Consider the following 57,671-nt stretch of genomic DNA (forward strand, 5'->3'; position numbering starts at 1 on the left):
CGAAATATGTAAACGTAAGCTCTGGAACGCTCAATATGAGAAAAAGCGGATCGGAAAGCGCGAGCATAGTCGCAAAGCTGTCAAAAGGAACGGAAGTGACGGTCTATTCGGAATCCAAAGGCTGGGCGAAAATCAAGGCCAATGGGAAGGATGGGTATGTCAGTGCTGACTTTCTTTCAACGACAAGGCCTGAAATGGACTCCAAACCATCCATACCTGAAAAAACGACAACGAAATATGTAAATGTCAGCTCGGGTTCACTGAATATGCGGAATAAGCCGTCAGAAAGTGCTTCCGTCATTGTGAAATTGGCAAGGGGTGTAGAGGTAGAAGTCATCTCGGAATCAAATGGATGGTCAAAAGTTAAAGCGTATGGCGGAGAAGGTTATGTCAGTACGCAATATCTATCAGCAACGAAGCCTGGTTCTTTACCGGGGCTGAATCCGGACGGAGAAGAAAACACGTTAGTTAAATATGTAAATGTGAATGATGGCTCCAGTCTGAATATGCGGTCACAAGCATCAGCTTCCGCTTCAATTATAGCCAAGCTTGTAAACAATACGGCCGTAACGGTGTATTCAGAATCTAATGGCTGGTCAAGAGTCACGGCCAATGGAAAAACGGGATATGTCAGTACGCAATATTTAACAGTCAAAGCACCGGAAGGTCCAGGAAGTTCGAATGGATCGATAATCAGGATCAATAAAGAGTATGATCTTACGATGGAAAAGATGGTTGAAATTCAAATGGCCGTAAATGGTCAAACGGATAAAAATTATAAAACCTACATACGCGAAGATGGATTAACTTTAATCAATTCTACAAAGGGTACGGTTAAAGGAACCGGATGGCGTGTCAGGGGCGGAGCTGGATCTAATTATTGGGTAGTCGGCCCTGTCAGCAATAATCAATCATTGAATATTAAATCAAAAGTAAAGGGCTCTGACGGATACTATTGGTATGAGGTGGACTATAACAAGACATGGGTAAATGCCAGTCCGGAAGATATAGAATATAATCTTAACCCAAATAATTTTGTGAATGATCCAGTAAAATCATTCCAATTCGTCAAGCTCTCTCAAGTCACCAACATGAACGTTTCTGAAGTGAATAATAGAATCCTTTCAGGTAAAGGGATTCTACAAGGCCAAGCTGCAACCTTCACTGCGGCAGGGGAGAAATATGGGGTCAATGAAATCTACCTGATTTCACATGCTTTGCTGGAGACCGGGAATGGCACTTCACCGTTAGCTACTGGCGTAAAGGTTAACGGGAAAACGGTCTATAATATGTATGGAGTGGGAGCATTTGACGGAACGGCGCTAAGCAGCGGCGCTCAATACGCCTATAATGCTGGCTGGTTCACTCCGGAGGCGGCCATCATAGGCGGTGCCGAATTCATCGCCAAAGGATATATCTCTGCTGGACAGGACACGCTTTACAAAATGAGATGGAATCCCACAGCCTCAGAGAAATATGGATATGCTTCACACCAGTATGCGACTGATATTGGCTGGGCAACAAAACAAGTGAAACAGATTTATAATTTGTATAGTTTACTAGATTCCTATAAATTGACGATTGAAGTTCCTAAGTATAAATAAGAAACGGCAAAAAACACATGAGTCAGACTCATGTGTTTTTTTTGCTATTAAGTTTTATCCTTTTCCAGAATACCCCTAACGACATCCTCGATCGTTACCACTCCCAATGCCTTTTCCAAGGCAAGTTCCGCAACTGAAAAGATGGGTTCTATTGTATCTTGTATATTTCTTCCAACAGTGCATGCTGGATTAGGATTTTCATGGATTCCAAATAATTCTTTATCGGAGGCAACGTTGACAGCCTGATAAACATCAAGCAAAGTGATATCCGATAATTCCTTGGCCAATGTTGCTCCGGCGATACCCGGACGAACGTTCACTAAGCCTGCATTCTTCAGCATGCCGGTGATTTTTCTGATTAAGGCTGGGTTGGTGTTTACACTTTTTGCAATAAAATCAGAAGTGTTAACGCCTTCTTTGTTTATTTCTAAAAGAGATAATATATGGATCCCTACGGAAAAGCGGGTACTGATGGACATCTCTTTTTTCTCTCCTTTAAAATCTCTATTCTTATATAGTATAAATTATTTAACATGTAATTCAAGTGGTTACAAGTTATAATGGCCTGCAAGAATAATATTTATCCATTAACCGTATCCTTGTCAAGTAACGCCGTTTCTGCAAAGGCAAAAAATAAAAAGTATGTGTAATTGACAAACCAGCATGGTGAAACTTATATTATAACGTGTAAATGAATCAGTTACAGGTGAAAGCAACAGGAAGGGGGAATCGAAATCGGCCGCTATGGCTGGAGAAGGAATATCGACACAACTACAAGTGATGGAGGTATATGATGGCTAATAAAAAAAAGGGTAATCAAAAACAATCTTCTGCATTCACGTTTTGGATGATAGGGTTAATTGCTGTAATCATCATTGGCTTTATATTTTTGGCAAATGGGAAGGACGAAGATACAGCCGTTAATGAAATCGATTATAAATCACAGCCTTATTTGGGTGAAAAATCAGCACCTGTCCAAATAGTGGAATTTGGTGATTATAAATGTCCAGTATGTAAGACATTCGAGGAGCAATTCTTTCCTTCTATACAAAGTGAATTGATTGATACAGGAAAAGCGCAATTTTATTTCATGAATTATTCGTTCATTAACGTCGATTCAACCAGATCCGCTAAATTTGCGGAAAGTGTTTATCAGGAATTAGGAAATGATACCTTTTGGAAATTCCATGAGCTTCTGTACGATAAGCAGCCAGAGGACCTGAAATATGAAAAGGTAGATGTGTTTACGGACAAATTCTTAGAAGAAACATTGAAAGAAATCGCAAATGACAAAGATGTGAAAAAAGTAGTTTCCTCCTTTAAAGCAGGTAATTCCGAGGACCAATGGAACAAAGATATGGATTTGGCCGACGAATTGGGCGTTTCTGGAACTCCTTCCTTATTTGTCAATGGCAAGAAGTTTGAAGGAAATACAATTGATGATTTAGAGAAAATGGTTGATGATGCAGCGAAGGAGAAATAGTGATGAACAAGCCATTATTATTTTCTTGGATCCTATCGATCATCGCCACTGCTGGAAGTCTCTACTTTAGTGAGATTCTCCATTATGTACCCTGTACCTTTTGTTGGTATCAAAGGATCTTGATGTACCCGCTCGTTATTTTATTGGGCCGTGCCTTTTATGAGCAAGACCTGAAAATTTACCGATACATCCTCCCATTATCGATTTTGGGCATGTTGGTGTCAGGGTATCACTATAGTCTGCAAAAAATCCCAGCACTGAAGCATTTTGAAATGTGTCAAAGCGGTGTTCCCTGCTCAGGTGAGTATATAAATTGGCTAGGATTCATCACGATCCCGTTTTTGGCCTTTATCGCGTTTACTCTCATCACTATCTGCATGGGACTGCTAATGAAAAAGAAAAACAGCTAATTTAAGCGCACCATTCTAAAAGGAATGGTGCTTTTTTATATATATCGACGAAAAACTGCAATATATCGACGAAAATTCAGGATATTTCTCAGGAAATAGCCATATATCGACGAAAAACCAGAATATATCTCCGGAAATTGCAATATATCGACGAAAAATCAGGATATATCTCCGGAAATTGCAATATATCGACGAAAAATCAGGATATATCTCCGGAAATAGCAATATATCGACGAAAAATCAGATATATCTCCGGAAATTGCAAGATATCGACGAAAAATCAGGATATATCTCCGGAAATTGCAAGATATCGACGAAAAACCAGGATATATCTCCGAAACCTGCAATATATCGACGAAAATCAGGATATATCACCGGAACCTGCAATATATCGACGAAAATCATATCTCCGGAAATTGCAATATATCGACAAAAATCATGATATATCACCGGAGCCTGCAATATATCGACGAAAAATCAGGATATATCTCCGGAAACAGCAATATATCGACGAAAAACCAGGATATATCACCGGAGCCTGCAATATATCGACGAAAAATCAGGATATATCTCCGGAAATTGCAAGATATCGACGAAAAATCAGGATATATCTCCGAAACCTGCAAGATATCGACGAAAAACCAGGATATATCTCCGAAACCTGCAAGATATCGACGAAAAACCAGGATATATCTCCGGAAATTGCAATATATCGACGAAAAACCAGGATATATCACCGGAAATTGCAATATATCGACGAAAAACCAGGATATATCACCGGAACCTGCAATATATCGGCGAAAAACCAGGATATATCTCCGGAACCTTCAATATATCGACGAAAAATCAGGATATATCTCCGGAAATAGCAATATATCGACGAAAAAGCAGGATATATCACCGGAAATAGCAATATATCGACGAGGAAGCAGAATATATCACCGGAACCTGCAATATATCGACGAAAAAGCAGGATATATCACCGAAAATTGCAATATATCGACGAGGAAGCAGAATATATCACCGGAAAATTGCAAGATATCGACGAAAAAGCAGGATATATCACCGGAACCTGCAATATATCGACGAAAAACCAGAATATATCACCGGGAATTGCAATATATCGACGAAAAAGCAGGATATATCTCCGGAACCTGCAAGATATCGACGAAAATCAGGATATATCTCCGGAAATAGCAATATATCGACGAAAATCAGGATATATCTCCGAAACCTGCAATATATCGACGAAAAACCAGGATATATCACCGGAAATTGCAATATATCGACGAAAAACCAGGATATATCACCGGAAATAGCAATATATCGACGAGAAAGCAGGATATATCTCCGGAAATTGCAATATATCGACGAGAAAGCAGGATATATCACCGGAAATAGCAATATATCGACGAAACTCGAATATATCTCCGAACTCCTCAAAATAATAAAGTTGACAAAATGGCAACCTGTAACTTATATTATTACATGTAAGCATTTAAGTTACAATTAAGGTTTCAAAAACAATATATAGGAGGAATTTAAAATGAAAATCGGTATTATTGGTGCAAGCGGAAAAGCTGGAAGTCTGATTTTAAAGGAAGCGTTGACTAGGGGACATGATGTTACGGCCATTGTCAGGGATGAAGCTAAAGTCCAAATTCAAGGAGCATCCGTACTGGAAAAAGACGTATTCGATCTGAAATCAGAAGATATTAAAGGATTCGATGTGATAGTGAATGCATTTGGCGCTGCTCCAGGGAAAGAACATCTGCATGTCGAGGCAGGAAAAATCTTGATTGAGGCTATGAAAGGGGCTCCTCAAACTAAACTGATCGTTGTTGGCGGAGCTGGAAGCCTTTTCGTTGACGAGGCAAAAACGATCCGCGTGCTGGATACGCCAGAGTTCCCTAAAGAATACTTTGCAACAGCCTATAATCAATCCAAGAACCTTGGCGATCTACAAAATGCCACTGGCATCCAATGGACGTTCATCAGTCCTTCCGCCTTCTTTGATCCGCAAGGAAATAGAACAGGTCGGTATACACTGGGTAAAGACAATCTTCTGGTAAACTCAAAGGGTGAAAGCTATGTAAGTTATGCCGATTTTGCCCTTGCAGTACTTGATGAAATTGAAAACCCGCAGCACATCAACCAACGCTTTACCGTTGTTGCCGAAGCTGAATAATTTAGTGGACGTCGCTCCTTGTGGTGACGTCCATTTTTTTACGTTGAAATGGCCGAATTATAGGCAGACCTGTTGATCGCAACAGATCCGGATGCAGACGACTCGTTAAAAACGAATGAAATGATGAATGGAGCTAAATGATCAGGTCCTTGGGCCTATCATCCGTATAGTGAAAAAAAATAAGGCCTTTTCCTGAAATATCGGGGAATGGCCTTATTTTTAAGCGGGATATTGCATTGGATGGAAGTTTTAACTATGGGTTAATTTACAAAAGAAGGGTATTTTTTCTGTTAATATATTTACAAAAAACGAGTCTATGTTACTATAAAAAGGATGATTCAGAAAAATTTGGTGTTTTTTGTAGATTTATCTTAATATGAAGGAGTTACAAAGTATGAAAAAAGTTAAAAAGGCCATAATTCCTGCAGCGGGATTGGGAACTAGATTTTTGCCCGCAACGAAGGCAATGCCTAAAGAAATGCTGCCAATAGTCGATAAACCTACTATTCAATATATTATAGAAGAAGCTGTGAAAGCGGGAATTGAGGATATAATCATTGTCACAGGAAAGAATAAACGAGCGATAGAAGATCATTTTGATAATGCTTACGAACTAGAGAATAATTTGAGGGATAAAGGGAAATTCGATTTATTGGAGAAGGTGCAATACCCATCCAATTTAGCTAATATCCACTATATTAGGCAAAAAGAACCGAGAGGCCTTGGACATGCTGTTTGGTGTGCACGTAATTTTATTGGTGATGAGCCTTTTGCCGTCCTTTTAGGCGATGATATCGTGGAAAGTGATGTGCCCTCCCTACGTCAATTAATCAACGAATATGATGCGACAGGTTCGTCCATCATTGGAGTGCAGCCGGTAAATGAGAACGAAACACATAGATACGGCATCATTGACCCGCTTACGCAAGATGGCAGAAGATACGAAGTGAACCGTTTCGTCGAAAAACCAAAACAAGGAACGGCACCATCCAATTTAGCCATCATGGGAAGATACATCCTGACTCCGGAAATATTCGATTTCCTGGCCAAGCAGGAAACAGGAGCTGGCGGTGAAATCCAGCTAACGGATGCCATCCAAAAACTGAATGAAATCCAAAAAGTCTTCGCTTACGATTTTGAAGGAAAACGCTTTGATGTAGGTGTTGTTGATGGTTTTGTGAAAACGACCATTGAATTTGCCCTGCAACGTCCTGATTTAAGAGACGATATCATAAAAGTAATGGAAAATATCCTCGAACTGCACAAGGCAGTGGACAAATAAACTTTTACTGCCCATTCATAAACTTTTAATTTAATAGAGTAATCATTTTAAAAAATCTCCAACTATTGATCATTCATAGTTGTTATTTTGGGTTAATGAACGGCAATATAATTTTGAATGGTGAATATAAATCGATAAAAGGGGAGCCTATTTAGTGAATAAGAAGGTAATAAAAAGAAAAGTCGATTTCCTTAAACAGCCTATCGCCAATTTCTTAATGAAGGAAAACCATCAGCGAGTAAATAGATATGCAAAGTATTATGAGAGATTAAGCGTGCAAAAAAACACAATACTATATGAGAGTCGTGATGGAAACAGTATGACTGACAGTCCATACGCGATGTTTAAATATATGCTGGAAAATCAGGACTATCAAGATTTTATGCACATTTGGTCCATCCAGGATTTCAGTGTCCTCTCAAGTGTAATGGCGAAGTATAAGGATATGCCGAATGTTCAATTTGTTCAACGTAATTCAACGGAATATTTAAAATGGTTGGCAACGAGTGAGTATTTAATCAATAACTCCACATTCCAGTCTTTCTTCATCCCTAAAAGCGATCAAATTTACATCAATACCTGGCATGGAACGCCCCTTAAGAATATGGGCTTTGATATTCCCGGTAACCCTTCTCATTCTCAAAACGTTGTCAGGAACTTCTTGAGTGCCGATTACATTTTGAGCCCTAATGTCCATACAACAAATATGTTTACGAAAAGCTATAAATTGAATGGATTGTATAAAGGTGAAATTATAGAAGAAGGATATCCGAGGATCGATTTGACGTTGAATACGGATCCGGGGGAGTATAAGGAGTATCTAAGGACGCTAGGTTTGAAAATCAGTGATGCCAAGGAAAATATTTTATATGCCCCGACTTGGAAGGGGACGAACCTTGCCAAAGTGGATAATGACCTTCTCCAAATCATTGCAGATATGAATGATTTACAAAGTCAAATCGGTGAACGATATAACCTATTGATTAAGGTGCACCCTTATCTTTATAAAGAGGCGGCCAAGCATTCAGAAATCAAGGATCGGCTTATACCTGACTATGTGGATACAAATGAATTGCTTGCTGCAGTTGATTTGCTTATCACGGATTATTCGAGCATTTTCTTTGATTACCTTGTTACCGATAAGCCCATTCTATTTTACACTTGGGATACGGACGTTTATGCAGAGCAAAGGGGACAATATCTCCAAAATGACGAACTTCCGGGACCGATGCTTTTTAACTCAAAAGAATTGGCACTGGCCATTAAAGACATTAAAAATGTGAAATCGAGATATTACGATAAATATAAAAAAATGCAGGGGGAATTCACTAACCATGAGGATGGAAAAGTAACAGAAAGAATAGTCGATAATATTTTCAATAATTCTACGAAACAACTAAACACAATTACCGGCCTGGATTCCGCAAAGGAAAAAATATTGATTTATGCGGGCGGAATGAGGGATAACGGGATAACATCCTCTTTCATTAATTTAATGAATAATATTGATTATGAGAAATATGATGTAAGCTGTTTTACTGCCACTCCTCATTCTCATGAAGCCTTAAAGAATCTGGGCAAGGTAAATAAGAATGTGCGTTTTCTATTCAAACCTGGCTTGCCTGTGTATAAATTCCTGGAAGTCTACAAAGATAAATTCATCCATAACAGAGGGGAAAGAGGTTTCTTAGGGAAAAAGCTTTACCCGGAAAATGCCTATATTAGAGAGCATGCACGTTTATTCGGTAAAACAAAATTTGATTTTGTGATCGATTTTAGCGGTTATAGCCATTATTGGGCCAAATACTTGCTGGCGGCAGATGCAAAAAAGAAAGTTTGTTATATGCATAATGATTTGCTTTCCGAAAGTGAGAAAACTTTTAATGGAAAGAGACCTCACCGTATCAATCTAAGGGGATTGTTTTCCGTATACAATCGATTTGATAAGCTTGTAAGTGTTTCTGCGGGAACGATGGAATTAAACCGTAAGAATCTATTGGAGTATGCAGACTTCGATAAATTTGATTATGTAATGAATTCTATCAACCCCGATAAAATCCTTCAAATCGAGCCAAATAAATCTGAAGCTATCGAAAATGATGAAAAGGCATTGATCACAGAAAACTTCAAAGCAAGGGCGATATTAAGAGATGTTAAGGATAATCAAGTTTGGAATACCCTTCCGGGAATTTCGAATGCCACTCAATTTCCACTGGAAGAACGATTTGAAGGTGCTGAAATTGTGATTTCGAGAAAGGCCTATGCTAATCAGAACACTTTTTATAAATTCAGTCATAACAATCAAATAATTGGCTGGATTAGTGAAGAAGCTGTGGAACTGTTGCCAGACAGCATTATTTATGAAAAAGAATTGGATAAAATTGCGAGGTTAGTAAGACCAAGAGGAAACTATATTTGGTCGTTGCCGTATAAAGTTGAAGGAACGTACAAAGTTTCCGGCAGTCAAGATTTTAAAGGGATCATTGTAAACGTCGATAAGGAAGCAAAAACCCAGCATTCGATTTATAGCAGAATATCTGTAAAAGATAAGATAATAGGCTGGATAGATAATTCGGCTTTATCCATGCTTGAACATTGTACAATCAATGAAGACATGAGCTTAAATGACAAGCTGCAAATCATGATGAAAAGAAAGTATATAATATCCAGAAACTATAAAAACAATAAAAAGTTCATTGATAAGATTGAGAATAGGACGCTGAAGGAAATAAACACGGGTAATCAGAAGTACGGAAAAATAACTAATCCGGAGGAGCATACGATCTGGACGAAGGCTTATCCGAACTACAAGGCTAAAAGAGTGAGTAAGGCAATCGATTTTGAAGGGCAAATCGTCAGAATCATAAAGTATAACAGAACCAACAAAGGCGGCTATTACCTTTTCGAAATCGATAATAAGAAAATTGGCTGGTTAAATACGGGGGCATTCGAAGTCATAGAAGAGCCAATCCTGTTAAAAGAACGTGAAGTGCGCGGCACTGCCGAAATTAACTTAGGTGATTATAATATTTGGGATAAGCCTTATGGGCTTCAAGATGCCATGGTCTTGGAAAATGGACCAAGCTTTAATGGCCGGATCGTGGAATTCGATAAAGAATCGGTTACCCAACTTGGCACTTATGCCCATATATTATTGGACGGGATATCTATAGGCTGGATCGATAAACAGGCGTTAAGCGTACAAGAGGTCCATGGATTGGAAGTGAATAATCAATTCGTTCCATATCCTGATAAAAATGATTTTAACTTTGTCAATATGGGAAGATTATCACCTGAAAAAGGCCAAGATAATTTGATTCGTGCATTCGCAGGCTTTCATGAAAAACACAAAAATAGTAAACTGTATATTTTAGGACAAGGACCTTTAAAGGAAGATTTGCAGGCAATCATTGATGAGCTGGACTTAAATCATTCCATTCATCTTTTGGGCCAGCTTGAAAATCCATTTTCGTTCATGGAAAAATGTGACTGCTTCGTTCTTTCCTCACATTATGAAGGGCAGCCTATGGTATTATTGGAGGCAATGACTTTAGGAATGAAAATCATGGCTACTGATATAGTGGCTAACCGAACCGTTTTGGAAAACGGTAAATATGGTTTACTTGTCGAAAATAGCATAGATGGACTGGAAAAGGGCTTATCTACCATGGTTAGTAATGATAATCCTAAACTAGCGAAGTTTGATTACACCCAATATAATGGATTGGCCATGGAAACCTTCAATAAATGCTTATAAAATGAGGGAGGTTCTTATAATTAGACCTCACACTAATGGCATATATAGGTTGAGAAAATTGGCAAGAATTCATTTAAGCTTAAAGTAAAAGGGGAAATTCTATATGATTTTGGTCGTTGGCGGTGCAGGATATATTGGAAGTCATCTTGTAAAAGAGTTAGTGAATACTGAAGAGGTTGTCATTCTGGATAATCTCTCAACCGGTTTTCGTTCGCTGGTCGATTCGAAGGCCATCTTGGTGGAAGGAAATTTAGGGGACGAAGCGGTCTTGAATGATATATTCCTTAAGTATCCCATTAAAGCTGTTATGCACTTTGCTGCAAATAGCTTGGTTGGGGAGTCTGTCCAAGATCCTTATAAATACTATGAAAATAATGTAGGTGCAACTCTTACATTGTTGAATACCATGCTCAAGCATGATGTTAAGAATTTCATTTTTTCATCAACGGCAGCTACTTACGGGATACCGAATGTTGATATGATTGATGAGGATCAGCCAACCAATCCGATTAATCCATATGGCCGCTCGAAATTGATGGTAGAGCAGATCTTAGGAGACTTCGCAAAAGCATATGGACTTCATTATGTCGTCTTGCGTTACTTTAATGCGGCCGGAGCACATGCATCGGCAGAAATCGGTGAAAGCCATGATCCGGAAACACACTTGATTCCGATTATTTTACAGCATTTATTAGGTCAACGTGAGAAGATTTCCGTGTTTGGTACGGACTATGACACAGAAGATGGCACTTGCATCCGTGATTATATCCATGTAACGGATTTAGCTCAAGCCCATATAATCGCGCTTCAAGCCCTTTTATCCGGTAAGAAGGATACGGCCACCTACAATCTTGGGAATGGAAAAGGATTTTCGGTTAAGGATGTAATCGACACTTGTGAAAAAGTCACGGGAGTGAAACCGACCATCGAGTATGCAGACCGTCGCCCTGGAGATCCAGCCCGTCTTGTTGCTTCGGCTAATAAGATATATGAAGAACTTGGGTGGAAAGCATCGATAGATTTGGAAGAAATCATTGAAAGTGCGTGGAAATGGCATAAATCTCTTTTGAAATAAAGGCCCGGATAGATTAAAAGTTGTTTCAGACTGTAGACAAACTCGAAGAAAAGCGAGTTTGCCTGCAGTTTTTTTATTTGTAAAAAGGTTGCAGTTGATTTCAGAAATCCGCTCCCTTTTTGATTCTATGTTTGTTTAATTAATTATCGTTATTAAACAGACAAGTTTAGCATTAGTATTAATATCTATATCTATATCTATATAACTTTGTAAGCTCACAAATGTTTTTTAGGGGGGATAGCTTGTCCATCGAGCCTGCTTGACGGTTGCTTGATGCAACCTCTAAAACTTACAGTAGCGCCTTCGGGTAGAAGGTTCCTGAGCATAGGGGATAAGAGTGCCTTCCAGCCGTTTCAATGCTTCACCTCAGCAAGTCAAAAACCCTAAAACCAGTCAAGCATAATTAGCTAAACGGAGGTTAGGCATTACCACTACATAATCTTATATTTACTATATAAGGGTAGCGTCAGGAAAATGCGGATTTACAACGTTAAGCACATTTTCCGGACGCTACCCCTATATATCTTTGGCTAATTAAGTTTAACTATAGCATTGAACGCGACTTTAAATAACATGTATCAAATGTTCCCCACTTTTAACCCCAGAAATATGATCTAGGAACAGCACATAGAATAGTATAGAAATACTGCAGCTAATACTGGACATGGAGGGGATGTATTTATATGAGTACCAGAATAATCCGGCAGCTGATAAGGTCAAGGCAACAGGAATTAGTCGAACTTGCTGCTTCATTTATTCGAATTCCAACTGAAAATCCATCGCCCGAGTTTATGAAGCAGTCAGCAGAAATGGGACGCCATATTAGCCGATACCTAGCAGCAAAAGGGTTCTTGATTACCGAGCACCGCCGTAGCGAAAATGCGCTGGTTACTGTGGTCTGTGATGCTCCCTTAACCAGGGTGCCTGGTCCACGGCTCCTATTTTGTGGACATACAGATGTCGTACCTGCAGGTGATTGTTCACATTGGACCTTCGATCCTTTCTCAGGAGAAGTCAGAGCAGGTATGCTTTTGGGTAGGGGAGCCTCCGATATGAAAGGAGGCTTGGCATCACTGATTTTTGTGGCTGGACTACTTCAGGAGTTCGCCCCCACTCTTAATTTGAAAGGTAGCCTAGGAGTTATTGCCTCTCCGGATGAAGAGACTGGCGGCATTGAGGTGGCCTCGCTCCTGGATCAGGGATTGATTAAGGGTGATGCTTGTCTGATTGGTGAACCAACGGACCCCCACCATCCGAATGCCGGTGAAAAGGGCAAGGCATGGATGCAGGTGATCATACCAGGTCAGACAGATCATGGCAGCCTACAACCGCTTTATGGAATCTCCGCGGTACGAAGAGGGGCAGCCGCGGTCGAAGCACTAACCAAGCTATGGGAGCTCAAGGCAACGCCTCCGGCAGAGCCTTGTCAACTTTTGTACAATACTGAGTGGCTCCTATCTCAGCGTCTAGGAAATCCCTTACTGTCACAGTTACTTTATCGTCCCTCTTACAATCCAGGTGTAATTCAGGGCGGAACAAATGTGAACGTCGTCGCAGACAAGTGTATCATTAAAGTGGATACCCGGGTTCCATTCGGTATGAAGCCCGAGTTTGTACTTGATGTCGCTAGGAATCTTGTTAGTACTGTAGCGCCAGGTGCGGTTGTAGAGCCAATGGTACCCTGTACTAACCCGAACTGGACCTTAGAGAATCGTCCAATTGTCAGGGCCATAGAACTGGGAATCCAGAGTGTCCTTGGAATGGAGGAACCCGTCTTCAGCGTACTTTTGCTTGGTTCAAGTGATGCCAGTCACTTCCGGCGCCATGGCATTGATACCGTCCTTTACGGTCCTGGGCTGGAACACACTATCCATGGGTACGATGAGCGGGTTTCAGTGGAGAACTTAGTAGAATCTGCCGAGATATATGCTGAGACGGCAGTCAAATATCTTAGGTCATTTTAAATCTATTTTCACTAAACTTTATGCAGGTTAATGATGCAGGGTATACTGCACGTGCTACTGTTAAGGTTCTCTTTCAAGGTGTATATGGTGGGAATATTTATATACTCGTTGGTATTAATTCTTTAGTTCAATGACTAAATACTTTAATACAACTTTCATTTACCTATCTCCTTTTAGGAATTCGGTTAGTATATCAAACTTTGTTTTTCCAAATGACGGCTAAAAAGAAGAGATCGCAAACCTCGCCTGCGATTCATAAAATCGGAGCTTGCAAGTGAGATTCTTATTTGTCCATAAATAAAGTGGTGAAAGTTTAATCCTAAAACTTCCACCACTCTTTTATTTTCTTCTTTGTCTTCTGTCTATTTCCAATATTTTTTCTTCTAACTTTTTTCCGCCGTTGACGCAGTTATTCGACCTACCTCGCACTTTATACTAAGCCTGAAGTGCTTTCTGTAAGGATTTTTTCATGGCTTTTACAAAATTCTGGCGTGTTTCATCGGTTAATTCCAACAGGGAAAGATAGGGGTTTAGATCTTCAAGTTCTACTAATAAAAGTTCACCTTGTTCATTCCGGCAGGCATCAACGCGTTGGATTCCCCAATCAAGATTGTTCCATTCAATAAATCGTTTAGCAAAGGCCAGATCTGCTTCAGTAGGTTTATATTCTTTTAATTCCCATCTTTTCTCTTTGTCAGGCGCATAGAGGGCATACTGAAATTCCGTATCGATAAAATAAAAAGAGACTTCATACTCAAAGTTGATAAATGGCTGCACCAATGTGTTCTTTGATTCTGAATCCATTTTATTTCCCAATTCTTCTTTCGTGGCAAATTCCAAACCGATGGAATCCGCGCCATCTTTCGGCTTAACTATATACGTTTCCACATCAGGAAGTTTATTTAAGGATTCAAGTGTATCGATTGTCGGAATGACAGGGAATTGAGCATTCGTCAGTTCAATTAAGTATTCCTTCCCGTTCATATCAGCCTTTCCAACAAATGAATTGTACGTTTTCAAATTACCAGCAGCCACTCTGTTACGGAATGCTAGATACTTATCTTTAAAATTGGCGACTGGACCGGCATTTCGAAATACGATTAGGTCAAAATCCTTTTCAAACGTTTCAATGTCTTCAGGATGGCATAGTACTAATTGAAAATCTTCTCTAAGTTTCGAAGTAAGGAACAAATCCTCCTCATAATAATTTCTTCCTTTTGCTTCATAGTATAAATCTGTTACGAATAATAGTGTCTGCATTATTCCTGCACCTGCTTTTCCGTTATTTTCATTGATTATGATAAAAACAAAAAATCCCGTCTCATTAAGAGACGAGATTTTAACTCGCGGTACCACTCTTGTTTAATAAAATGCTTCGAGAGCACATTACTACCCTTTACAAACGCACAATAGTACGTTGTCCCATATAACGGGGGAAACCGGTAAAGCTTACTGAAGATTGGGCTTTACTTCTCGGGGATGATTTTCGGTTATATTCTGGACACTGGCTTTCAGCAAAGCACCAGCTCTCTTTGGAACAGAAGCTATAACGTACTCCTTCCCTTCATGGAATTTTACAATTAGATGAATTTGAGTAATTGTACAATAGTCAGAAAATAAAATCAATGGTCGTTTCACTGAGTATAGGACGAAAGAGGGATTTTGATGGAGATATAGAATTACTATTAAAAAAGAAGCACCATTCATTTAATAGGAGATGTTAGATTTGAAAATGGTAAGGGTTTTTCATTACGATGCGTTCAGTAGTAAACCGAATAAAGGAAATCCGGCAGGTGTCGTTTTAGATGCGGATGGACTGACGGAAAAGGAAATGCAGGATATAGCGCTGAAGGTGGGGTTCAATGAAACCTCTTTTCCCATGAAGTCCGATATTGCGGATCTTAGAATCCGTTATTTTACACCAGGACACGAAATGAATCTCTGCGGTCACGCGACAATGGCTACCATCCATGCACTGAAGAGCAGGGGATTATTGGATAAAGATGAGCTGATGATTGAAACAGGAGCAGGAATATTGCCAATCAAGATCCATACGACCGCGGATCAAGAGGTATACATTACGATGAAGCAGGCCGCGCCACAGTTTGAAGAGTTTAGCGGAGATAAGGTCGGCTTGGCCAGTTCCCTGGGACTTGATATAGAAGATCTGGAAAATGAATTACCTATTGTTTACGGAAGTACAGGCTTATGGACTTTACTGGTTCCGGTAAAAGAACGCGATTCATTCAAAAGGATGAAGGCGAACAATAAACTGTTTCCGCAATTATTAAAGGAAATGCCAAGAGCTTCTGTTCATCCCTTTTGCCTGGAAACGTATGATAGTGATGCCCATATGCATGCCAGGCATTTTTCCTCGCCATTTTCAGGTACGCTTGAAGACCCTGTTACGGGAACGGCTTCAGGTGTAATGGGCGCTTATTATGCAAAATACATAAAGGATGGTCTTGAAGATGAGGTGCACCTGTTAATCGAACAGGGACATGAAATCGGGAAGGATGGGAGAGTCCGCGTTACGGCTACCAAAAACCATGACATATATGATATTGAAATCACCGGGAATGCCGTCTACGTTAAAGAATTTGAAGTGGAAGTCTAAAGGTTCATGCAGAGGAGGATGGGCGGTTGAATGATAATCATATAAAAACCCTGTGCTAAGACTTTTCGTGTCTTAGCACAGGGTGCCTAAGGGATTGTATTCAATTACTTGTTTTGTCGAAGGCGGCATATTGGGTGGTGCAGATCTTTCAGATTGGGAAGTATATAGGCAGGGAAGCCTTAAAGGCGGATTAGGTTTTACTGAAGAAAAACTCAGAATGATCTTCAAGGAATTTGACGTGCTGGAAATACGTAAAATGAGGAAAATGGAACAATCGGATGAAACGTTTGGGGTGCAAGGCTTATGGACGGCCTTATTTATGAAAAAGTAATTCTCATAAGATAGGCGAAATGGTGATGAACGGAGGATCTGGGAGCAGGTCCTTTTTTGTTATAAAGAAAAGGGAGGATTTGTTAACTAAATATAAAAATGGTAAACTATAATAATAAAATGCTTTTTGGGTGAACGCAGATTTACCAGAATAATAGATGTAGGTTCCTGCAAATTTTTTTTAAAAAAACAGTGGTTGTATGGTTTCAAAAACAGCTGGGAAGGTATATGGAAAGAGGGGACCATTGGGTATCAGGTCATGACATTTCATGTATTGAGAAATTATCTTCGATGCTTACTTTGATGATATTTCAATAGCCTGACAATGCTGATTTCTGTAATTAGCTGCATTGGATTTATTGATTACTGAGACCAATTGGAATGCTATTTTATAAAAAAAATAGGTGGAGAAACTTATGCATAGAAATAAAGAACTATATTCCTTTTTATTGGGTGTGGCAGGACAATTAACTGAGGATTGGTACGCAACATTGAATAAGAACGATAAGGCGGGGGTTTATAGCTCAACCGATCTCAAAGTGATTAAAAAACTTAAGCAGCAAAATAATGAATTCCATTTACGTTTCTTTCAGGTCTTTGTTACAGAAGAGAGGGAATTCTTTAATTGGCTTGGTGATTGGATTGAAGATATCGGTCAGGATGAGCAGCATTTAAACACACCCATCTATTTTATATTGAGGGAGTTCTTTCGAACGCAAGAGCAATACCTGGATTATATTGACCGGTTTGTGGGATTGCATGGAGATAAATATACGCAGGAAGAAATAAATTCCTGGTATCGGATAGTGGTGAAGGTGTTCAGTGAAGTGATAGAGCGGTTTACGGAAGCGAATCATAGATATGCCAATAAAATCATGAAAGCCCAACAGGCAACGATCGATGAATTGAGCACGCCCATCATTTCCCTTAAAGATAACACGGCTTTGCTTCCCCTGATAGGCGATATTGACACGACTAGGGGCATGTCCTTGCTTGAAAACACATTACAAAAGTGCGCTGAAAAAAATGTCACAAGGCTTTTCATTGACCTATCGGGCGTTCATGCAATTGATGGTGCATCCGCTCACCAGCTGTCACAATTGATTGAATCCTTACATTTGATCGGTATTCAAACAACCCTTTCAGGACTTCGGCCGGAAATAGCCATGACTGCCGTTAAGCTTCATCTGCCTTTTGATAAAGTGACGATAAAGTCCACTCTTGCCCAAGCAATCAGTACGATAAAATAATACATACATATCCAGGGCATAGGGATGCTCGTTATAAATATCATCGAGAAGACCTCCATATGGCGGTCTTCTCGCATGTATAAGTGATGCTGCATTCAAATAGGTACAGGGCCCATAAAGCAAGAGCCGGAACCTGTTGGATTATTCAATATTGGCAAAGACGGCTAGATCTTCTTTATTGCCAACCACTAAAAGTATATCATTTTCATGGATATCCTGATCCGGTGAGGGGGCTATGATGATTTCTCCATTACTCACGATGGCAATGACGCTGATATTATATTTTGCCCGTAGATCAAGCTCCCTGAGGCTTTTTCCCTTCATGCTCATGGGGAGGATGATTTCCTCGATATTGTATTCTTTAGAGAGTTCTATATAGTTCAGCATGTTAGGGGACAGGAGTTGATTCGCGACCCGCTCCCCCATATCCCTCTCAGGATAGATGACCCAGTCGGCCCCGACTTTAGTGAGCACCTGACCGTGATTTTTATTAAGTGCTTTGGCAATGACCTTATCGACCCCAAGCTCTTTTAAAAGCAAGGTAGTTAAAATGCTCGATTGCATGTCATTTCCGATGGCTACGATGACACAATCGAAATTACGGATTCCGATTGATTTCAATGTCTCTTCTTCAGTCGTATCCGCCATGATAGCATGGGTAACACTCAGTTCCGCATTCTCGACTCTTTCCTCGTTGACATCAATACCCAATACCTCTTGGCCAGCCGTATATAATCTATGGGCCACACTGGTTCCGAATCTGCCTAGACCGATCACGGCATATTGTCGTTTTCCCATCTTTTACACTCCTTCATTTATGTTTAACCAATCATGATTTTCCCTTTTGGACGTCGGAACGGATCTGGTTTGCGCCTCATAGCGATGGCAAAGGCCAAAGTCAAAGGACCCACACGGCCTGCAAACATCGTGAAAATGATGAGCATCCGGCCAACCGGTGATAATTCAGGGGTCAAACCCATTGAAAGTCCCACGGTGGCAAATGCTGAAGTGGCTTCAAATAAAATCATCAAGAAGTCACTTCCGCTTTCAGTGATGGTCAGCAGAATGGAGATGATTGAAACCATGAATACGCCAATGAATGTAACGGACAATGCTTTAAAGATCGTTTCACTCACAATGCGGTGCCGGAATAATACCACATCACCCTTTCCTTTAATCTGTGACCAAACCGTTCCGACAAGCGTTGCCAATGTAGTCGTTTTAATCCCGCCGCCAGTCGATCCGGGTGAAGCCCCGACGAACATCAAGAAAATGATGAGCAGTAATGTAGGCTGAGTTAAATCAGGGATATTCAGCGTATTGGAGCCTGCCGTCCTTGGTGATACCGATTGAAATAATGATGACAGCATTTTACCCATGAAAGATAAAGGCTGCAATGTCTTGGCATTGCCGAACTCGAATAAAAAGATTAAAATTGCGCCGGCAATCGTAAGTGCCAAGCTAGTCGTCAGAACAATCTTCGTATGTATGGATAAACGATGGGTATCACGGTATTCGTATATTTCATTCATCACGATAAAACCTATTCCGCCAAACGTGATGAGGAAGACGACCGTAAGGGTCACGAAGGGGTCCGATACATAAGGGGTCAAACTCTTGAATTCCCCCATTAAATCAAAGCCGGCATTATTGAAATTCGATATGGAATGAAAAACCCCGTAATAGATTGCTTTGCCGATTGGCATGTCAAAAGAAAAGCGAATCGATAGAATAAGGGCACCCATGCCCTCAATGATTGCCGTGAAAATTAAAAGCCGTTTCACTAACCTGACTACACCTGCCATGGATAGATTATTTAAGGATTCCTGCAAGAGTAACCTGCCTTTTAAAGAAATCTTTTTGCCTAAAAGGAAAAAGAAAAATGTCGCAAATGACATGAACCCTAAACCGCCTATCTGTATCAGTGTTAAGATGACCAACTCACCAAAAGTGGTGAAGGTCGTTCCTGTATCCACTACGACCAGTCCTGTTACACATGTAGCGGAAGTCGAGGTGAATAAAGCATCCAGAAAAGAAAGACCATTTCCATTTTCTGTGGATATCGGCAGGGTTAATAAATAGGCCCCAATAAGTATCAGGATGGCAAAGCCTAGTACAAGTATTTTGGGCGGATCCAATAAATTTTTTTTCATTCTCAAATGATCATCCCTACCTAAAAAAATTGTGTGAAACTGTATGCGATTTTAATCATCAATCTGCTTTCAGAAATCTTTTTAAAGGCATAATAAAAAGACCAGCGAAAACAACGAACAGTTATTTTGCCACAAAAAGCGTGCAAATAAACTCCCGAAATAGGCGGTCTTATGACCTCCTTCGCTTTAGCCGACGAAGTTAGCTGACGGGTAGGATGGCGAAAGAGCTGATCTCATCCCTTCTGCAAGGCAGAATTAACCCCAATTGATTGGGTCCTCCGTACTCAATTCCCTTGAGTTTAGGCCGAAATGCATTAAATTGATAAACGTATTCTACTCCCATCATTTAGCAGTTGTAAACCCCTAAATCGTAAAAAAATATTTCTTTAACAAGACTGAAAATTTACGTTTCATTTACATTTTAAAAACGTATTGACAAATATTAGTTAGCACATTATGATAGGTTCGATTAATCCGATTATGATAACCAGCATCGATGTACTTTATTCAATACTTTCAAGCAGAACACACTATTTGCCAATCAAAATTTGTAATATATATTATGTTTCTTTTGTAAATGATAAAGAAAAAAAGCATTGCATTCGTATTTAAAAATTCAACATATTTTATTAAAAAGGCGGGCAATTATGGAGAAGACGTTCAATAGATATGTTATTAATGCTACAGGCAAGGGTGGCCAGACATATTTAACACAATGCCAGGATAAAGATGCACTAAGGAAATGGATAGCCGATCATGAGGATCAAATCATCATGGATGAGTTAAGGATAACGGATAAGAAAAAGAATCCGTTTTTAAAATTGTTTTCCCTAAGGTAAATCAACTAAAATCCTAACATCATTAGGTATTCAATTATGAAATCCCTGTGCTCTATCCGGGAACGCTGAGCGAAAAATCCATATCTTGTTTTGCTTTTAAACTCATTTATTTTAAATGAGTTTTTTTGCTATGAGCATCTCTAAGAGCAGGTATTATTCCGTTGGTAATATAGGAGCGGAAGCCAAGATGTAATCAGATTTAAAGGTATGTTGATGGAACATGCCTTTGATCGTTCATTGTATGAATGTGCGCAATTGGCTGATGAAGTTCAAGATTTGAAAATGGATTTTCGCCATTTCTTCCGCCGTCTGCTCTTCACAATTCTCCAGCCACTCCTGTATCACCCCTAAAATCGCCGATGTCATGAAGGCGTGCATATACATGCGGAATGCTTCATCTTTAGCTGCAGGATGATGGCTGATCAAACGCTCCAATAGTACTTCACCGAATACGCGCTTTATTTTTTTTGCAAAAGAAGGATCGCCCTGATCGCCAAGAATGGCCCTCAAAGCGTGGGCATGCTCACTGATGAATTGAAAAATCGCTATGAAGGGCGGGTAAAGCTGTTGTTGATGAAGAGCCATAAAAGCCTCTTTCGGCAAAATGGCAGTAATGCGAGTTTGAAGTTCATTTAACAATTCCTGCTGTAAGTGATCCATCAATTCATATTTATCTGTGTAATGCAAATAGAATGTACCCCGATTAATGTTGGCGCGCTCTGCAATTTTCTTCACTGATACATGTGAGAACCCCTCTGCTTCAACGAGTGCAATGAAATGATATTGTATCTGCATTTTCGTCTTTTGTACCATATCCTCATGAATCGATGCCATGGAATGTCTCCTTCACTGAACATTTTTCCAAATGTGTTGATTGTATTAGACCAAATGCTGCCTTAGAATGATGATACACTCAACACCGTGTTAATTAAAGAGGGAGGATGTGTGTACATTGAAAAACGCGATTTCCATTGAAGGAATTGCCAAAGGTTTTCATCAGAAAAAGGTCATTCAGCCATTGAGCCTGAATATTGAAAAAAGCGGAATTTTTGGCTTGCTAGGTCCATCCGGATGCGGAAAGACGACCTTGATTAAAATGATTGTCGGATTGATTAAGCCCGATGCGGGTAAAGTCACAGTTCTGGATCATGAAGTGCCAAATGAAGCACTGTTAATGGATGTCGGCTATATGGCACAGTCCGATGCTTTATATACAGAACTGACGGGAGCTGAAAATCTCGAATTTTTTGCGAAGCTATATCGTTTTTCGAAAAAGGAACGAAGGGAACGCATTCAATATGCAGCTGAAATCGTACAGTTGACGAATGACTTGAATGTTCGGGTTGCGCATTATTCCGGGGGAATGAAACGCCGTCTGTCACTGGCGGTTGCACTCATCCAAAATCCGGCGATTCTCATTTTGGATGAACCGACAGTAGGAATAGACCCTTTGCTGAAACAATCAATTTGGCAGGAACTTGAGCGTTTAAGTAATGAAGATCATAAGACGATCATCATCACGACGCATGTAATGGATGAAGCGGAACGATGCGATAAACTGGCGATGCTGCGTGAAGGTGAAATCATCGCGGCAGGAACCCCGGCAGCTTTAAAAACACAATTTGCCGCGGAAACGCTTGATGATGTTTTTTTAAGGATTGGAGGTGGCCAAAAATGAGAATTGCCTCTCTAGTTACTCGAATTACACAGCAGCTGCGCCGGGATCGAAGGACACTCGCTTTATTTTTCCTGGCTCCATTGCTCATTTTAACGCTCATGTATTTTATTTTCGATACAGAAGCAAGTGATTTGAAACTCGTTGTTACAGGCAGTGATGAAACCATGGTCAAAGCATTGAAACAAGCGGATTTTCAAGTAACGGCTGCTGAGGAATTTTCACAGGAAAAAATGATTGAAAATGATTCGGATGGCTGGCTGCATGTTGAAAATGGCAAAATGAAACTGACACTATTGAACGACGAACCATCACGTGCAAAGGCCATTCAAATGCAAATGATGCAGGCTTTGCAAGGGAATGAAAAAAACACTCCTTCAATTGAGAAGCAATATGTATACGGGGATGCCAGCACAAAGGGTTTTGATACTTTCAGTCCGATGCTCGTCAGCTTTTTCGTTTTCTTCTTTGTATTTTTAATAGCGGGGATTGCGCTTTTGAAAGAGCGGACAAGTGGTACATTGGAACGGCTGCTTGCCACCCCGATTAAAAGATACGAAATTGTAGCGGGCTATGTGATCGGATATGGCTTATTTGCTCTCGTTCAAACCATAATTGTCGTACTATATGCTGTCAATGTATTGGATATCGTCCTTGTTGGCTCCATTTGGCTCGTTTTACTGACCAATATACTGGTCGCGCTCGTTGCATTATCGCTTGGTACATTATTATCGAGCTTCGCGACATCTGAATTCCAAATGGTACAATTCATTCCACTGGTCATCGTGCCGCAAGTCTTCTTTACAGGGATTTTCCCATTGGATGGAATGTCAGACTGGCTGCAAAAAATCGGCAAGATCATGCCTCTCTATTACGCCTCGGATGCCATGAACGGCATTATGTATAAAGGCTTCACGTTCAATGAGGTATTACTGGATCTCCTCATTCTCCTTGCATTTGCAGCCGTTTTTATCACCATCAATATTATTAGTTTGAAAAAGTACCGTGCACTATAAAATGAACTTATCATTAAACAAAAAAGCAGGATTCCCGAACATGGGGAACCGGCTTTTTTGTTTTACCGGAAGTAGGCCGAATTATCCTTCCCATCGGTTGATATATTCGAAAAAGCGTCCCCTCGACGGACGGTTTTCTACTGACAGGTTAATGCAGTTTATTGACGGGTTCTTAAAGTTGTCCTAGGATATAAGCATATGCAATGATTTGGAAAGAAATAGAAGGGGGGAGTTATATGTCTCTAAAATCGGTCATGCTTTCCCTTTTGCTGTCGCAAGCATTGTTTTTGTGCGGTTTGCCTTTTTTCCTTCAGCTCCGATTATATTTGAATCCTTTAGTAATCATCGTTGTCTGGTTTTGTATACTTCTTTTCGTTTCGTTTACGGTTCTTTTTTTTCGAGGTGAAACGGTCCGAATTCCACGCCTTTTATGGCAGGCAGTATTGTTTGGCTACAGTTTATCATTATTGGTTTTACTGTTCTTTCGACCGGAAGGGCAGGTATATTCGTATAATTTGATTCCTTTTTCTACGATTCTTTTATATTTATCGAACGAAATGAACGGGCTTGTGTCATTTTATAACCTTAGCGCCAATGTGGGGCTGTTCATTCCATTCGGGCTGTATTTGTTGTCCAGGGAAGGGAAAGAGCCCTCCGCTAAAAGGAAATTGCTTTATCCATTACTTTCGATTTCGAGCATCGAAATCTGTCAGTTTGTTTTTCGGCGCGGAAGTTTGGATGTCGATGACCTTATCCTGAATATGAGTGGTGTTTATCTGGGGTACGTTCTGTATCCATTGTTCACGAGAGTAGCAGTGTTCCGTTCTGGAAAAGTAAAAGGATGAGAGGCAGTACAAATATTTTAAATGAAAGGGTGTATTTCCATGTATAGCACTTTAGAAGAATTATCGAGCCATCCGGTGTTTCATTATTTTGCAGCCATTTCCAAAATCCCGAGAGGATCGGCTAATGAAAAAGCGATCAGTGACTATCTGGTTCACTTCGCTAAGGATAGGGACCTGGAGGTGATCCAGGATGAGGCGCTGAATGTCATCATCAAAAAGCCTGCCACAATTGGATATGAAAGTGCACCTACCGTCATTATCCAGGGGCATATGGATATGGTTTGCGAAAAGAACAAGGGTACGCTTCATGATTTTGAGAAAGATCCGCTTCAATTAAGGATTGTGGGAGACAAGTTGTATGCGACGGATACAACATTGGGGGCGGATAATGGAATTGCTGTTGCGTATGCTTTGGCATTATTGGATGCAAATGATATTCCGCATCCTTCTCTTGAGATAGTCATAACGACTGAAGAAGAAACGACAATGAACGGTGCTCTTGCCGTGGATCCGGCTCACTTCAAGGGAAAAATGATGATCAATATCGATTCGGAGGAAGATGGAAAGCTGCTGGTCAGCTCTGCAGGAGGAATACGCGTTCGGCAGGTCCTGCCAATCGGATGGGAATTGGCTTCTATTGTTGATGCTGTATCTTATAACATCAGGATTAAAGGGTTGAAGGGCGGACACTCCGGTATGTCCATCCATAAGGAAAGAGGGAACTCCAATAAACTTTTGGGCAGAGTATTACATGGATTAACGACAGACTTCCCTTGCTACATACAGCAAATGAACGGGGGCCTGAAAGGGAATGCAATTCCTCGTGAAGCAGAGGCAACTGTACTGATTCATGCAGAAGATGTTCAGAAGATAACGGAGAGACTCCAGCAATGGGAAAATACTTATAAAAATGAACTGCAATCTTCCGACCCTGAAGTATCGATCAGGTTTGAAAAGATTGAAACCGTTTCTTCAACCGTTTTTTCCAAAGAGACGGTGACAAAAGCCATTACCTCCTTACTGGTAATCCCGCATGGCGTTCAAGGAATGAGCATGGGAATAGAAGGATTAGTGGAAAGTTCGACGAATCTAGGTGTCGTTACAACAAATGAAGCGGAAATGATATTCGAAAGTGAAATCAGGAGTTCGGTCAAAAGCATCAAATATAATATGGTCACGCAAGCAAAGGCGATTGCCGACATGCTTGGGTGCGAGCTATTGGTTGACGCGGATTATCCGGAATGGCCCTATAATCCTGATTCGAAACTCAAGAAATTATTTGAAGAGACATACAAAGAAAAATATCATGAAGATATTGAAATCATCGCAGTACATGCAGGGATCGAGTGTGGAGTATTCATAGATAAGATACCAGGATTGCATACTGTTTCAATCGGACCGGATATGTTTTCCGTACATACACCTGAAGAACACTTAAGCATCCCTTCGACCATAAACAACTGGGAATACTTTGTTTACACATTAAAGAGAATGAAGGATTTATAAACAACTGCAAGTTTGGGGAACAGGTAAAATGATAATTGAATAGATTTTGAGACATCCTATCGTAAACGATTTGATGTCTCTTTTTTTTGTTGAAATAAGGAACAGCACGAGGATATGGAACATGTTCAATTCCATAAGCCTAGTAAAAAATATAATTGAAGTTTTATTAATTTTAGAAAGAGTAAGAAAGAGCCATTAAAGAGAACCAGTCTATCAAAGGCAGATATTATCCTGTTTTGTTGACTTGATCTGCAAGTGAAAAAAGCGTTTACAATTTTATGTAAACGCTATATAATTCACTTGTACCTATAAATTGATACCAATGAATTTAATGTATACTTATCAATCTGAATTAAAAATGCCAGAATTCCCTTTAATTAAGGATGGAAGTCATTAATGAAGAGTAGTTTTTGAATTCAGAACATTCTGTTTTTTATCCGATCATCATCTTCTGAGTTTTAGATTAGCAGATACATATTTCATATCTTTCTTTAAAGGGGGTGACATGCATCTTCATTTCGTTTTGAGATTTACCTGGATCAGAAGCAAAAAGTAATCTAAATCAAATAATGGAGGAGAAAAATGAGAAAAACCATTACGATAATAATTTTGTGTATTTTTACCTTTACTTTGTTCGTCGGGAATATATCAGGAACAGTCAAGGCGAAGCAAGCAGGGAAACCATTATATATGAACGAGAAGGCACCTGATGAAGAAAGAATCAAAGATTTGTTAAAACGAATGACAATCGATGAAAAGGTCGGTCAGATGATCCAGGCTGAGCGAGCCTCAGTAACCCCAAATGATGTAAAGGAATATAAATTAGGTTCGGTATTAAGCGGGGGAGGTTCTTTTCCGGATGGAAAGGAGGAAAACAGCACCCGTGAAAAGTGGTCAAACTTAGTGGATTCATATCAATCCGGAGCTGTTTCTACCCGATTGGGCATTCCACTATTATATGGAGCAGATGCTGTCCACGGTCATAATAACGTAAAAGGCGCTACCATTTTCCCGCATAATATTGGTTTAGGTGCCACTAGGAATACAGAATTAATAGAGAAAATTGGACATGCTGCCGCATCAGAAATCAAATCTACAGGCGTGAATTGGACGTTTGCCCCTACAATGGCCAATGTCCAAAACATCCGATGGGGAAGAACGTATGAAGGGTTTGGAGAAAACTCAAAACTCGTTGCCAACATGGGTGCAGCCTATATTGACGGGCTTCAAGGCAAAAACCTTAAGAAAACGGAAAATGTTTTAGCTACCGCTAAACATTTCATTGGTGAAGGATATACAAAAGGCGGAGTCAATCAAGGTGATGTGACTGAGTATACAGAAGAAGAGATACTTAAGAATGACAGGAAGATATATGAGGAGGCTATTGAATCAGGGGCCAGAACGGTGATGGCTTCTTTTCATAGTATTGAAGGGTTGAAAATGCATGCGAACAAACGGCTGCTTACCGATGTATTGAAGAAGGATATGGGCTTTACGGGATTTGTCATTTCTGATTGGTATGGGATACAGCAAATCACGAAGGATCAAAATGGGAATGCGGTTTCCGGGTTAAAGCAGCAGATTGAAGTGGCAGTGAATGCTGGGGTCGATATGTTGATGCAGCCTGAAAACTGGAAAGAGACACTTAAACTTACAAAAGAACTGGTGAATGAAGGTGAAATTTCAGAAAAAAGGCTAGATGATGCCGTTACACGGATTCTTCGGGTCAAGTTTGAGTCTGGTGTTTTTGAAAAACCAATGACAGATCCAAAGTTGGCTAAGTCATTTGGGTCTGAAAAGAACAGGGAAATAGCGCGTCAATCCGTCAGTGAATCTCTAGTCCTATTAAAAAATGATAAAGTGAATGGTAAACCGATTCTTTCTCAATTAAAGAAAATGGACAAAATATTTGTGGCAGGCAGAAGCGCTGATGATATCGGAAAGCAGTCGGGTGGCTGGACGATATCATGGCAAGGGAAATCAGGTGATACGACTGAGGGTACGACTATTCTAGAAGGATTAAAAGAAGTTGGTGGAAAACAAAAGAAAATCACTTATAACAAACATGGAAGAGGAGCAAAAGGAAATGATGTTGCTATCGTTGTTGTAGGTGAAGAACCATATGCAGAAACTGATGGTGATGCCACTGATCTTCATTTAAATCGAATGGATCTATTAACATTGGAGAATGTCCGCAAGGCAGATCCGAATATTCCGATCGTTGTCGTATTAGTATCTGGCCGGCCGATGATCATTACGGATGAAATGAAAGATTGGTCAGGTTTGGTTGCAGCGTGGCTTCCTGGTACTGAGGGTGCAGGAGTTGCAGATGTCTTGCTCGGTGGTGAGGAATTTTCAGGTAAATTGCCAGTCAGTTGGCCTTTCTATTTGGAAGCCTATGAAAATAGGGAAAACAAAAAGGATCATTTTATGTTTAATTATGGATATGGTCTGACGAAGAAGCAGGCCACGCCAAAGCTGCCTGAAAAACCAGAGCTCCCTGAAAAGCCTGGCTTAAAAGTACCAGGGAAAATTGAAGCAGAGGATTTTGCCGCCCAATACGGATTGCAAACGGAAAATTCATCTGAAGAGTCATTAAATATGGGGTATGCGGATGCAAGAGATTGGTTGGAGTACGAAATAAATGTTGAACAGGATGGCCTTTATCAAGCCGATTTTCGTTATGCGGCCAATCTAAGTGGTCAAACCGGGATTAATATCGTTAGCGAAGAAAAGAAGCTGCTTGGTAAGTTACGAGTCGGATCCACTGGAGGATGGCAAAATTGGGACACATCTACGGTTGATGGCGTCATCTTGAAGAAGGGTAAACAAAAGATCAAATTTGAATATATCGAGGGATCATTGAACTTAAACTGGTTCGATTTTAAGCGGGTTGGCAATATTCCGGCAACACCTCCTCCGACTGAGGATGTACCCGCAGAAGTTATTAAAGCAAAGGCAGTTGAATCATGGATCACGAATGAACGGGAACCAAGTGATGTTGCTTGGTACTTTGATTCTAGGTATCAACCAGATGATAAGAAGTTATCCAAGCAGGAAAAAATGGATATCACCAAACCGGATGCATCCAATCTTACCACCATAAACATTGATCCGACCAAACAATACCAAAGCATATTGGGAATCGGTTCTTCAATGGATGAGTCGACCGTTCATAATTTGACGAAAATGTCCCCTGATAAGAGACAGGAAGTTCTCGATAAATTGATAGATCCGGATAAAGGCATCGGAATGAGCCTTATTCGAACAACGATTGGCACATCTGACTTCACGGCACAGAAATTTTATACGTATGACGACATGCCGCCAGGGAAAACGGATGTCAATCTGAAGCATTTTTCAATCCAAAAGGATATTGATTATAAGATTATTGAAACGTTAAAACAAATTAAGGAAATCAATCCGGATGTTACATTCTTTGCCTCCCCATGGAGTCCTCCAGGCTGGATGAAAACGTCTGACAGCATGATCAAAGGACATGTGAAAGACGAATACCTGCCAATCCTGGCAAAATATTATTTGAAATACTTTCAAGCCTATAAGAAACAGGGAATCGATATAAGTGCAATGACCTTGCAAAATGAACCGATGCTGGAGATTGAGTACCCGAGTACCAATATGCCTTACAGCCAGGCAGCGGAATTAGCGGCACTCCTAAGAAAAGAGCTCGATAACAACGGTTTCAAGCATGTAAAACTTTGGGGATTTGATCATAACCCAAGTGATACAGGAGCATACGCGGAACAATTGTTAAAAGATAAGGGAGCCTATGATGCTTTAGATGGTACGGCTTTCCACGATTACGGCGGATCCTTGTCTGAAATGACTAGATTACACAACTTATTCCCACAGAAAAACGTGTATTTAACGGAGCGTGCAGTTTGGGGAACGTATGGCGCGGATCGAATTGCGCAATACATGAGAAACTGGGCGAGGAGTTATAATTCCTGGGTGGTCATGCTGGATAGCGACATTCAAACGCATCAATGGGTGGGTCAGCCGGATCCTACACTATTGATTCAAGATTCAGCTGATAGGGATAATTACTGGTTGACTCCGGAATATTATTTAACTGGGCATTTCTCCAAGTTTGTTAAGCCAGGGTTCACTCGTGTTGAAAGTGATTATGGTTCTTCGGATACGGTTACAAATGTAACATTCTTAAGTCCTGACCAAAAGACACTTGTATCTATAGTTATCAATCAATCCTATGAACCTCAAAAATTCAAGTTCATTAGCGAGGGTGAACAAATCAAGGGTGAGCTGCCGGCCAAATCCGTGGCTACTTACCAATGGCAAAGATAATGAACACCAAGATTGAAGGAAGGGGCCAATCAAAAAGATTGGCTTCCTTTGTTGCTGAATAAAAACGCAAGAAATTATTTGAATAGATAGAATATAAGCGTTTACATTTCTGTGTGTACGTTTTATACTATATTCATACCAATGAATTTGTACCAATAAATATAAATCATTCTTATGAAATGGAGGGGTATTATAGATGCCTTATACTTCTGAAGAAGATGTACAGATGATCATATTTGGCTTGATTGCTGGAGCGGGAGATGCCAAATCCAACTTTTATCAAGCGATTTCCCTTGTGCGGGACCATAAATATGAAGAAGCAGAGGAATTGATACATCAAGGGGAAGCAGCCTTAATAGAAGCACATAAAGCCCAAACTAGATTAATAACAAATGAGGCAAATGGAAACAAAACGGATATTGGCATCTTAATGATTCATGCTCAGGATCATTTAATGAATGCCATTCTAGTGAAAGAACTATTAAACAATCTAATTTCGATGCAAAAAGATATAAATGCATTAAAAGAAAAATTGGAGGGAAATGAAAATGGTTAAAATCGGTTTGTTTTGTTCGGCAGGAATGTCAACAAGTATGTTAGTGACAAAAATGAAAAAAGAAGCTCAAGCAAATAGTTTGGAAGTAGAAATCAATGCATATCCAGAATCTGAATTGGAACAGATCGCAGATTCAATTGATGTGGCTCTATTAGGACCACAAGTTAAGTTCCTTCTGTCTAAAGCAAAAGCCGTTTGCGAACCGAAATCTGTTCCTGTCGAGGTGATAAATACAATGGACTACGGCATGATGAACGGCAAGAAGGTTTTAGAAACCGCATTGAATCTAGTGAAAAAGCAATAGTGGGAGGTACAACATGAAATTTCCAAAAGACTTTTTATTCGGAGCTGCATCTGCATCATATCAAGTGGAGGGTGCCTGGAATGAAGATGGAAAAGGGCTGAGTAATTGGGACGTCTTTTCAAAGATTCCAGGTAAAACATTCGAAAATACAAACGGTGATGTAGCGATTGATCATTACCATAGATATAAAGAAGATATAAAACTAATGGCAGAAATGGGATTGGAGTCTTATAGATTTTCAGTTTCCTGGGCGCGCATCATCCCGGACGGTGACGGTGAAATAAACGAAAAAGGAATCGAATTTTACAATAATGTCATAGACGAATGCTTGAAATATGGAATCGTCCCGTTCGTTACACTATACCATTGGGATTTACCACAGAATTTAGAAGCGGACGGGGGCTGGGTGAATAAAAGAACGATACGTGCATTCGCTAAATACGCCGAGGTTTGTTTCGAGGCTTTCGGTGACAGGGTTAAACATTGGATAACTTTTAATGAAACCGTTGTATTCTGCACATTAGGATATTTGAATGGAGCCCATCCACCAGGACTTGTAAACGATCAAAAAAAATACTTTCAAGCTACTCATAATGTATTCGTGGCTCATGCTGAAGCCGTTCAAATCTATAAAAACTTAAGGCAATTCGGCGAAATTGGCATAACACATGTTTTTAACCCCGCTTTTAGCATTGACGGCAAAGAAGAAAATATTTTTGCCTCGATGCATGCGAATCACTATCAAACATTTTGGTATTATGATCCGATTTTAAAAGGGGAATATCCAAGTTATGTAGTGGATGCCTTAAAGGAAAAAGGCCTGACACCTGATTGGACAGAAGCAGAGTTGACTTTGTTGAAGGATACGGCTGATTACAATGATTTCATGGGCTTGAATTATTATCAGCCAGCAAGGGTAGCCAAAATTAATGGAACGATTGAAAGCACGAAAATTGATCGTGATAAGGCGACCGGAAAACCTGGCAACCCATCATTCGACGGTGTATACAGAACGGTCATGATGGAGGATAAAGTATATACAAAATGGGGCTGGGAAATTTCTTCTGAGGGGTTCTTGGATGGCTTAAGGATGCTGAAGGAACGTTATGGCGATGTAAAACTTTATATCACTGAAAATGGTTTAGGCGACGAAGATCCGATCATAGATGGTGAAATTGTCGATGTCCCAAGAATCAAGTATATTGAAGAGCATTTAACAGTGATTAAAAGTGCAATAAGTGAAGGAATTAACTTAAAAGGCTATTATGCTTGGTCAGTCATTGACTTATTAAGCTGGTTAAACGGCTATAAAAAACAATACGGTTTTATTTACGTGGATCATAAAAATAATTTGGAAAGGAAGAAGAAGTTATCGTTCCATTGGTATAAGCACATTATTGAAACAAGAGGAGAAGAGCTGTAACGCTTTCAGTCATCATGAAAAAGACTGACCTAATCTATTTCCAGGATAAGGTCAGTCTTACTTAGTAAGGATTATTCACTATTGACTAGGAGGGGTAGTTATGTCGCGTATCGAAAAACTATTCGAGAAAATGATGCCTGCATTCATGAAATTTTCAAATGCAAAAGCAACCGTCGCACTTAAGGATGGTTTCGTACTTACGATGCCATTGACACTTATTGGCTCCATTTTCTTATTAATAGCAAACCTGCCGATCAAGAATTGGAATGAAATCATGGCTAATTTATTTGGTGCAGATTGGATGGTGCCATTGAATCAAGTTACAGGAGCCACTTTTGACATTCTTGCTCTCATAGCCGTTTTTGGAATCGCTTACTCCTATGTGAAAACAAGCAATATTGAAGCCGTTCCAGCAGGGATAATCGGTATCATTTCATTTTTGATTCTCAGCAATTCATTTGTTGAAAGTCCTTCTGGGGAAGTGGTTGGCGGAGTCATTCCTAAAGCCTGGACAGGCGGACAAGGGATGATAACATCCATATTGGTAGGGTTGGCTGTCGGTGCGATCTACACATGGTTCATCAAAAAAAATATCAGGATCAAAATGCCGGAAAGCGTGCCATCTGGTGTTTCAAATGCCTTCTCGGCATTAGTTCCTGGATTTGTGATCATGTTATTATCGATGTTCATTTTCCTCATTTGTGATAAGATTCAAGGCGTATCAATGACTGAAATCATTTATAAAGTATTACAGATCCCCATGCAAAATCTATCAGATACATTACCTGGAATCATCATTATCATGGCATTAATCTCCATTTTCTGGTGGTTTGGATTACACGGTCCGAATATCGTCATGGGAATCATGGCACCTATTTTAACTTCAAATGCCTTGGCGAATCAAGCTGTCATAGATGCCGGTAACACGTTGGCCGTAGGCGGAAATGCAAAAATCGTTACGGTTCAGCTAGTGGATATTTACGCGAAATTCGGTGGTGCGGGCATAACATTAGGTTTAATTGCAGCAGCGCTGCTTGTCGCTAAATCACAGCAAGTGAATCAGTTATCTAAAATGTCGCTGGTTCCAGGTTTATTCAATATTAATGAACCAATCATTTTCGGGCTACCCATCATATTTAACCCTATAATGATCGTTCCATTCGTTTTGGTACCTGTCATTGCCGTATTGATGACGTATTTTTCAATTATTTTAGGGTTTATCCATCCATTTACAGCGGTACAGGTCCCGTGGACAACCCCGCCAATCATTTCAGGCTTTTTATTATCGGGATGGCAAGGGGCAGTCGTCCAACTAGCTATATTGGGTATGGCTACCGTGGTATATTTCCCATTCGTTAAAATGCTTGATAAAGTAGCGCTGGAACAAGAAACCCCAATTGAAAAAGTTAGTTGATTTAAAAAGAAACAGAGGTTTCTTTACAATCGTTATGAAATAAACTATTGTAAAGAAAACCTCTCTTTTAGTCTAAACTATTGTTCGAAAACGTTCGAAATCATTATGTATAGAGGAAGGTATATGGAAATATGGGTGTAAAGTATAGAATGGTCGTAGAACAAATGGAGAAAGAAATATTAGATGGAAAATATACATTAAATACTAAGTTACCTACTGAAGAAGAGTTGATGAAGAAGTTCGATGTCAGCAGGAATACCATAAGAAAAGCAATCAATATATTGGTTGAACAGGGTTATATATATCAAGTTCAAGGAAGCGGCATATTCCTAAGGGAATTTTCCAGACCTGGCTGTATTTCGATGAAGGATATGAATGGCTTGACCAAAGAGTTTGCAAAGGATGAAATGACAAGTAAAGTATTGAAGTTGGAATTAATAGAAGCTGATGAAAAATTGGCCGAACAAATGAAATGTAATGTGAAAACCAAAATCTATAACCTCAAACGGGTTAGGTACTTAAATGGTGAACCCATTGTAATAGAAGAGTCCTTTTTCAATAAAGACATCATTCCCATTTTGAATAAAGAAATCGCAAATGGTTCCATTTATGAATATATAGTCGAAGATTTAAAGCTGAATATTGGTTTTGCAGATAAAATCATTTCGTGTGAGAAACTAAATGACGATGATGCAAAGCTTTTGGACTTGCAACCAGGAGATCCGACTTTAATTGTTGAAAATACGGTCTTTTTAAAAGCAGGAGTCGTTTTCGATTTTTCAATTGAGAAATATAATTATACTTCCGCCAAACTATTAACATTGACCACGAATTAAAATGCTTTGAAAAAGGCTTTCGGGATCTGAATGGAAGAGTCGAAACAAAAAAAGAGCGACTGCATTTCTTAGCAATCGCTCTTTTTATTTATTTTACCTGGTTCTATAGTAGTTTTCAGCTGTGTATATAGGCCAGCTCCAAAACGGTACACCTTGTGAAATAATGTAGCGGTCCAAGAAGATTTCAAAATTAAGATTTAGAGATGAAAGCTCTGTAAACTCCAATATATGAAGGTAATTAGGATCCCCGACCTTTAGTTTTTCTTTATCTAATATTAGAAAACAATCTTCCAATAAATGTCCAATCGGAATCCCCTGTTCACCTATAATCTCAAGTTCTTGAGCCTCTTTTACTTCATTTAAACTAAATAAATGAAGACCGCTCCCTATATTAACACCGTCGTCATCAATCAATTCATATATTCTTGCCCCATTATGGAGTGTTAAGAATGCCTTGTAGTCTTCAGGAAGCTTGATATTGTTTTCACTTTCAAACATTTCAACTTCAGTTGTCTTTATCGGAGCGTTAAAAGAACACGAAACGTTACCAACTTCTCCTTCGTTTGATACTGTCTTCATTTGGTCTTTCTTATTCAACAATTCTTTTAGTCCCGACAATGTATTATGTATAAAATGACTCAATTCACTAATCCCTCCATAACGAATGATTATTACTAGTTCCAATTATAATATAACAATAATTACCAATTTTATCATTGGATTATTGATATGCATCGGAAATTTCATTTAACGGAAAAAAGAAATTTATAGCGGAATTCATGAAACGGAAAACTTTGTCCATCGTATATTACATATATATGGGAAAATAAGGTGGGGTTAAGCTTCAAGAAGATTATAGATGGGAAAACTGATTAAGGGGTGAGAAGGGGAATCTATGCAAAAAAGGGTGAAAAGAAAATTATTTCATTTATATACAGGCGAATTGATGGCAACTGTGATTTTTGCTGTACTGTGGGTTTCGTTTCTGATGCAACATGATTGGACCGATTCCTACTTAACCTCATTTTCATCTGTTTATGCGTTCGTCCTGCTGGAATTTATTTTGCTTCAAGGAAGTTTATATTGGTTTCTTAAATGGAAACGGGCAAAAGAAAACGATTACGCCCATTTACCTTATACGCAATTACGGATTTTTCTATTCTTTAAAAGGGTCAACCTATTCCTTATAGCCACAGGAATAGTAGTCTTTTTTTATCAATTAAAAGCAGTTGAATCAGGAATTTATTGGTATTTATTTCTTTATGTTTTTGCCATCATCGAGCATATTAATTACTACCACTTCAGGCTTTCCTATCAAAGTCCAGATGAAATGAAAGAACTCATTCGCCAACGAGGATTAAGGAAATCCATTTTGGCAAAGGAATTGAATGAGCTTAAAAAAGATTTTACGGTGTGAATTGGAGATATCGATTCACACCGTTTTTTTAATTCCGGGGTTTTGGTTCATTCATCTTTTTTTCCGACTATCCCATAAAACAAAATCTTCATGATATCCTCAGTCAAAGGCAGGATGCTTTGATAAACCTCTTCCCGTTGGATATATTCAGTCATCGCTTTTATAAAAAATAAAATCGCTTCATTAGATAAGTTTGGATCAACATATCCTTGTTCCTTCCCTTGGTTAAACAGATCGATAAAGCGTGGCAGTGCCTTTTCTGTATATATTTTTTCCATATAATTGACTCCGGAAGTGTATTCCCTCATTAAATATTGATAAAAATCTTCATGAATTTGTTTCGCAGTTTCATTCTTAGTAAACATGATTTGCTTTATTTTCTCAGGGAAAGCCATGTTGCTATTAAGTATTTGTTCAAATTCATCCAAGGCCTTATTTGTATAATGAATAAAAACCTCATGAATCAAGTTATGTTTACTTTCGAAGTAATTATATATCGTTACTTGAGATACATTTGCTTTTTTGGCTATTTCTCCAATAGAAATCTTTTGGACACCATACTCCATGAATAAAGCTAAGGCAGCCTCTAGTATATTCAGTTTTTTTTGTTCCCTGCGGCGTTGAAACCCGTCCATTTATTTCACCTCAACTTTAGTTTAATTAAAAATATGTAATAGAACAATAAAATAAGTTCATAAACTATTGTCAGGAATTATTATTTTATATATTATGAACTAAATCAATTAAAATATTTCATAATTTCTTTCGAATTTAATCCAATGAGGAAGAGGTGGATGAGGAATGTCAGTATTGAAAACAACGGATTTAACGAAAAAGTTTGGAAAGTTTACCGCTTTAAATGGGGTGAACATTGAAGTGAAAAAAGGTGAGGTGTTTGGATTCATCGGTCCTAATGGTGCTGGAAAATCAACAACGATCCGTGTGTTGCTCGGGATTTTAAAAGCGACGGATGGGGAAGCGAAGATTTTTGGCATGGATGCATGGAAAGATGCCGTTGAAATTCACAAGCGGATCGCGTATGTTCCAGGAGATGTGAACCTATGGCCCAACTTAACAGGCGGGGAAGTTATTGACCTATTTGTTGAATTACGCGGGGCAAACAATAAAAGCAGACGTGAAGAACTTATAAAAAAATTCGATTTGGATCCTTCCAAGAAATGCGGGACATATTCAAAAGGAAACCGGCAAAAGGTTGCTTTGATTGCTGCTTTCTCATCTGATGCCGACCTTTATATATTGGATGAACCAACATCAGGTTTAGATCCATTGATGGAAAGAGTTTTCCAGGAATGTGTGCTGGATGCGAAAAATGAAGGGAAAAGCATATTACTTTCCAGTCACATTCTTTCTGAAGTGGAAAGATTATGCGATAAAGTGGGCATCATTCGGCAAGGACAAATAATTGAAACGGGAACATTGAATGAGTTACGTCATTTAACGAGAACAAGCTTGCTTGTCGAAACGAAGCAACCTATCCCTGCTTTAGGGAATGTATACGGTGTTCGGGATATCGTGAAGAAAGATCAAGCACTTTCATTCCAAGTGGATACAAATGAATTGGATAATGTCATGAAGTATATAAGCCAGTTTGGAATTGTGAAATTGGAAAGCGCGCCGCCTACATTGGAAGAATTATTCATGAGCCATTATGAGGGCGAAAGGAAGACTTCTGATACTGGGGCGGGAGGTGCGTTATAATGGCGAACCAGTCCTATCATAATACAGGAAGGCTCTCCCGATTCATCGTACGGCAAGATCGGATTCGGATCCCTGTTTGGATAATTTCCCTATCGGTCCTTTCATTTATGGTTGCAATGGCATTCACCGATCTGTATCCGACTGGGATAGAAAGGCAAACCATTGCAGAAACGATGAGGAACCCTGCAATGACAGCGATGGTGGGGAAAGGTTACGGTCTGGATGACTATACAAACGGAGCGATGATGGCGCATCAAATGTTACTCTTAACTGCTATGGCCGTGGGGATAATGAGTATTTTACTTGTTACGCGCCATACACGCGCAGATGAAGAGGACGGCCGCATCGAAATGATCCGTTCTTTGCCGGCTGGCCGGTTGGCTAATTTATTTGCAACCATTTCCGTATCGTTTGGAACGAATGCATTGATCGCGATAATAACGGGTTTCGGATTGTATGCCCTGGGAATTGAAAGCATGGATTTGGAAGGTTCCCTTATGTATGGAGCAGCTTTAGGGGCAACAGGTATTTTCTTCTCGGCGATAACGGCATTATTTGCTCAGCTTACGGAGAGTGCGCGAGGTACGATTGGATATTCCATCACTGTATTGCTTCTCTCCTATCTTATTCGGGCGATTGGGGACGTTAGCAATGAAACCCTTTCCTGGTTTTCTCCATTGGGTTGGGTTTTAGGTTCAGAAGTATATGTGAAAAATTATTGGTGGCCCATCATCCTTACGATCGGTGCGGCAATCACTTTGGTTGTCCTATCTCTATATTTGAATGGCATCAGAGATTTGGAAGCTGGATTCATACCGGCTAAACCAGGCAGGAAATATGCTTCAACGTTTTTAAAAAGTCCGCTTGGCCTTGCGTTAAGGCTTCAGCGTATAGGATTAATTTCGTGGGCAGCCGGGATGTTCATTTTGGGAGCATCTTACGGTTCCGTTTTAGGTGATTTGGAATCCTTTTTTGCAAAAAATGAAATGATGGCCGAACTATTGACGCCTGTTGAAGGCTATTCGCTGACAGAACAATTTTTGACGATGTTGATGTCAGTCATCTCCATGATTTGCACCATTCCGCCTTTAATGGCGATGTTAAAGCTTAAAGGGGAAGAAAAAAAGAATCGTACTGAACATTTACTGAGCCTCGCTGTATCACGTACAAGGCTTATGGGCAGCTATCTTATCATCTCCGTCATGGCCGGTTTTCTCATGATTACGCTTGCTGCAATCGGTCTTTGGGCAGTCGGGAATTCGGTGATGGATAAAGGGATTGCTTTCGGCACTTTATATAGCGCAGCAATGGTCTACCTGCCTGCAATGTGGATCATGATTGGTCTCGCTGTGCTGTTTATTGGCTTTGCACCGAAATTATCTGGCTTGACTTGGCTTTACTTGACATACTCAATCTTAGTCGTTTATTTAGGGGGAATGCTTCAATTTCCGGAATGGATGGGTAAACTAACACCATTTGGCCATATTCCGAAACTTCCTATTGAAGAGATGGACTTCATGAAGGTATTCATACTTACCATCATAGCCATAGTATTACTGACTGTTGGCTTTATCGGATATAACAAACGGGATATCCGGGGTTGACGATTCAACTATGATTCTATTAATCCTGCAAAAAGCCTGGTTTCTCGGTGTTTCAATGAGAAATCAGGCTTTTATTGGTTTTCAGCCATGGGGCAGCAATAATAGTACACCTAGCGCAATGATGATAAAGAATAAATAGCTTTCGAATTTCTTCGCAGGAATTCGCTTATTCATGAAGATTCCGAGACCAGTCGCCAGTAATATGGCTGGAATGGAATAAACGTAGAGAATTAATGAATCGGCTGTCCACAGTCCGCCTAGCGCATGCCCCATCACGACAAGGATTCCGGATATAAGAAAATGGGCTTGCAATGTTCCTCGGAATCGATCCGGACTCCATCTTCTTAAAGTTCCATAGACGACGACCGGCACCCCATTAAAGTTATATGCACTGCCAAGGACTCCCGACGCAAAACCGAACGGCCATACCCAGCCCTTCGAGGTGAGTAACGGTTTATCCACAGCCTGGAAAAGTTTTTGCTTAAGAAGGGAGTATCCTCCATATGCCATCAAAAAAACACCGAGTGCAGAAGTAATGATCATCGAAGGTGCGTAATGGAGCAAAGCGAGGCCGGCTGGTATGCCGATGACCGTTGCAAGCGCGAGCCTGATTAATACCGAACGTTCGATATGACGCCATCCGCTAACGACAGTTAGTGAGGCAACGGTAAGACCTGCCAACCCAATCAAGGATACCGAAGTATTAAGCGGAATGTGAAGTAAGGCAAGCAGGGGCATGCTGACTATCGCTTCACCGAACCCGAACATCGTCCGCATCAAGGCGCCGATAAAGACTGCACCTACCACCAATATGATGCTGCTGATCGTCATTATTTAACCTCCTGAAGCAAAAATTCACCCTTCTGTAATTATACCATACCAATCGGGTTTGAGTTTGGCGGAACCCTGTTTTGAAGCAGGTTATTTCAGGCTTGAATTGCTCTCTTCGACGCGTTTGGTATGTGTTTTAATGGGGAGATACACCCCGTTGTTTTTGTCGATTAGGAGTCAGGAATGGGGCCGAAAAAGCGGGTGTATATCTTGAGGTGTTGATTTATTTTGATGTGAGGGTTTTCTAACAGATTAATAGAGGTAACGAAGGATTGTTTGTTACTGGCTATACTTATTAGGTAAGCATTTTTAATTTAAAGAAAAAGTCATAGCCGTTGTTTGGGATAGAATGGATTAAGCACGAAGAGCGATATAAACGTTCAAGGGAATACCTGGAGGTTTTAAAGGGATTGTGGACGACCGATCATTTTTCTTATCAAGGAGACTATTATCAAATCAATAATGCTATATTGGCACCGAAACCTATTCAAAAACCATATCCACCAATCTATCAAGGCGGGAATTCACAGGATTCCCAAGAGATGGCGGGGGAATTATCCGACTATTACTTTATGAATGGGGCTTCCATAATAGAGTTGCAAGAACAAATGGAATATGTGAAGGCTGTAGCACGAAAGCATGGTCGTGAAGTGAAATTTGCCGTTAATGCTTTTGTCATTGCCAGAAAAACGGAAGAGGAGGCAAAAAGCGAATATCAGTATATTATCGAACGCGCAGACGATACGGCAATAGCACAGTTTAAAAACCGTAAAGATACAAAAGGAATGTGGAAAAATGCTTCTTCAATTAGTGATTTTGTAGCCAATAATGAGGGATTCAGGACGGGGCTAATCGGCAGTTACGAATCGGTTGCGATCAAAATCCAGGAACTTCAAGCGATCGGAATCGATAAGATCCTATTAACTTTTCGGAATGCACTACAAGAATTACCGGACTTTTATAAAAACGTAAACAATCGTTTGGAATCAGAGTTCATAAAGAAATAAATATGGACAAGGAATGTTGGGTCTTAATCGAGGACGCAGTATGGAACTTTGGGTGAATGGTAAAACACTGAAATACGAAAGACTGCCATATGGTGGTCTTTTTCATTTTAATGAGATAAAGAGAACTTAAAAACAAGACTAGATTATCTTTTACTGTTTTTTATGAAACCCTCAATGAATTGAAGAGAGTTTCCTTTGGATTCTCTGTATGCACCTAATAAATACGTTTCTCCTAATTTTAATTCTACTTTATCCTCCCCTATGGATAATCCCATCCACTAAACACACAACAGAATGTATTTTGTCTATTTTTTGTTGGGGGTGAAGTTACATTAGGTGCATAAAGAAAACCTAAACGAGAACCATTAGTATTTATTATTCCAAATCCTGAATTTCCTTCCTCCACAATGAGGAACAAAAGTTATACGCAATAAGAGCGAAAAAACTAAGAATACTGGAATGTTGATCGCAAAAAAACATATTAGGGCTATCTAGGGAATAAAATGAAAGGAATATTTTGAAGGAAAGTGGGGCAGTGCATGTGAAAATCCATGTGGTGAATAGGGGGGATTCTTTGTGGGGAATTTCCCAGCAATATGGTGTCAGTACCAACAGAATTGTTCGGATCAATGGCCTTGAAAATCCAGATAAGCTGGTGATTGGCCTAGCACTTTTGATTCCTGATCCTTATCTTCAGTACAGGGTTCAGGAAGGGGATACTCTAAATAAAATCGCAAATCAGTTTGGAACTACGGTACAGGAAATCATGCAATCGAATCGCATCACAAATCCTTCTGCTATCTATCCAGGGCAGAGACTAACCATCCCGGTTATTTATCATACCGTAAGGGAACGAGATACCCTTTATGATATAGCAAGACGTTATGGAACGACAGTTCAAGCCATTATGCAGATGAATCGGATTACAGATCCGTCTAATATTCATATCGGACGGATAATAAGGATTCCCCAGAAACCAAAACCCATCATTGATGTAAATGGTTTTACAAATGTTTACGGGCAAGTAGGTGCGGAGCAGGTACGTGAAGTAGCCTACGATTTGACCTACGTAAGTCCATTTGGTTATAGAATGAGGAAAGATGGCAGCTTAGAAGTCATAGATGACACCCCGACGATACGGGCGGCACAGTCAACTGGCGTCATACCCATGATGTGCATAACGAATTTTTCCGCCACGGAAGCGGGAACTCAGCTTGCACATACGATACTTTCCGATTTAAGTTTAGTGGAAAAATTATTAACCAACGTCATAAATACGATGAAAAATAAAGGGTACCGTGGATTGAATATCGATTTTGAAAGTGTAGCACCAGAGGACCGTGATTTCTATAATCGCTTTCTCCAAAGAGCGGTGGATCGATTGCATCCTGAGGGCTACTTTGTGTCATCCTCCCTTGCCCCAAAAACTAGCGCCAATCAAAAGGGAGCATTAGTTGAGGCACATGATTATCCAGTTCATGGACGGCTGCTCGACTTCGTAGTGCTGATGACATATGAATGGGGTTACCGAAAGGGGCCGCCGCAGGCAATCTCTCCCATTAATGAAATAAAGCGTGTCCTTGACTATGCCGTAACGGCTATACCAACAAATAAAATCTTCATAGGATTTCAAATTTATGCACGGGACTGGCTTGTTCCTCATGAAGAGGGGCAGGAAGCAGAGACTTTCGACATGCAGGAAGCCATCAGACGCGCCGTCCAATATAATGCAGAAATAAAATATGACGAGATAGCTCAATCACCTTATTATAGGTACAAAGATAATCAGGGGCGCACACATGAAGTTTGGTTTGAGGATGCACGCAGTGCTAAAGCCAAATTCGACCTGGTGAAGATTTACAGGTCAAGGGGTCTCAGTTATTGGGTACTTGGTTATCCTTTTCCCCAGAATTGGGAACTGCTTGGGGATACATTTATTGTACGGAAACTGTAGGGTGTTTTTTTACAGCAACGTGGATCACATATAATTAATATAGTGATGGACAGCTTTTTTTATAAAGCTGTCTCAGTTTTTATGAAGGTTTATAAAACCTCGAACGTCGATTTCCACTCCAGGCACTCGCTTTCCGCGGGCGGTCCGGGAGCCTCCTCGGCGCTCTTTGCGCCTGCGGGGTCTCCCCTCGACGCGCTTTTCCCGCAGGAGTCTCGCACCTTACGTTCCAATCAACTTTGTTTTGAAATTTTAGGTAAAACCCTTTTACTACAAACTCGGACAGCTTTTTTTATAAAGCTGTCTATTTTAGTGATTTCGAAATGCACTACAAGAATTACCGGACTTTTATATAAACGTAAACAATCGTTTGGAATCTGAGTTCGAAAAGAAATATGGACAAGGAATTTTGGATTTTAATGAGAAAGAGATCTCTTTAAAAACAAGGAAATGTGTTCTTCATTGTGGAAATGTATTACGGACAATCCCATTTAAGGAGGCATTTTTTTGGAATTAACCATCATTAATACGTTTACAGATCAACCTTTTAAAGGAAACCCTGCTGCTGTCTGCCTTCTTACCGGGGAAAGTGACAGCGAGTGGATGCAGCGAATGGCTAAAGAGATTAATATGCCTGTCACTGCGTTCATTCACCTTCATAAAGCTGAATGGCAGCTGCGTTGGTTCACACCTTCCATTGAAATCCCGATTTGTGGACATGGGACGCTGGCAAGCTCTTTCTTTTTGTGGGGTAAAGGATACACCCCAAGGGATCGACCGATTGTCTATCAGACGAAAAGCGGGCTTCTCACTGCAAGATTCATGGATGGAATGGTTCAATTGGAGTTCCCGTCATTAATCGAGCAGGAGACCGCTGCCCCTGAATTACTGATAAAAGCTTTAGGTGTTGTGCCTGTGTATGTTGGACAAAACAAATGGGATTATCTAGTCGAAGTTCAATCAGAGGAAATCGTAAGGAATATAAAGCCGGATATAGATTCCATTGCCCAATTGCCGATTCGGGGTATCATTGTAACGAGTCGATCGGATAGCAGTGAATATGATTTCGTTTCACGTTTCTTTTCCCCTGCCCAAGGCCTTGACGAAGATCATGTAACGGGCTCGGCCCATTGTTGCCTGGGACCATATTGGAAAAGAAAGCTGGACAAAAGTATTTTTATAGCCTATCAGGCATCGGAAAGAGGAGGACTATTGAAGGTTGAAGTAACGGAAGACACAGTTAAACTTTCTGGCCATGCCGTGACAATATTCGAAGGAAACTTAAACATTTAATGCAGGGGGAGGGAGGCTTGGTGCAATCCTTCTTAATGAAGGATCGCGCCCGTTGCCCTTTTTCATTGTACAAGAATCGAAATGGCACTATACACCAATAACAAAGCCATGACTACATTAAACTGACTTCTATACTTTGATAAAAACGATTGAAAAACCGAACCGAACATACTCCAACAGAACGTACTCATAAAACCGACAAAAGCCAGAAATAATGAAAAGAATAGTAAGCTGAAATTTGAAGAGTGATAAGGTAGGATGAAGGTCGATATTGCCGTGATGCCATAAAGAATGCCTTTTGGATTTATGAATTGTAAAAGCATGCCCGCTATAAAACTGTTGTTCTTGTCATCTTTATCGTCTTTAGCTTTATTTGAACTTGAAATGATTTTTATGGCCAGATATAGCATATAGATTGCACCTAGGATAGTCATGATAAATTCAATCTTCGGTATGAAATTTTCAAGCAAAACATTAAAATAACTACACAATAACATGATTACAAAAAAACCGGCACCTACCCCGAAACAAAATTTAATCGTATTTTTTAACCCGTACTTGTTAGCAAATAGCATTGCCATGATGTTATTTGGACCTGGAGTGAAACTTGTAACGAAAACAAATAGTAAAAAAGATAGTAAATGCATGGTTGACTCTCCTTTGTATGCTATAATGACCAAAATTGACATTATAACGACTTCCTTTTTATTGTACAATGCCGACGTTATATTGTAAATAAGGAGCATTTTTATGGAAGAAATAAATTTTATTATTGCTAACAATTTAAAAGCCATCAGGGAAAGTAAGAAATTAAGTCTGGAAAAGGTTGCAGAATTAACTGGAGTAAGTAAAACGATGATCGGACAAATAGAAAGGGGAGGATCGAGCCCTACGATTACAACAATTTGGAAAATAGCCAATGGATTGAAGATTTCATTTTCTTCATTAATAAATAGCCCGCAGCCGGATACAAAAATCATTTTAAAAAGTGAAATTCAATCTTTAACTGAAGATAACGGCAAATATCGAGTTTATCCCCACTTCCCCTTTGAAGATGAGAAGCGCTTTGAAGTATATTCAGTCGAGATAGAAAAAGGTGGATTCTTAAGTTCCGATTCGCATAGGGAAGGAACGGAAGAGTACATAACAGTTTTTGAAGGGGAACTGACTGTACGTGTAAATAACGAAGAATATACAGTAAGGAATGGTGATTCTATCAGATTCAAGGCTGACAGACCGCATGCCTACCATAATTCAGGAGAAACAATAACTCGATTAAGCATGATCCTGTATTATCCAACTTAAAAGCCTGTTTAGTAATGTTGATCCTCTATTCGAAGCATACTTTGAGTATCGGCAAGGCACTTCCCTCAACCATTAAGGTGGAATTTTTGACAAGGGCATCGTAATTGATGCTCTTTTTTGTTTTTTTGAGGGTTTGCAAAATTACGTTGATTGGAACGTAGGGCACTCGCTTTCCGCGGGCGGTCCGGGAGCCTCCTCGGCGCCCTTTGCGCCTGCGGGGTCTCCCTTGGACGCGTTTTTCCCGCAGGAGTCTCGTACCTTCCGTTCCAATCAACTGGAATGTTTTTTTATAAAAACCGTAGCTGGTCTCATCCCGAACCACGTTTAAGACTAGTTTATACCACATGATTTTTCACTGTTTTATATAAGATGAATACTCATTGAATTGAAGAAATTAGCGACACTCCTGCCGAATAACTGGCTAGCCGAGACCTCTACAGTCTGGGAGAGATTTAAATCTCTCTCTTTTTTTTGCTTTTCGACAAATCAGGTATAAAGACCATGAGTGGTCACAAGGTAAATCAGAACTATTTTACCATTAAATCATTTTATTGATATATCATCTATCAAATGATGGGTATTTTGGGGTGATTATAATGATAATATTCTGTTAATATTCCGTGTTGTATTGTAAATTTGTTTTAAAATTGGATTATTTTGTTGTAATATAGGAGATACACGAATCTTTAGAGGAAAAAAGTAGGGTGGATTTGTGGATGGATAAGTAAATTTGTCGGGATTCATTTTTGGTAAATTGTGTCAATTCTATGGATAAGTTAGCAGAATGTTATGTCAGTATATAACTTATGGGGGGATTAACTATAATGGGGAAAAAGAAAATCGTAAAAATTGCATCAGCTACCATAATGGCTGCGACAACGATCGTAGCGGTAGCGCCGGCACCTTCTGATGCTGCCACTAGCCTGAATAGTAAAATCAAAACGGCCAAGGCCGCCATCAAAAAACCATTCGATACCTATTTTTACACTTCTAAACTCGCTTCAGTGTCCACTGTTGAAAAACAAATCAAATCTGCTAAACAAGCAAAAAAAGACATCAACTCTACCATTAAAAAATCAATGTTAAGCAAAAAAGAAAAAGATGCCAAATACAAAGAAATCGAAGCTTATGATAAGTACATCACTCGTTCAGAAGGCTATGTAAAAGGATATAAGGCGGCTGAGAAAGCAAAGGCTGCACATGGCCAATCGATTGGCGCCCTTACGAATGCCATCCTTGCCAAGAAATCAATAGATATCAGGAATCAATATGAGGCACTGGATAAAGCCGTGAAAAAGGCAGATAAAGATATTAAAGATACTGTTTACGGTGCGAAAATCGAAAAGCTTTTATACGATAAATTCACTAAATCGACCAAAACAGCTTTGAACGGTGACCTGAAAGTTCCGTACTACTATGAAAAAGCTGCATACTGGGTGAAGAAAGGTGATTTAAAGACCGCGGACAAGCGGATGCAAACGGTTTCTTCGCAGTTGAAAAAGGTCAGCAAAACATCCAAGCTCGGAAAAGCCATACATGCCTATGTTAAAGAAGTGAAAGGTAAGTATGATGATGCGGTATATGCAGAAAAGAAAAAAGAAGTGGCAAAACGGGTCAATGCCTATGTAGCTCTTGCCAATGGGGAACTTAAAACGAAAGAACAGATAAATGCAGCTAAAAAGGCGAAAGCAGCCATTAATTTAAATGGAATCAAGGAGTCGGACAGAAAGGAATTCCTGGCGAAAATGGCATTGGCGGATAAGAAAGTTGCCGCAGCCGAAGAAGCCTTGAAAAATCCAGCGAAGGCGATCACCCTTTCCTTGATGCATACGAATGATACGCATGCCCACTTGGACAATGTGGCAAAAAGGGTGACGGCTGTTAAGGAAGTGCGTAAGAGTAAGCCGCAAGCTCTTTTGGTGGATGCTGGTGACGTATTCTCGGGAACTCTTTATTTTAATGAATTCAAGGGGCAAGCGGATCTTCGCTTCATGAATTTAATGAAATATGACGTCATGACATTCGGGAATCATGAGTTTGATTTGGGATCAAGCGCCGAAGGGCATCAAGCTTTGGCTGACTTCATAAAAGGGGCAAAGTTCCCATTTGTCAGTTCGAATGTAGACTTCTCCAAAGATGATAAGTTCAAGGGGCTATTCTCGGACTTGATTTCAAGTAAGCCAGAGCAAGGGAAGATATACAATGGGATCGTAAAACAGGTGGATGGCCAAAAGGTAGGGTTCTTCGGGCTTACAACTGAAGAGACGAAAGATATTTCAAGTCCTGGAAGTATAGAATTCGAAAACTATCTTGAAGAAGCCGAAAAAGCGGTCAAGGCGTTCAAAGGCATGGGAGTCAATAAGATAGTTGCCGTATCCCATATTGGTTACGATGACAATGCGGCTTATGACAATGATTTAACATTGGCTGCTAAGGTCAAGGGCATCGACGTGATCGTGGGCGGACATAGCCATACGCAGTTAGACGCCCCCGTTGTTGTTAACAAAGATGATAAAGGGAAAACGAAAGAGCCGACTGTCATCGTTCAAGGATATCAGTATAGCGACTATTTAGGAACGATCGATGTGAATTTCGATAAGGATGGCAAGATTGTCGGACAAGCCGGTAAGCTGATTAAGCTTTCTGAAAAACAGGATGATGCCGAAGCGGCAAAAGTGCTCGAAACATACTCCTCGAAGATTAAGGAGCTGAAGGAAACGAAGACTGGTGCAACAGCTGTGAAAGCCTTGGAAACACCGCGTGATGCAGGAGATGAAACGAAGCCGAGTGTTCGCAAAAATGAAACGGAACTGGGCAACTTAATTACGGATGGAATGCTAAGTAAAGCGAAAGAATTCAATAAGGATACGGCCATAGCCTTCCAAAATGGCGGGGGCATCCGCGCTGGCATCGATCAAGGTGAGATCACTTTAGGGGAAATCCTAACCGTTTTACCGTTTGGGAATACGTTAGCGACGATGAAACTTACGGGTGCAGAAATCAATGAAGCATTAGAGCATAGTGTAAGCCTCGCTCCTAAGGAAAATGGCGGTTTCCTGCATGTTTCCGGAATGAAATTCAGCTACGACAGTTCGAAGGAAGCAGGCAATCGTGTCACAAAGGTTGAAGTCCTTGGACAAGATGGAACCTATTCCGAATTGGATGCAGCGAAGGAATATGTCGTGGCGACCAATGCTTTTACAGCCAAGGGCGGAGATGGATTCACCGTTTTCAAGAAGGCTTATGAAGAAGGAAGAGTGACGGATATCGGACTCGCTGATTGGGAGAATTTACGAGATTATGTAGGCGGACTGAAAACTGTCGATCCAAGCATTGAAGGACGCATCAAAGATGTTGCCGGAAGCAATACAGATCCGACTGTCGTATTGGCTAAAGACTTTGGCGGAACGGCTGATGCCCCAAAAACACATGAAGGTAATGTAGTTGTAGACATCACGGATATCGCTTCATTGGAAAATGCAGTCGTTAAAGGGAATCTTACATTAACAGGAACTCCTCCGGATGACTTTACTTTTTCACAGGTTACGGTCGAGGGTAATTTGGATTTATCGGGACTTAACGGTAAGACCGTGAGCATGAGCGGTGTCACGGTGAATGGCGAAACCATTTTTTAAGCGGTATTCAAATGATTGCTGAGCCTGCGAAAAAAAGTTGGAGGGGTTGAGATCTTGAAGAAGAACGGGATAAGCAAGCTTTTCTTTGCCATACTGATTGTGCTGTCAACGGTTTTGCCAAATGCAGCCGCTGCAAAAGCGGAAGGGACAATATCGGTAATGGAAGCGATTAATAATAACAGCGGAACGGCGACGGTGAAGGGATATATCGTCGGTACAGCTAAAAGCGGTACAAGCTATCAGCAAACATCGCCTTTTACTGAAAGTACCAACATAGGTATTGCGGATAGTCCGGATGAAAAAGATGTTAAGAAAATCATGCCTGTCCAGCTTCCAGCCGGAAATATCCGAACGGCTTTGAATTTGGTCGAACATCCGGAATTACTTAAAGCTCAGGTGACGATTACAGGGAAGCTGGAAAAGTACTTTTCAGTTCCCGGCCTGAAATCCGCAACGGATTACACGATCATCACTGATGGAGGAACAACTCCTGAACAGCCTGATGTGAAGGTTCTGGACTCCATTGCCGAGGCGCGCACGAATACCCAAGATGTAGTGCAGGTCGATGGAGTGGTCACCACAGGGCTTGGTTATTGGGGAGGAAAAGGCTTTTATATCCAAGATGAAACGGCTGGGCTATACGTTTATGGTTCTTCCTGGCCTGAGGATGTAAAGCAAGGGGATAAGGTTACTTTAATCGGAAAAGTATCCGCTTATAATAAGGAATTGCAAATCCAACCAACCTCCCTTGAAGTGGTTTCTTCCGGGAATGAACTTCCTGAAATCCAAAAAATTGATGCATCTGGGGTCAATGAGGAAACACAAGGTGAGCTGGTCACCATTGAAAAAGCGACCATTACAGAATTGGCTGCATCGGGAACATATGGAACATTCGAATTCAAGGCGGAAGATACTGAAGGGAAATCTGTTATCGTTCGCCATGATAACCGGACCGGTTCGAGTTATGAAGAGTTCGTGAGGAACTTTAAAGTAGGGGATGTCATTTCCGTAACCGGGATCGGATCAAAGTTCAATGACACGTATCAGTTGAAGCCGCGTGGCATTGAAGATTATGAACTGGTGAACAAACCAGCCGTATACACGGATATTTTCCCTGGTACGGTTAGTGAAAATACAAAAGTGTCACTTGAATCTGGCTGGGAAGAAGCGAAAATCCATTATACGCTGGATGGATCCTCACCGACTTCTTCAAGTGCCTTGTACACAGAACCGATTATTTTAACGAAAGATACTGTCATCAAGGCAATCGCTGTCAACGATAAGACATCGGAAGTTTTCACTTTTGCCTATACCGTTACCAAAACCAATGAAGTGAAGATTCGTGATATTCAGGGGATGAATCATTTTTCATCATATGAAAATCAACTCGTCTCAGGTGTGGAAGGTGTCGTCACTTATGTAAAGGATGCGAATAACTTTTATATGCAAGATCCCAACCCGGATAAGGACTTAACGACTTCCGAGGGAATACTTGTGTACAACAAAGCACATGGTCTGAAAGCGGGAGATCATGTCAAAGTGGCAGGTAAAGTCGCTGAGTGGTATATCGAAGGATACGCTGAAATGAAAACGACGGATCTGCCAACAACTGAATTGACCAATACGACGATTGAAAGGCTTGGCACTGCAGCGATGCCAGAACCGATCGTCATCGGAAAAGATGTCATTCCGCCTTCCGAGAACATCGATGATGATAGATTGACAGATTTTAATCCGAGCGAAGACGGCATTGATTTCTACGAGAGTCTGGAAGGAATGCTCGTTCAAGTATATAACCCGAAAGTGGTCGCTCCTCAAGACTATGGTGAATTGGTCGTGATTCCAGGGAATATGGAAACGACGACTGCAGTTGGGGGCGTCAAAATAACGGAAACGGATTTCAATCCTGAAAGAATTACCCTGGATATAAATGATGAATCATTTGCAGCGAAAACGGGTGATTTCTTTGATGGCTCGGTCACGGGTGTCATCAGCTATGGATATAGCAATTATAGGGTAGTGACGGATAAAGCCCAGCTGTCTGCGTTAAAGGATGGCGGAACGGCCCGGGAAGTGACATCCTTAGAGAAGGATGCTGATAAGCTATCGATCGCTTCCTATAATATCGAGAATTTTTCCACTCAAACAGCTAATTCTAAAGTCGAAACGATTGCAACATCCATCATTACTAATCTTAAACAACCCGATATCATCGGCGTAACGGAAATGCAAGATAATGATGGGGCAACGGATAGCGGGACAACGGATTCTGCTCAAAGTGCCAAGAAGTTAACCGACAAAATAAAAGAGCTGGGCGGACCGCAATATCAATACATCGATATCGCTCCAGAAGATAAACTTGATGGCGGGGCACCCGGCGGTAATATCCGCGTAGGCTTTTTATATAATGTCGACCGTGTCCAATTGACTGAAGGAACGAAAGGAACGGCAACACAGTCCGTGGGCTTCAAAGATGGAAAACTTACCTTGAACCCTGGACGAATTGAGCCTACCGATCCCGCCTTCACTTCAAGCAGGAAGCCTTTAGCCGCTCAATTCGAATTTAAAGGCGAAAGCGTAGTGGTGGTGGCCAATCATTTTAATTCCAAGGGCGGTGACCAGCCTTTATTCGGCAAAAACCAGCCTCCTGTCCTTTCAAGTGAAACGCAAAGGCTTCAAATTGCCTCCATTGTCAATCGGTTTGTCAGTGATATCAAGTCACAGGATGCCAAAGCGAATGTCGTCTTGCTTGGAGACTTTAATGATTTTGAATTTTCGGCTCCGCTAAAAACATTAAAGGGCAATGTTCTAACCAATATGATCGAGAAAGTCCCTTTTGAAAAACGTTATTCTTACACATATCAAGGCAATTCACAAGTACTGGACCATATCCTTGTATCGAATAATATGGCCGAGGCGACAAAAGTCGATATTGTCCATATTAACTCATCCTTCATGGAAGCTCATGGAAGAGCTAGCGATCATGACCCTGTACTGATCTCAACCTCTTTATCTGAATCAGGCGGAGTTGAAACTCCTGCTCCTGAAAAAACGTATAATTTAACAAACGTTAAAACAAAAAGACTTACGATTGCTTCACCTAGTGTTTTGATCGATCTTGATGAAACATCCAACATCGAAGAAGGTATCTGGTTAAAAGGTTCATATGCTGTACTCAAAGGCCTTGGTCTGAAGAGTGCTGCAGTGACGATAAAACCGGATAAGGAAGGTGCAATCATCGATTTTGGAGGCATGGCGGTGAAGGAAGTCATCATCGATAACGCCAATGTAAAAGAAATCAGGGGCGCTGAAAATGTTCAGAAGTGGACGGTAACAGAAGGTGTCGACACATCGAATATCAAGTTTGTCAATTCGAAAGGGGGAGCGATTGCTTCCCCTTTCGACCCTAAAGAAAATCATGCGCCAGTCGTATCGAAAAACCTGGAAAATCTTGAAGTGAAAGCCGGTTCCAAGGTCACCATCGATTTGAGTGAGCACTTCTCAGATCCAGATGGAGATGAACTTACCTTTTCATCCACTATCGGTACGGTCGCCGGCCAGACATTAACCCTTCCTGCAAATGAAGCAGGAACATACCTTGTCGCAGTCAAGGCCGAGGACCAGCAATCGGAAGCGGTTGCCCGTTTCACGTTGACCGTATCGAATGATAAGCCGCTTGAAGCTTATTACGAAACGGCGGCAGGAAAAACGGGAACGGAATTGAAATCTGTTCTGCACTTGATAATTAAGGGTCATACGATGTTATCTTATGATCAAGTGTGGAATGCCCTTAAAGAAACGGATGAAGATCCGGTGAACAAACAGAATGTCATCTTGCTTTACTCTGGAAAATCCATCTCGAAGAACGCGAATGGGGGCAATACCGGACAATGGAACCGTGAACATGTTTGGGCAAAGTCCCACGGTGATTTTGGGACAAGCAAAGGTCCCGGGACAGACCTTCATCACCTCCGTCCCGCTGATGTAACAGTGAATGGTAAACGGGGCCACCTTGATTTCGACGAGGGCGGTCAAACATATAGTGGATGTGAATGTAAGTTTGATTCAGATTCATGGGAGCCGCCAGATCATGTTAAAGGCGATATAGCAAGGATGTTATTTTACATGGCCGTCCGATATGAAGGAGACGGCGAGTTGGATCTTGAATTATCCGATACAGTCAATACGTATCCTAAGCCGCTTCATGGAAAGCTATCGACACTTTTGAAATGGAATGAACTCGATCCAGTCGACGAATTCGAGAGCCATCGCAATGATGTCATTCATGACTGGCAAAATAACCGCAATCCATTCATCGACCATCCTGAATGGGCATCCGAAATTTGGGGTGCCGCTAAATCCATCGATGAGAAAAAGGCAAGTTAAAATCGGAGATAGAAGGGAAAGCAGCCTGATGGCTGCTTTTTTCATGCTTTTCTACAAATTTAATGATTAAAAGGTTAATTATCTTAATATACTGAAAAATCAAATATTGATTTCACGTTAAATGATAAATATTTTGGTAGGTATGTTATGTAATATATGTTAATATGGGATATGCAATGAAAGGGTTTTCATTGCAGGAATGATAAAAATATTTTAATATAGTAATTATGCCGCTTTTTGATCTTCATTCACCCTAAAAAGACGGTTAAAAAATATATTGCCAGAAATGGGGCATTACACGATGAAATACAGATCTGCATTCGATATAATCGGTCCCGTCATGATTGGACCTTCAAGCTCACATACAGCAGGAGCTGCCAGAATTGGCAGAGTAGCACGGACATTATTCGGAAAGCAACCGAAGAAAGCCATTATTTCTTTATATGGCTCTTTTGCAAAAACATACAGGGGACACGGTACGGATGTCGCTGTCGTAGGCGGGATATTGGATTTCGATACAGATGATGAACGAATCCCTGCCTCTTTAACGATAGCGGAAGAAGTTGGCATGGAAGTTACCTTTACAATCGAGGATACGGTGATGGATCACCCTAATACAGTCAAGATCAGGCTGTTCGACGAAGATAAAGAATTGGAACTAGTCGGGATCTCGATTGGCGGCGGAACGATAGAAATAACGGAATTGAATACGTTCAAGCTTAAATTGTCGGGTGAAAACCCAGCCATTTTAGTCGTGCATAACGATGTATTTGGAATCATATCTTCCGTTTCGACAGTATTGGCGAATCATGAAATTAACATTGGACATATGGAAGTTTCACGGAAAGAAAAAGGTCAAATGGCCCTCATGGTGATTGAAGTCGATCAGAAAATCAAGAGCGATGTCATGAAGGAAATTGAAGGATTGGAAAACGTGTCGCAAGTCATAAGGATGGTTGAATGATAAGTGCTGGCATAGATATGGAGGTAAAAACATGTTCCGAAATGTAGCAGAGTTGGTTGAACTTGCTGAAAGTAAAAATGTAAAAATCGCGGAAATCATGATTTTACAAGAAATGGAGTTCTCGAGCCTGTCGAGAGAACAGATCATTGAAAAGATGGACAGGAATTTGACAGTGATGGAACAAGCGGTGGAAAGAGGCCTGAAAGGTGTGCAATCCGTTACAGGTCTAACGGGCGGGGATGCCGTTCTTTTGCAAAATTATATCAAGTCGGGCAAGGCGCTCGCAGGCAATTTATTATTGGATGCCGTCAGTAAAGCGGTTGCGACGAACGAAGTGAATGCAGCAATGGGAATGATTTGTGCCACTCCGACTGCCGGTTCGGCAGGCGTTGTTCCCGGTACATTATTTGCCGTGAAAGAAAAATTAAACCCGACCCGAGCAGAGATGATCGAATTTCTTTTCACCTCCGCTGCCTTCGGTTTCGTGGTCGCAAACAACGCTTCCATTTCTGGAGCGGCTGGTGGCTGCCAAGCAGAAGTGGGCTCGGCAAGTGGAATGGCCGCGGCTGCGATAGTAGAACTGGCCGGCGGTACGCCAAGCCAAGCCGCAGAAGCGATGGCGATCACATTGAAAAATATGCTTGGACTGGTTTGTGATCCAGTGGCTGGATTGGTCGAAGTTCCTTGCGTGAAACGTAACGCAATGGGTGCCTCCAACGCGATAACGGCAGCTGATATGGCGCTTGCAGGCATTACGAGCCGCATTCCATGTGACGAAGTTATCGACGCCATGTATAAAATAGGATTGACCATGCCGGTTGCACTTCGAGAAACGGCAGAGGGCGGCCTGGCTGCGACTCCTACTGGGCGTAGATTGGCAAAGGAAATTTTCGGTTCATATAAATAAACATTCAGTCCCATTAACAACAGGTTTGTTAATGGGACTTTTAATTTGTCTTCAACCTGGTCATTTTGTAAATGAAAAAAGGAAATTAGAGGAAGATGGAGGGATTTGGCGTTTATGTACACGGAGATAGAAACAGCAGTTGAAAAGTCTGAATTATCAGTGAATATGGAGCCATAGCAACTTTGTGAGTTATCACTAACAATGATAAGATGAGTACGAAATTTACTATGGGAAGGATTGATTCTTCATTAATTTTCTCGAATTAACGTACACGTCGGCAATGGAAAAAGCGATGTTTCAGGCTCATGGAATCAGCTATGCACAATATGCTCAAAAACTGGAGCAACGCATGATGGTTGAACAAGAACGGGAACAGGATTATCTACAAAGCAGGCGTATAACAGAGGAGATGAGAGCCAATCTCTTTTTGGGGAGTTAATTTCGATCTACGATATCGATGACATAAACGAAACAATCAGGCACAAGCGAAAGGGCAATCTAAAAGATTGCTCTTTTTGTCCTGCTCTAAAAGGTAATTTCCATTTAAAAGAAGGAAACAACACTTTTAAATAGAATGTACGTTCATGAAGAGGAGGATGATCTTGGTGGAGAGAAGAGCATTACTGGTATCTGCATTACCGGGATATGAAGAGGAAATTGGGCGGTGGTTATGGTGTTTAGAAGATGTTCGCCGTACGCTTATAGCGGAATTGACTGGAATCAGCCAAAATTTACTCGATTCGAAAATCGATGAAAGGCAAACGATTGGCTCGCTGTTATATCACATAGCGTTGATAGAGGCAGATTGGTTATACGAGGAGGTCCTTGTTACGGAATGGGATTCGGAAATACGCGCATTGTTTCCATTTGGATGCCGTGCTGAAGATGGCTCCCTAAGCCAAATTGAAGGACAAACATTGGAAGAACATTTCTACCGCCTCAATAAGGTACGTGAAGTATTTCTTTCAAACTTTCGCACAATGAATCTAACGGATTGGCGTAAACCGAGGGTGCTTGAACAATATGACGTCACACCTGAATGGGTCGTTTACCATCTGATTGAACATGAAGCACACCATAGGGGGCAGATTTTTCAATTGCTGAAGAAATTACGGAATGAATGAATCCTGCAGAATAACTGGCTTGCGAAGATGATGCTTGGCAGACAGTCGGCGGAATGGGAGCGGGTTTCGTTTTTTAAAGAAAAAAACTGTAGGCAAACTCGCTTTTCTTCGAATTTGCCTACAGTCAAATATTCCTGGACTGATTTTATATCGTTTAATCTATTTGGTGATTATGACCGAATTTCGAACGTAAGACGCTGCTGGCATACCCAATGAATCCTCCGACAATGGCTGGGATGATCCATCCTAGTCCTGCCTCATACATAGGAAGGATTACGGTGAAGAAATCATTGATGAATGAAATGTGTACACCTGCTCCATTTAATCCATCGAATAAACTGACGATGAATGTCAAAAGTAAGCTGCCTTGATAAACTTCAGGTCTTCCTTTAAAGAAAGAATGAAGAAATGTCAAGAAGATCAAAACAATCGCTAATGGATAAATGGCTGTCATCACCGGTACAGAAATGGCAATTAACTGGGTTAGTCCAATATTGGCTATTATTGCACTAAATAAGGATAAACTTATGGCAATTGTTTTGTAAGGCAGATTTGGAAATAGCTTATGGAAGTATGTCGAGCAAGATGTAATGAGTCCCACGCTTGTCGTTATGCAAGCCACTGTGATCATTAATCCTAATAATAGCCCGCCATATGCTCCAAAGTAATAATCCG

45 protein-coding genes, 1 pseudogene, 1 riboswitch and 1 other annotated feature (1 of these 48 running past the window's edge) are annotated in these 57,671 nt (G+C 40.5%); of the genes and pseudogenes, 36 read left to right on the forward strand and 10 right to left on the reverse strand.

Annotated elements, in window-relative coordinates; translation table 11 throughout:
* A partial coding sequence (locus tag FNK51_RS04185) for an SH3 domain-containing protein (RefSeq protein ID WP_286178570.1) occupies positions 1-1,604 on the forward strand: 1,604 nt, incomplete at its 5' end.
* Between the two features lie 47 nt (positions 1,605-1,651).
* Here FNK51_RS04185 and FNK51_RS04190 read toward each other — a convergent pair.
* On the reverse strand, positions 1,652-2,083 hold the full coding sequence (locus tag FNK51_RS04190) for an Rrf2 family transcriptional regulator (protein ID WP_098373022.1): 432 nt from the start codon (positions 2,081-2,083) through the stop codon (positions 1,652-1,654).
* Positions 2,084-2,397: 314 nt separating this feature from the next.
* Here FNK51_RS04190 and FNK51_RS04195 point away from each other — a divergent pair, with 314 nt between their 5' ends.
* The 8 genes from FNK51_RS04195 to FNK51_RS04230 all read left to right on the forward strand — a co-directional run bounded on the left by FNK51_RS04195 (position 2,398) and on the right by FNK51_RS04230 (position 13,763).
* On the forward strand, positions 2,398-3,087 hold the full coding sequence (locus FNK51_RS04195) for a DsbA family protein (RefSeq protein ID WP_098373023.1): 690 nt from the start codon (positions 2,398-2,400) through the stop codon (positions 3,085-3,087).
* Between the two features lie 2 nt (positions 3,088-3,089).
* The gene (locus FNK51_RS04200) at positions 3,090-3,497 is read left to right on the forward strand and encodes a disulfide oxidoreductase (RefSeq protein WP_141992527.1); all 408 of its coding nucleotides are present in this window, start codon (positions 3,090-3,092) and stop codon (positions 3,495-3,497) included.
* 300 nt (positions 3,498-3,797) lie between these two features.
* On the forward strand, positions 3,798-4,694 hold the full coding sequence (locus FNK51_RS04205) for a hypothetical protein (protein ID WP_141992528.1): 897 nt from the start codon (positions 3,798-3,800) through the stop codon (positions 4,692-4,694).
* A 349-nt stretch (positions 4,695-5,043) separates the two neighbouring features.
* The gene (locus tag FNK51_RS04210; protein ID WP_141992529.1) at positions 5,044-5,685 is read left to right on the forward strand and encodes an NAD(P)-dependent oxidoreductase; all 642 of its coding nucleotides are present in this window, start codon (positions 5,044-5,046) and stop codon (positions 5,683-5,685) included.
* Between the two features lie 394 nt (positions 5,686-6,079).
* Positions 6,080-6,967, forward strand: a complete 888-nt coding sequence (gene galU, locus FNK51_RS04215) for a UTP--glucose-1-phosphate uridylyltransferase GalU (RefSeq protein WP_098373027.1) — start codon at positions 6,080-6,082, stop codon at positions 6,965-6,967.
* A 154-nt stretch (positions 6,968-7,121) separates the two neighbouring features.
* The gene (locus tag FNK51_RS04220) at positions 7,122-10,724 is read left to right on the forward strand and encodes a CDP-glycerol glycerophosphotransferase family protein (RefSeq protein ID WP_141992530.1); all 3,603 of its coding nucleotides are present in this window, start codon (positions 7,122-7,124) and stop codon (positions 10,722-10,724) included.
* Between the two features lie 103 nt (positions 10,725-10,827).
* Positions 10,828-11,799 carry a UDP-glucose 4-epimerase GalE gene (galE, locus tag FNK51_RS04225; RefSeq protein WP_141992531.1) on the forward strand — a complete coding sequence of 324 codons (972 nt, stop codon included), beginning with the start codon at positions 10,828-10,830 and terminating at the stop codon, positions 11,797-11,799.
* A gap of 683 nt (positions 11,800-12,482) precedes the next feature.
* On the forward strand, positions 12,483-13,763 hold the full coding sequence (locus tag FNK51_RS04230) for a M20 family metallopeptidase (protein ID WP_141992532.1): 1,281 nt from the start codon (positions 12,483-12,485) through the stop codon (positions 13,761-13,763).
* A 435-nt stretch (positions 13,764-14,198) separates the two neighbouring features.
* On the opposite strand, the gene FNK51_RS04235 is transcribed toward FNK51_RS04230, so the two are convergent.
* Entirely contained in the window at positions 14,199-15,023 is an 825-nt protein-coding gene (locus tag FNK51_RS04235) for an ATP-grasp domain-containing protein (protein WP_141992533.1), read from the reverse strand.
* Between the two features lie 64 nt (positions 15,024-15,087).
* Positions 15,088-15,340: a binding site (T-box leader), on the reverse strand.
* 149 nt (positions 15,341-15,489) lie between these two features.
* Between FNK51_RS04235 and FNK51_RS04240 the strand changes: the two genes are divergently transcribed.
* From FNK51_RS04240 to FNK51_RS04250, 3 genes and pseudogenes are all read left to right on the forward strand, one after another.
* Positions 15,490-16,380, forward strand: a complete 891-nt coding sequence (locus FNK51_RS04240; protein ID WP_141992534.1) for a PhzF family phenazine biosynthesis protein — start codon at positions 15,490-15,492, stop codon at positions 16,378-16,380.
* 85 nt (positions 16,381-16,465) lie between these two features.
* Positions 16,466-16,711: pseudogene (locus tag FNK51_RS04245) on the forward strand (SAM-dependent methyltransferase); the annotation flags it as partial.
* 415 nt (positions 16,712-17,126) lie between these two features.
* Positions 17,127-17,960 carry an STAS domain-containing protein gene (locus tag FNK51_RS04250; RefSeq protein ID WP_141992535.1) on the forward strand — a complete coding sequence of 278 codons (834 nt, stop codon included), beginning with the start codon at positions 17,127-17,129 and terminating at the stop codon, positions 17,958-17,960.
* Positions 17,961-18,101: 141 nt separating this feature from the next.
* On the opposite strand, the gene FNK51_RS04255 is transcribed toward FNK51_RS04250, so the two are convergent.
* On the reverse strand, positions 18,102-18,758 hold the full coding sequence (locus FNK51_RS04255) for a potassium channel family protein (protein ID WP_098373041.1): 657 nt from the start codon (positions 18,756-18,758) through the stop codon (positions 18,102-18,104).
* A gap of 23 nt (positions 18,759-18,781) precedes the next feature.
* Entirely contained in the window at positions 18,782-20,113 is a 1,332-nt protein-coding gene (locus FNK51_RS04260; protein WP_141992536.1) for a TrkH family potassium uptake protein, read from the reverse strand.
* A gap of 173 nt (positions 20,114-20,286) precedes the next feature.
* Positions 20,287-20,429, reverse strand: a riboswitch (cyclic di-AMP (ydaO/yuaA leader).
* Between the two features lie 331 nt (positions 20,430-20,760).
* On the opposite strand from FNK51_RS04260, the gene FNK51_RS04265 reads away from it, so the two are divergent.
* A complete protein-coding gene (locus tag FNK51_RS04265; RefSeq protein ID WP_076370632.1) occupies positions 20,761-20,952 on the forward strand; it encodes a hypothetical protein in 192 nt (63 codons plus the stop codon).
* Positions 20,953-21,186: 234 nt separating this feature from the next.
* On the opposite strand, the gene FNK51_RS04270 is transcribed toward FNK51_RS04265, so the two are convergent.
* A complete protein-coding gene (locus tag FNK51_RS04270) occupies positions 21,187-21,786 on the reverse strand; it encodes a TetR/AcrR family transcriptional regulator (protein ID WP_098373043.1) in 600 nt (199 codons plus the stop codon).
* A gap of 118 nt (positions 21,787-21,904) precedes the next feature.
* On the opposite strand from FNK51_RS04270, the gene FNK51_RS04275 reads away from it, so the two are divergent.
* The 10 genes from FNK51_RS04275 (at position 21,905) to FNK51_RS04320 (ending at position 34,853) form a co-directional block, all read left to right on the forward strand.
* Positions 21,905-22,630 (forward strand): ABC transporter ATP-binding protein, encoded by a 726-nt coding sequence (locus tag FNK51_RS04275; protein ID WP_098373044.1) that lies wholly within the window; start codon positions 21,905-21,907, stop codon positions 22,628-22,630.
* Positions 22,627-23,643: an ABC transporter permease gene (locus FNK51_RS04280; RefSeq protein ID WP_098373045.1), complete on the forward strand. Its 1,017-nt coding sequence runs from the start codon at positions 22,627-22,629 to the stop codon at positions 23,641-23,643. Before FNK51_RS04275 ends, FNK51_RS04280 begins: the two co-directional genes overlap by 4 nt.
* A gap of 236 nt (positions 23,644-23,879) precedes the next feature.
* Positions 23,880-24,488: a VanZ family protein gene (locus FNK51_RS04285; RefSeq protein WP_181762180.1), complete on the forward strand. Its 609-nt coding sequence runs from the start codon at positions 23,880-23,882 to the stop codon at positions 24,486-24,488.
* 39 nt (positions 24,489-24,527) lie between these two features.
* Complete coding sequence (locus tag FNK51_RS04290; protein WP_141992538.1) at positions 24,528-25,994, forward strand: aminoacyl-histidine dipeptidase; 1,467 nt, start codon at positions 24,528-24,530, stop codon at positions 25,992-25,994.
* A gap of 582 nt (positions 25,995-26,576) precedes the next feature.
* Positions 26,577-30,320, forward strand: a complete 3,744-nt coding sequence (locus FNK51_RS04295) for a glycoside hydrolase family 3 N-terminal domain-containing protein (protein WP_141992539.1) — start codon at positions 26,577-26,579, stop codon at positions 30,318-30,320.
* A gap of 196 nt (positions 30,321-30,516) precedes the next feature.
* Positions 30,517-30,876 carry a PTS lactose/cellobiose transporter subunit IIA gene (locus FNK51_RS04300; RefSeq protein WP_141992540.1) on the forward strand — a complete coding sequence of 120 codons (360 nt, stop codon included), beginning with the start codon at positions 30,517-30,519 and terminating at the stop codon, positions 30,874-30,876.
* Positions 30,869-31,180, forward strand: coding sequence for a PTS sugar transporter subunit IIB (locus tag FNK51_RS04305; RefSeq protein WP_098373050.1), 312 nt, complete (start codon positions 30,869-30,871; stop codon positions 31,178-31,180). The genes FNK51_RS04300 and FNK51_RS04305 overlap by 8 nt, the downstream gene beginning before the upstream one ends.
* Positions 31,181-31,193: 13 nt before the next feature.
* On the forward strand, positions 31,194-32,603 hold the full coding sequence (locus tag FNK51_RS04310) for a glycoside hydrolase family 1 protein (RefSeq protein WP_141992541.1): 1,410 nt from the start codon (positions 31,194-31,196) through the stop codon (positions 32,601-32,603).
* Between the two features lie 100 nt (positions 32,604-32,703).
* Positions 32,704-34,017, forward strand: coding sequence for a PTS sugar transporter subunit IIC (locus FNK51_RS04315; RefSeq protein ID WP_141992542.1), 1,314 nt, complete (start codon positions 32,704-32,706; stop codon positions 34,015-34,017).
* A gap of 131 nt (positions 34,018-34,148) precedes the next feature.
* Positions 34,149-34,853 (forward strand): GntR family transcriptional regulator, encoded by a 705-nt coding sequence (locus FNK51_RS04320; RefSeq protein ID WP_141992543.1) that lies wholly within the window; start codon positions 34,149-34,151, stop codon positions 34,851-34,853.
* A gap of 93 nt (positions 34,854-34,946) precedes the next feature.
* On the opposite strand, the gene FNK51_RS04325 is transcribed toward FNK51_RS04320, so the two are convergent.
* A complete protein-coding gene (locus FNK51_RS04325; protein ID WP_141992544.1) occupies positions 34,947-35,495 on the reverse strand; it encodes an SMI1/KNR4 family protein in 549 nt (182 codons plus the stop codon).
* 253 nt (positions 35,496-35,748) lie between these two features.
* Here FNK51_RS04325 and FNK51_RS04330 point away from each other — a divergent pair, with 253 nt between their 5' ends.
* Positions 35,749-36,270: a hypothetical protein gene (locus FNK51_RS04330; RefSeq protein WP_141992545.1), complete on the forward strand. Its 522-nt coding sequence runs from the start codon at positions 35,749-35,751 to the stop codon at positions 36,268-36,270.
* 47 nt (positions 36,271-36,317) lie between these two features.
* On the opposite strand, the gene FNK51_RS04335 is transcribed toward FNK51_RS04330, so the two are convergent.
* Positions 36,318-36,905, reverse strand: a complete 588-nt coding sequence (locus FNK51_RS04335) for a TetR/AcrR family transcriptional regulator (RefSeq protein ID WP_141992546.1) — start codon at positions 36,903-36,905, stop codon at positions 36,318-36,320.
* Between the two features lie 166 nt (positions 36,906-37,071).
* Here FNK51_RS04335 and FNK51_RS04340 point away from each other — a divergent pair, with 166 nt between their 5' ends.
* Both FNK51_RS04340 and FNK51_RS04345 read left to right on the forward strand, forming a co-directional pair.
* Complete coding sequence (locus FNK51_RS04340; RefSeq protein ID WP_141992547.1) at positions 37,072-37,989, forward strand: ABC transporter ATP-binding protein; 918 nt, start codon at positions 37,072-37,074, stop codon at positions 37,987-37,989.
* A complete protein-coding gene (locus tag FNK51_RS04345; protein WP_141992548.1) occupies positions 37,989-39,593 on the forward strand; it encodes an ABC transporter permease in 1,605 nt (534 codons plus the stop codon). The genes FNK51_RS04340 and FNK51_RS04345 overlap by 1 nt, the downstream gene beginning before the upstream one ends.
* An 81-nt stretch (positions 39,594-39,674) precedes the next feature.
* On the opposite strand, the gene FNK51_RS04350 is transcribed toward FNK51_RS04345, so the two are convergent.
* Positions 39,675-40,424, reverse strand: coding sequence for a sulfite exporter TauE/SafE family protein (locus tag FNK51_RS04350; RefSeq protein ID WP_098373058.1), 750 nt, complete (start codon positions 40,422-40,424; stop codon positions 39,675-39,677).
* A gap of 335 nt (positions 40,425-40,759) precedes the next feature.
* Here FNK51_RS04350 and FNK51_RS04355 point away from each other — a divergent pair, with 335 nt between their 5' ends.
* From FNK51_RS04355 to FNK51_RS04365, 3 genes are all read left to right on the forward strand, one after another.
* Entirely contained in the window at positions 40,760-41,431 is a 672-nt protein-coding gene (locus FNK51_RS04355) for an LLM class flavin-dependent oxidoreductase (RefSeq protein ID WP_141992549.1), read from the forward strand.
* A gap of 541 nt (positions 41,432-41,972) precedes the next feature.
* On the forward strand, positions 41,973-43,385 hold the full coding sequence (locus FNK51_RS04360; protein WP_141992550.1) for a glycoside hydrolase family 18 protein: 1,413 nt from the start codon (positions 41,973-41,975) through the stop codon (positions 43,383-43,385).
* Between the two features lie 504 nt (positions 43,386-43,889).
* Entirely contained in the window at positions 43,890-44,675 is a 786-nt protein-coding gene (locus tag FNK51_RS04365) for a PhzF family phenazine biosynthesis protein (RefSeq protein ID WP_286178572.1), read from the forward strand.
* 62 nt (positions 44,676-44,737) lie between these two features.
* Here the strand turns inward: FNK51_RS04365 and FNK51_RS04370 are convergent, their stop codons facing one another.
* Positions 44,738-45,322 carry a LysE family transporter gene (locus FNK51_RS04370; RefSeq protein WP_098373078.1) on the reverse strand — a complete coding sequence of 195 codons (585 nt, stop codon included), beginning with the start codon at positions 45,320-45,322 and terminating at the stop codon, positions 44,738-44,740.
* A 103-nt stretch (positions 45,323-45,425) separates the two neighbouring features.
* Here FNK51_RS04370 and FNK51_RS04375 point away from each other — a divergent pair, with 103 nt between their 5' ends.
* The 7 genes from FNK51_RS04375 to FNK51_RS04400 all read left to right on the forward strand — a co-directional run bounded on the left by FNK51_RS04375 (position 45,426) and on the right by FNK51_RS04400 (position 56,996).
* Positions 45,426-45,980: a helix-turn-helix domain-containing protein gene (locus FNK51_RS04375; RefSeq protein ID WP_098373065.1), complete on the forward strand. Its 555-nt coding sequence runs from the start codon at positions 45,426-45,428 to the stop codon at positions 45,978-45,980.
* 824 nt (positions 45,981-46,804) lie between these two features.
* On the forward strand, positions 46,805-49,615 hold the full coding sequence (locus FNK51_RS27060) for a bifunctional metallophosphatase/5'-nucleotidase (RefSeq protein WP_286178573.1): 2,811 nt from the start codon (positions 46,805-46,807) through the stop codon (positions 49,613-49,615).
* A gap of 54 nt (positions 49,616-49,669) precedes the next feature.
* Entirely contained in the window at positions 49,670-54,001 is a 4,332-nt protein-coding gene (locus FNK51_RS04385; protein WP_181762181.1) for an endonuclease, read from the forward strand.
* Between the two features lie 301 nt (positions 54,002-54,302).
* Positions 54,303-54,965, forward strand: a complete 663-nt coding sequence (sdaAB, locus tag FNK51_RS04390; protein WP_141992552.1) for an L-serine ammonia-lyase, iron-sulfur-dependent subunit beta — start codon at positions 54,303-54,305, stop codon at positions 54,963-54,965.
* Positions 54,966-54,996: 31 nt separating this feature from the next.
* Positions 54,997-55,872 (forward strand): L-serine ammonia-lyase, iron-sulfur-dependent, subunit alpha, encoded by an 876-nt coding sequence (sdaAA, locus tag FNK51_RS04395; protein WP_141992553.1) that lies wholly within the window; start codon positions 54,997-54,999, stop codon positions 55,870-55,872.
* A gap of 292 nt (positions 55,873-56,164) precedes the next feature.
* A complete protein-coding gene (locus FNK51_RS27715) occupies positions 56,165-56,311 on the forward strand; it encodes a YuzK family famiily protein (RefSeq protein ID WP_483296109.1) in 147 nt (48 codons plus the stop codon).
* 157 nt (positions 56,312-56,468) lie between these two features.
* The gene (locus tag FNK51_RS04400) at positions 56,469-56,996 is read left to right on the forward strand and encodes a DinB family protein (RefSeq protein ID WP_483296110.1); all 528 of its coding nucleotides are present in this window, start codon (positions 56,469-56,471) and stop codon (positions 56,994-56,996) included.
* Positions 56,997-57,150: 154 nt separating this feature from the next.
* On the opposite strand, the gene brnQ is transcribed toward FNK51_RS04400, so the two are convergent.
* Positions 57,151-57,671, reverse strand: the 3' portion of a protein-coding gene (gene brnQ, locus FNK51_RS04405; RefSeq protein ID WP_141992555.1) for a branched-chain amino acid transport system II carrier protein. 820 nt of this gene lie beyond the right edge of the window; 521 of the gene's 1,341 nt are visible here — the last part of the coding sequence; the start codon falls outside the window, past its right edge; it ends in the stop codon at positions 57,151-57,153.

It is taken from the genome of Bacillus sp. B4EP4a (assembly GCF_006680105.1).
Taxonomy (GTDB): Bacteria; Bacillota; Bacilli; order Bacillales; family DSM-1321; genus Peribacillus; species Peribacillus simplex_E.

What these genes read in the sequence shown, in the direction of transcription:
- FNK51_RS04375 (WP_098373065.1), top strand. Translation starts at nt 45,426, where the DNA reads ATGGAAGAAATAAATTTTATTATTGCTAACAATTTAAAAGCCATCAGG.
- FNK51_RS04260 (WP_141992536.1), bottom strand. Translation starts at nt 20,113, where the DNA reads ATGAAAAAAAATTTATTGGATCCGCCCAAAATACTTGTACTAGGCTTT.
- FNK51_RS04270 (WP_098373043.1), bottom strand. Translation starts at nt 21,786, where the DNA reads ATGGCATCGATTCATGAGGATATGGTACAAAAGACGAAAATGCAGATA.
- FNK51_RS04370 (WP_098373078.1), bottom strand. Translation starts at nt 45,322, where the DNA reads ATGCATTTACTATCTTTTTTACTATTTGTTTTCGTTACAAGTTTCACT.
- galE (WP_141992531.1), top strand. Translation starts at nt 10,828, where the DNA reads ATGATTTTGGTCGTTGGCGGTGCAGGATATATTGGAAGTCATCTTGTA.
- FNK51_RS04400 (WP_483296110.1), top strand. Translation starts at nt 56,469, where the DNA reads ATGATCTTGGTGGAGAGAAGAGCATTACTGGTATCTGCATTACCGGGA.
- galU (WP_098373027.1), top strand. Translation starts at nt 6,080, where the DNA reads ATGAAAAAAGTTAAAAAGGCCATAATTCCTGCAGCGGGATTGGGAACT.
- FNK51_RS04290 (WP_141992538.1), top strand. Translation starts at nt 24,528, where the DNA reads ATGTATAGCACTTTAGAAGAATTATCGAGCCATCCGGTGTTTCATTAT.
- FNK51_RS04235 (WP_141992533.1), bottom strand. Translation starts at nt 15,023, where the DNA reads ATGCAGACACTATTATTCGTAACAGATTTATACTATGAAGCAAAAGGA.
- FNK51_RS04295 (WP_141992539.1), top strand. Translation starts at nt 26,577, where the DNA reads ATGAGAAAAACCATTACGATAATAATTTTGTGTATTTTTACCTTTACT.
- FNK51_RS04195 (WP_098373023.1), top strand. Translation starts at nt 2,398, where the DNA reads ATGGCTAATAAAAAAAAGGGTAATCAAAAACAATCTTCTGCATTCACG.
- FNK51_RS04200 (WP_141992527.1), top strand. Translation starts at nt 3,090, where the DNA reads ATGAACAAGCCATTATTATTTTCTTGGATCCTATCGATCATCGCCACT.
- FNK51_RS04190 (WP_098373022.1), bottom strand. Translation starts at nt 2,083, where the DNA reads ATGTCCATCAGTACCCGCTTTTCCGTAGGGATCCATATATTATCTCTT.
- FNK51_RS04280 (WP_098373045.1), top strand. Translation starts at nt 22,627, where the DNA reads ATGAGAATTGCCTCTCTAGTTACTCGAATTACACAGCAGCTGCGCCGG.
- FNK51_RS04340 (WP_141992547.1), top strand. Translation starts at nt 37,072, where the DNA reads ATGTCAGTATTGAAAACAACGGATTTAACGAAAAAGTTTGGAAAGTTT.
- FNK51_RS04330 (WP_141992545.1), top strand. Translation starts at nt 35,749, where the DNA reads ATGCAAAAAAGGGTGAAAAGAAAATTATTTCATTTATATACAGGCGAA.
- FNK51_RS04310 (WP_141992541.1), top strand. Translation starts at nt 31,194, where the DNA reads ATGAAATTTCCAAAAGACTTTTTATTCGGAGCTGCATCTGCATCATAT.
- FNK51_RS27715 (WP_483296109.1), top strand. Translation starts at nt 56,165, where the DNA reads ATGTTTCAGGCTCATGGAATCAGCTATGCACAATATGCTCAAAAACTG.
- FNK51_RS27060 (WP_286178573.1), top strand. Translation starts at nt 46,805, where the DNA reads ATGGGGAAAAAGAAAATCGTAAAAATTGCATCAGCTACCATAATGGCT.
- FNK51_RS04335 (WP_141992546.1), bottom strand. Translation starts at nt 36,905, where the DNA reads ATGGACGGGTTTCAACGCCGCAGGGAACAAAAAAAACTGAATATACTA.
- FNK51_RS04305 (WP_098373050.1), top strand. Translation starts at nt 30,869, where the DNA reads ATGGTTAAAATCGGTTTGTTTTGTTCGGCAGGAATGTCAACAAGTATG.
- FNK51_RS04230 (WP_141992532.1), top strand. Translation starts at nt 12,483, where the DNA reads ATGAGTACCAGAATAATCCGGCAGCTGATAAGGTCAAGGCAACAGGAA.
- FNK51_RS04255 (WP_098373041.1), bottom strand. Translation starts at nt 18,758, where the DNA reads ATGGGAAAACGACAATATGCCGTGATCGGTCTAGGCAGATTCGGAACC.
- sdaAA (WP_141992553.1), top strand. Translation starts at nt 54,997, where the DNA reads ATGTTCCGAAATGTAGCAGAGTTGGTTGAACTTGCTGAAAGTAAAAAT.
- FNK51_RS04345 (WP_141992548.1), top strand. Translation starts at nt 37,989, where the DNA reads ATGGCGAACCAGTCCTATCATAATACAGGAAGGCTCTCCCGATTCATC.
- FNK51_RS04350 (WP_098373058.1), bottom strand. Translation starts at nt 40,424, where the DNA reads ATGACGATCAGCAGCATCATATTGGTGGTAGGTGCAGTCTTTATCGGC.
- FNK51_RS04250 (WP_141992535.1), top strand. Translation starts at nt 17,127, where the DNA reads ATGCATAGAAATAAAGAACTATATTCCTTTTTATTGGGTGTGGCAGGA.
- sdaAB (WP_141992552.1), top strand. Translation starts at nt 54,303, where the DNA reads ATGAAATACAGATCTGCATTCGATATAATCGGTCCCGTCATGATTGGA.
- FNK51_RS04210 (WP_141992529.1), top strand. Translation starts at nt 5,044, where the DNA reads ATGAAAATCGGTATTATTGGTGCAAGCGGAAAAGCTGGAAGTCTGATT.
- FNK51_RS04320 (WP_141992543.1), top strand. Translation starts at nt 34,149, where the DNA reads ATGGGTGTAAAGTATAGAATGGTCGTAGAACAAATGGAGAAAGAAATA.
- FNK51_RS04300 (WP_141992540.1), top strand. Translation starts at nt 30,517, where the DNA reads ATGCCTTATACTTCTGAAGAAGATGTACAGATGATCATATTTGGCTTG.
- FNK51_RS04285 (WP_181762180.1), top strand. Translation starts at nt 23,880, where the DNA reads ATGTCTCTAAAATCGGTCATGCTTTCCCTTTTGCTGTCGCAAGCATTG.
- FNK51_RS04315 (WP_141992542.1), top strand. Translation starts at nt 32,704, where the DNA reads ATGTCGCGTATCGAAAAACTATTCGAGAAAATGATGCCTGCATTCATG.
- FNK51_RS04265 (WP_076370632.1), top strand. Translation starts at nt 20,761, where the DNA reads ATGGAGAAGACGTTCAATAGATATGTTATTAATGCTACAGGCAAGGGT.